At 59.7% G+C, this 56406-nt stretch carries 57 protein-coding genes (1 of these 57 cut by a window edge); 32 read left to right on the top strand and 25 right to left on the bottom strand.

Translation table 11 applies throughout. The features are described from left to right. Positions 1 to 165: 165 nt before the first annotated feature. Positions 166 to 1659: a YifB family Mg chelatase-like AAA ATPase gene (locus V6F78_RS07260; RefSeq protein WP_047296472.1), complete on the bottom strand. Its 1494-nt coding sequence runs from the start codon at positions 1657 to 1659 to the stop codon at positions 166 to 168. 182 nt (positions 1660 to 1841) lie between these two features. Beyond that, positions 1842 to 2102 (bottom strand): accessory factor UbiK family protein, encoded by a 261-nt coding sequence (locus V6F78_RS07255; RefSeq protein ID WP_047278846.1) that lies wholly within the window; start codon positions 2100 to 2102, stop codon positions 1842 to 1844. Positions 2103 to 2519: 417 nt separating this feature from the next. Here V6F78_RS07255 and glnK point away from each other — a divergent pair, with 417 nt between their 5' ends. The 3 genes from glnK to sutA all read left to right on the top strand — a co-directional run bounded on the left by glnK (position 2520) and on the right by sutA (position 5025). Then, a complete protein-coding gene (gene glnK, locus V6F78_RS07250; protein ID WP_002555808.1) occupies positions 2520 to 2858 on the top strand; it encodes a P-II family nitrogen regulator in 339 nt (112 codons plus the stop codon). Positions 2859 to 2892: 34 nt separating this feature from the next. After that, the gene (locus V6F78_RS07245) at positions 2893 to 4230 is read left to right on the top strand and encodes an ammonium transporter (protein ID WP_047296471.1); all 1338 of its coding nucleotides are present in this window, start codon (positions 2893 to 2895) and stop codon (positions 4228 to 4230) included. Positions 4231 to 4698: 468 nt separating this feature from the next. Next, positions 4699 to 5025 carry a transcriptional regulator SutA gene (gene sutA / locus V6F78_RS07240; RefSeq protein WP_047278851.1) on the top strand — a complete coding sequence of 109 codons (327 nt, stop codon included), beginning with the start codon at positions 4699 to 4701 and terminating at the stop codon, positions 5023 to 5025. 139 nt (positions 5026 to 5164) lie between these two features. On the opposite strand, the gene V6F78_RS07235 is transcribed toward sutA, so the two are convergent. From V6F78_RS07235 to lptM, 6 genes are read right to left on the bottom strand one after another with little or no spacing between them, the layout of a single operon-like run. Next, on the bottom strand, positions 5165 to 5854 hold the full coding sequence (locus V6F78_RS07235; RefSeq protein ID WP_048375195.1) for an HAD family hydrolase: 690 nt from the start codon (positions 5852 to 5854) through the stop codon (positions 5165 to 5167). After that, complete coding sequence (xerC, locus tag V6F78_RS07230; RefSeq protein ID WP_048375197.1) at positions 5851 to 6747, bottom strand: tyrosine recombinase XerC; 897 nt, start codon at positions 6745 to 6747, stop codon at positions 5851 to 5853. The genes V6F78_RS07235 and xerC overlap by 4 nt, the downstream gene beginning before the upstream one ends. 2 nt (positions 6748 to 6749) lie before the next feature. Further along, a complete protein-coding gene (locus V6F78_RS07225) occupies positions 6750 to 7466 on the bottom strand; it encodes a DUF484 family protein (RefSeq protein ID WP_048375199.1) in 717 nt (238 codons plus the stop codon). 13 nt (positions 7467 to 7479) lie between these two features. Then, entirely contained in the window at positions 7480 to 8310 is an 831-nt protein-coding gene (gene dapF / locus V6F78_RS07220; protein ID WP_047281571.1) for a diaminopimelate epimerase, read from the bottom strand. Positions 8311 to 8314: 4 nt separating this feature from the next. After that, a complete protein-coding gene (gene lysA, locus V6F78_RS07215) occupies positions 8315 to 9562 on the bottom strand; it encodes a diaminopimelate decarboxylase (protein ID WP_047278862.1) in 1248 nt (415 codons plus the stop codon). Positions 9563 to 9574: 12 nt separating this feature from the next. After that, positions 9575 to 9721, bottom strand: a complete 147-nt coding sequence (lptM, locus tag V6F78_RS07210) for an LPS translocon maturation chaperone LptM (protein ID WP_047278864.1) — start codon at positions 9719 to 9721, stop codon at positions 9575 to 9577. Between the two features lie 203 nt (positions 9722 to 9924). Between lptM and cyaY the strand changes: the two genes are divergently transcribed. From cyaY to rnk, 3 genes are all read left to right on the top strand, one after another. Then, positions 9925 to 10257 carry an iron donor protein CyaY gene (gene cyaY / locus V6F78_RS07205; RefSeq protein ID WP_047296458.1) on the top strand — a complete coding sequence of 111 codons (333 nt, stop codon included), beginning with the start codon at positions 9925 to 9927 and terminating at the stop codon, positions 10255 to 10257. A gap of 2 nt (positions 10258 to 10259) precedes the next feature. Beyond that, positions 10260 to 10469 carry a DUF1289 domain-containing protein gene (locus V6F78_RS07200; protein ID WP_047278869.1) on the top strand — a complete coding sequence of 70 codons (210 nt, stop codon included), beginning with the start codon at positions 10260 to 10262 and terminating at the stop codon, positions 10467 to 10469. A 159-nt stretch (positions 10470 to 10628) separates the two neighbouring features. Then, positions 10629 to 11048, top strand: coding sequence for a nucleoside diphosphate kinase regulator (rnk, locus tag V6F78_RS07195; RefSeq protein WP_047296456.1), 420 nt, complete (start codon positions 10629 to 10631; stop codon positions 11046 to 11048). Between the two features lie 3 nt (positions 11049 to 11051). Here the strand turns inward: rnk and V6F78_RS07190 are convergent, their stop codons facing one another. After that, positions 11052 to 13901 (bottom strand): class I adenylate cyclase, encoded by a 2850-nt coding sequence (locus V6F78_RS07190; RefSeq protein WP_332726917.1) that lies wholly within the window; start codon positions 13899 to 13901, stop codon positions 11052 to 11054. A gap of 185 nt (positions 13902 to 14086) precedes the next feature. Then, positions 14087 to 14356, bottom strand: coding sequence for a TIGR02647 family protein (locus V6F78_RS07185; protein ID WP_047296452.1), 270 nt, complete (start codon positions 14354 to 14356; stop codon positions 14087 to 14089). A gap of 384 nt (positions 14357 to 14740) precedes the next feature. On the opposite strand from V6F78_RS07185, the gene oscA reads away from it, so the two are divergent. From oscA to V6F78_RS07145, 8 genes are all read left to right on the top strand, one after another. Continuing rightward, a complete protein-coding gene (gene oscA / locus V6F78_RS07180; protein WP_047278876.1) occupies positions 14741 to 14923 on the top strand; it encodes a sulfur starvation response protein OscA in 183 nt (60 codons plus the stop codon). A 68-nt stretch (positions 14924 to 14991) separates the two neighbouring features. Then, on the top strand, positions 14992 to 16002 hold the full coding sequence (locus V6F78_RS07175; protein WP_047279602.1) for a sulfate ABC transporter substrate-binding protein: 1011 nt from the start codon (positions 14992 to 14994) through the stop codon (positions 16000 to 16002). A 91-nt stretch (positions 16003 to 16093) separates the two neighbouring features. Beyond that, positions 16094 to 16912: a sulfate ABC transporter permease subunit CysT gene (gene cysT, locus V6F78_RS07170; protein WP_047278882.1), complete on the top strand. Its 819-nt coding sequence runs from the start codon at positions 16094 to 16096 to the stop codon at positions 16910 to 16912. A gap of 13 nt (positions 16913 to 16925) precedes the next feature. Continuing rightward, positions 16926 to 17798, top strand: a complete 873-nt coding sequence (cysW, locus tag V6F78_RS07165) for a sulfate ABC transporter permease subunit CysW (protein WP_047279603.1) — start codon at positions 16926 to 16928, stop codon at positions 17796 to 17798. A gap of 3 nt (positions 17799 to 17801) precedes the next feature. Then, complete coding sequence (locus V6F78_RS07160) at positions 17802 to 18791, top strand: sulfate/molybdate ABC transporter ATP-binding protein (RefSeq protein WP_047278886.1); 990 nt, start codon at positions 17802 to 17804, stop codon at positions 18789 to 18791. A 198-nt stretch (positions 18792 to 18989) separates the two neighbouring features. After that, positions 18990 to 19622 carry a CDP-alcohol phosphatidyltransferase family protein gene (locus tag V6F78_RS07155; RefSeq protein ID WP_047296447.1) on the top strand — a complete coding sequence of 211 codons (633 nt, stop codon included), beginning with the start codon at positions 18990 to 18992 and terminating at the stop codon, positions 19620 to 19622. After that, entirely contained in the window at positions 19609 to 20208 is a 600-nt protein-coding gene (locus tag V6F78_RS07150) for a lysophospholipid acyltransferase family protein (protein WP_070412886.1), read from the top strand. The genes V6F78_RS07155 and V6F78_RS07150 overlap by 14 nt, the downstream gene beginning before the upstream one ends. Further along, complete coding sequence (locus V6F78_RS07145) at positions 20205 to 21149, top strand: phosphatidate cytidylyltransferase (protein WP_047278895.1); 945 nt, start codon at positions 20205 to 20207, stop codon at positions 21147 to 21149. The genes V6F78_RS07150 and V6F78_RS07145 overlap by 4 nt, the downstream gene beginning before the upstream one ends. 48 nt (positions 21150 to 21197) lie before the next feature. On the opposite strand, the gene V6F78_RS07140 is transcribed toward V6F78_RS07145, so the two are convergent. Together V6F78_RS07140 and prlC are read right to left on the bottom strand one after the other, a co-directional pair. After that, positions 21198 to 21476, bottom strand: coding sequence for a YheV family putative zinc ribbon protein (locus V6F78_RS07140; protein WP_047296443.1), 279 nt, complete (start codon positions 21474 to 21476; stop codon positions 21198 to 21200). After that, positions 21473 to 23551: an oligopeptidase A gene (prlC, locus tag V6F78_RS07135; protein ID WP_169839490.1), complete on the bottom strand. Its 2079-nt coding sequence runs from the start codon at positions 23549 to 23551 to the stop codon at positions 21473 to 21475. The genes V6F78_RS07140 and prlC overlap by 4 nt, the downstream gene beginning before the upstream one ends. A 75-nt stretch (positions 23552 to 23626) precedes the next feature. Here prlC and V6F78_RS07130 point away from each other — a divergent pair, with 75 nt between their 5' ends. Together V6F78_RS07130 and V6F78_RS07125 are read left to right on the top strand one after the other, a co-directional pair. Next, positions 23627 to 24175: a gamma carbonic anhydrase family protein gene (locus tag V6F78_RS07130; protein ID WP_047296441.1), complete on the top strand. Its 549-nt coding sequence runs from the start codon at positions 23627 to 23629 to the stop codon at positions 24173 to 24175. Positions 24176 to 24207: 32 nt separating this feature from the next. Next, entirely contained in the window at positions 24208 to 24852 is a 645-nt protein-coding gene (locus V6F78_RS07125) for an HAD family hydrolase (RefSeq protein ID WP_169862255.1), read from the top strand. 45 nt (positions 24853 to 24897) lie between these two features. On the opposite strand, the gene V6F78_RS07120 is transcribed toward V6F78_RS07125, so the two are convergent. Genes V6F78_RS07120 through V6F78_RS07110 form a run of 3 tightly spaced genes read right to left on the bottom strand, consistent with a single transcriptional unit; the run spans position 24898 to position 27822 of the window. Next, complete coding sequence (locus V6F78_RS07120) at positions 24898 to 25377, bottom strand: Mpo1 family 2-hydroxy fatty acid dioxygenase (protein ID WP_332726916.1); 480 nt, start codon at positions 25375 to 25377, stop codon at positions 24898 to 24900. 46 nt (positions 25378 to 25423) lie between these two features. Then, positions 25424 to 26239 (bottom strand): ABC transporter ATP-binding protein, encoded by an 816-nt coding sequence (locus tag V6F78_RS07115; RefSeq protein WP_047279608.1) that lies wholly within the window; start codon positions 26237 to 26239, stop codon positions 25424 to 25426. Then, positions 26236 to 27822 (bottom strand): ABC transporter permease, encoded by a 1587-nt coding sequence (locus tag V6F78_RS07110; protein ID WP_332726915.1) that lies wholly within the window; start codon positions 27820 to 27822, stop codon positions 26236 to 26238. Before V6F78_RS07110 ends, V6F78_RS07115 begins: the two co-directional genes overlap by 4 nt. Positions 27823 to 28130: 308 nt before the next feature. Between V6F78_RS07110 and V6F78_RS07105 the strand changes: the two genes are divergently transcribed. The 8 genes from V6F78_RS07105 (at position 28131) to V6F78_RS07070 (ending at position 38298) form a co-directional block, all read left to right on the top strand. Continuing rightward, positions 28131 to 28964: an ABC transporter substrate-binding protein gene (locus V6F78_RS07105; protein ID WP_314399061.1), complete on the top strand. Its 834-nt coding sequence runs from the start codon at positions 28131 to 28133 to the stop codon at positions 28962 to 28964. A 135-nt stretch (positions 28965 to 29099) separates the two neighbouring features. Continuing rightward, positions 29100 to 29681: an alpha/beta hydrolase gene (locus tag V6F78_RS07100; RefSeq protein ID WP_048375230.1), complete on the top strand. Its 582-nt coding sequence runs from the start codon at positions 29100 to 29102 to the stop codon at positions 29679 to 29681. A 50-nt stretch (positions 29682 to 29731) separates the two neighbouring features. Next, positions 29732 to 30628 (top strand): sigma 54-interacting transcriptional regulator, encoded by an 897-nt coding sequence (locus V6F78_RS07095; protein ID WP_094991009.1) that lies wholly within the window; start codon positions 29732 to 29734, stop codon positions 30626 to 30628. 159 nt (positions 30629 to 30787) lie between these two features. Beyond that, on the top strand, positions 30788 to 31570 hold the full coding sequence (locus tag V6F78_RS07090) for a MetQ/NlpA family ABC transporter substrate-binding protein (protein WP_047278933.1): 783 nt from the start codon (positions 30788 to 30790) through the stop codon (positions 31568 to 31570). A 146-nt stretch (positions 31571 to 31716) separates the two neighbouring features. Next, complete coding sequence (locus V6F78_RS07085) at positions 31717 to 32841, top strand: RHS repeat-associated core domain-containing protein (RefSeq protein WP_332726914.1); 1125 nt, start codon at positions 31717 to 31719, stop codon at positions 32839 to 32841. 239 nt (positions 32842 to 33080) lie between these two features. Continuing rightward, positions 33081 to 34172 (top strand): efflux RND transporter periplasmic adaptor subunit, encoded by a 1092-nt coding sequence (locus tag V6F78_RS07080; RefSeq protein WP_047281585.1) that lies wholly within the window; start codon positions 33081 to 33083, stop codon positions 34170 to 34172. Further along, entirely contained in the window at positions 34169 to 35236 is a 1068-nt protein-coding gene (locus V6F78_RS07075; RefSeq protein WP_047296415.1) for an efflux RND transporter periplasmic adaptor subunit, read from the top strand. Before V6F78_RS07080 ends, V6F78_RS07075 begins: the two co-directional genes overlap by 4 nt. Continuing rightward, positions 35233 to 38298 (top strand): efflux RND transporter permease subunit, encoded by a 3066-nt coding sequence (locus V6F78_RS07070; protein WP_047296413.1) that lies wholly within the window; start codon positions 35233 to 35235, stop codon positions 38296 to 38298. Before V6F78_RS07075 ends, V6F78_RS07070 begins: the two co-directional genes overlap by 4 nt. A 425-nt stretch (positions 38299 to 38723) precedes the next feature. Here the strand turns inward: V6F78_RS07070 and betT are convergent, their stop codons facing one another. The 6 genes from betT to hemF all read right to left on the bottom strand — a co-directional run bounded on the left by betT (position 38724) and on the right by hemF (position 44820). Next, entirely contained in the window at positions 38724 to 40685 is a 1962-nt protein-coding gene (gene betT / locus V6F78_RS07065) for a choline transporter BetT (RefSeq protein ID WP_094987340.1), read from the bottom strand. A 436-nt stretch (positions 40686 to 41121) separates the two neighbouring features. After that, the gene (locus V6F78_RS07060; RefSeq protein ID WP_332726913.1) at positions 41122 to 41526 is read right to left on the bottom strand and encodes a hypothetical protein; all 405 of its coding nucleotides are present in this window, start codon (positions 41524 to 41526) and stop codon (positions 41122 to 41124) included. Positions 41527 to 41716: 190 nt separating this feature from the next. Further along, positions 41717 to 42370, bottom strand: coding sequence for a lipid II-degrading bacteriocin (locus V6F78_RS07055; RefSeq protein ID WP_332726912.1), 654 nt, complete (start codon positions 42368 to 42370; stop codon positions 41717 to 41719). 324 nt (positions 42371 to 42694) lie between these two features. Then, the gene (locus V6F78_RS07050; RefSeq protein ID WP_094991004.1) at positions 42695 to 43021 is read right to left on the bottom strand and encodes a DOPA 4,5-dioxygenase family protein; all 327 of its coding nucleotides are present in this window, start codon (positions 43019 to 43021) and stop codon (positions 42695 to 42697) included. A gap of 40 nt (positions 43022 to 43061) precedes the next feature. Next, on the bottom strand, positions 43062 to 43883 hold the full coding sequence (aroE, locus tag V6F78_RS07045; RefSeq protein ID WP_047296409.1) for a shikimate dehydrogenase: 822 nt from the start codon (positions 43881 to 43883) through the stop codon (positions 43062 to 43064). 22 nt (positions 43884 to 43905) lie between these two features. After that, positions 43906 to 44820 carry an oxygen-dependent coproporphyrinogen oxidase gene (gene hemF, locus V6F78_RS07040; RefSeq protein ID WP_047281588.1) on the bottom strand — a complete coding sequence of 305 codons (915 nt, stop codon included), beginning with the start codon at positions 44818 to 44820 and terminating at the stop codon, positions 43906 to 43908. Between the two features lie 160 nt (positions 44821 to 44980). On the opposite strand from hemF, the gene V6F78_RS07035 reads away from it, so the two are divergent. Then, positions 44981 to 45958, top strand: a complete 978-nt coding sequence (locus tag V6F78_RS07035) for an NADPH:quinone reductase (RefSeq protein WP_047296407.1) — start codon at positions 44981 to 44983, stop codon at positions 45956 to 45958. Between the two features lie 62 nt (positions 45959 to 46020). On the opposite strand, the gene V6F78_RS07030 is transcribed toward V6F78_RS07035, so the two are convergent. Continuing rightward, positions 46021 to 46578: an L-threonylcarbamoyladenylate synthase gene (locus V6F78_RS07030; RefSeq protein WP_047278952.1), complete on the bottom strand. Its 558-nt coding sequence runs from the start codon at positions 46576 to 46578 to the stop codon at positions 46021 to 46023. Between the two features lie 36 nt (positions 46579 to 46614). Continuing rightward, positions 46615 to 47721, bottom strand: coding sequence for a DNA-processing protein DprA (gene dprA, locus V6F78_RS07025; protein WP_047278954.1), 1107 nt, complete (start codon positions 47719 to 47721; stop codon positions 46615 to 46617). A gap of 567 nt (positions 47722 to 48288) precedes the next feature. Between dprA and def the strand changes: the two genes are divergently transcribed. From def to V6F78_RS07000, 5 genes are all read left to right on the top strand, one after another. Continuing rightward, positions 48289 to 48795 carry a peptide deformylase gene (gene def, locus V6F78_RS07020; RefSeq protein WP_047278956.1) on the top strand — a complete coding sequence of 169 codons (507 nt, stop codon included), beginning with the start codon at positions 48289 to 48291 and terminating at the stop codon, positions 48793 to 48795. A 156-nt stretch (positions 48796 to 48951) separates the two neighbouring features. Next, positions 48952 to 49917 (top strand): methionyl-tRNA formyltransferase, encoded by a 966-nt coding sequence (gene fmt / locus V6F78_RS07015; RefSeq protein ID WP_047296406.1) that lies wholly within the window; start codon positions 48952 to 48954, stop codon positions 49915 to 49917. Then, the gene (gene rsmB / locus V6F78_RS07010) at positions 49914 to 51224 is read left to right on the top strand and encodes a 16S rRNA (cytosine(967)-C(5))-methyltransferase RsmB (RefSeq protein ID WP_047278958.1); all 1311 of its coding nucleotides are present in this window, start codon (positions 49914 to 49916) and stop codon (positions 51222 to 51224) included. The genes fmt and rsmB overlap by 4 nt, the downstream gene beginning before the upstream one ends. A 21-nt stretch (positions 51225 to 51245) precedes the next feature. Further along, the gene (gene trkA / locus V6F78_RS07005) at positions 51246 to 52622 is read left to right on the top strand and encodes a Trk system potassium transporter TrkA (protein WP_332726911.1); all 1377 of its coding nucleotides are present in this window, start codon (positions 51246 to 51248) and stop codon (positions 52620 to 52622) included. Between the two features lie 12 nt (positions 52623 to 52634). Further along, positions 52635 to 52940, top strand: coding sequence for a hypothetical protein (locus V6F78_RS07000; protein WP_047279624.1), 306 nt, complete (start codon positions 52635 to 52637; stop codon positions 52938 to 52940). A gap of 49 nt (positions 52941 to 52989) precedes the next feature. On the opposite strand, the gene V6F78_RS06995 is transcribed toward V6F78_RS07000, so the two are convergent. Further along, entirely contained in the window at positions 52990 to 53877 is an 888-nt protein-coding gene (locus V6F78_RS06995; RefSeq protein ID WP_047281616.1) for a lysophospholipid acyltransferase, read from the bottom strand. Between the two features lie 89 nt (positions 53878 to 53966). Further along, positions 53967 to 54524 (bottom strand): DNA-3-methyladenine glycosylase I, encoded by a 558-nt coding sequence (locus V6F78_RS06990; protein ID WP_047296404.1) that lies wholly within the window; start codon positions 54522 to 54524, stop codon positions 53967 to 53969. 81 nt (positions 54525 to 54605) lie between these two features. On the opposite strand from V6F78_RS06990, the gene glyQ reads away from it, so the two are divergent. Both glyQ and glyS read left to right on the top strand, forming a co-directional pair. Next, positions 54606 to 55559 (top strand): glycine--tRNA ligase subunit alpha, encoded by a 954-nt coding sequence (glyQ, locus tag V6F78_RS06985; RefSeq protein ID WP_003437964.1) that lies wholly within the window; start codon positions 54606 to 54608, stop codon positions 55557 to 55559. Further along, positions 55556 to 56406, top strand: partial view of a glycine--tRNA ligase subunit beta gene (gene glyS, locus V6F78_RS06980; protein WP_047279626.1) — the beginning only. The gene runs 1204 nt beyond the window's last position; 851 of the gene's 2055 nt are visible here — the first part of the coding sequence; the start codon lies at positions 55556 to 55558; its stop codon lies beyond the right edge, outside the window. Before glyQ ends, glyS begins: the two co-directional genes overlap by 4 nt.

Below are 56406 nucleotides of genomic sequence, written 5' to 3'. Positions count from 1 at the left end.
TGATTGAGCGCGTGACAGTACTGGCTAAACGATATCGGAGTCAATTAGCCATTAACTGATGCCTGTCATTTTCAACGCTTTGGCAGGCAAGCAGGCGCAAGGCAAAGGGCCGTGACGCCCTAAAGCGTACGGCGCAGGGTGTGAAGGATTGCGCGCGGTGGCGCTTCAGCCACTCACCGGCCGATACTGCAACGCCTCGGCCAGATGCCGGCGTTCTATCGATCCGGCCCCTTCCAGATCCGCCAGCGTGCGCGCCACTTTCAACAGGCGATGCGCCGCGCGCAATGACAAGGTCATGCGCTCGCAGGCGTTTTCCAGCCAGGTGTTATCCACAGCCGTCAACTGACAATGGCGGCGTACGCCGGGCAAGTCGAGAAACGCATTGGCGCAGCCCTGGCGCTGAACTTGCCGCCCACGGGCCAACGCCACCGAGGCGGCAGCCGTTGCGGTGTTGTCGCCCGATTGCGCAAGCGGATTGAGCGAGGTGGTTTCACGGGCCACGGTCAGGTGCAGGTCGATACGGTCCAGCAGCGGACCGGACAGTTTGTTGCGGTATCGCTGGATCTGCTCCGGCGTGCAGCGGCAGCGCCCGGTGGGCTCTCCCAGAAAACCGCAGGGGCAGGGGTTCATGGCGGCCACCAGCTGGAAGCGCGCCGGGAAACGCATGCGGTCTCGCGCTCGCGCTATCACGATAAAGCCCGACTCCATTGGCTCGCGTAAAACCTCCAGCACCTTGCGGTCAAACTCAGGCAACTCGTCGAGGAACAAGACGCCGTGGTGGGCCAGCGTGATTTCACCCGGCTGCGGCCTTGAACCTCCGCCCACCAATGCCGGGCCGGACGCGGAGTGATGTGGCTGACGAAAGGGGCGTTGCGGCCAACTGCTCAGCGGCTCATGGCTGGCCACGGACTGAATGGCCGCGACCTCAAGCGCCTCCTGTTCATCGAGCGGCGGCAGTAAACCGGGCAGGCGGCTGGCCAGCAGGGTTTTACCGGTGCCGGGCGGGCCTGTGAATAAGAGGTTATGGCTGCCAGCGGCGGCGACCAGCAGAGCGCGCTTGGCCGATTGCTGGCCTTGTACATCGCTCAGGTCGGGGTACGGCTTGCTCACTTGGAGCAGGCCGCTGGCGATGTAAGGCTCCATCACCGTGCGGCCCGCAAAGTGCGCGACCACTTGCAGCAAATGCTCGACCGCAATCACCGTCAACCCGGAGGCCAGACAGGCTTCCTCGGCATTGGCCACGGGCACCACCAGCGCACGCCCCGCCGCCCGGGCAGCCAAAGCAGCGGGCAGAACGCCCTGCACCGGACGAATCGCGCCCGACAACGCCAACTCACCGAGAAATTCCACGTTTTCCAGCGCCACGGCAGGCAATTGCCCACTGGCCGCCAAGATCCCCAGCGCGATGGCCACATCAAAACGCCCGCCGTCCTTGGGCAGGTCGGCGGGCGCGAGATTGAGCGTGATGCGGCGAGCCGGGAAGTCAAAACCGGCGTTGAGGATCGCACTGCGCACCCGGTCTTTGCTTTCTTTGACGGCGGTTTCAGGCAAACCGACCAGCGTCAGCGCAGGCAAGCCATTGGCCAGGTGCGCTTCGACGGTCACTACAGGCGCCTCAACGCCCACCTTGGCACGGCTGTGAACAATCGCCAGAGACATGACTCACTCCTTGAGTTCGCAAAAAACGCATCCTGCGCGAATTGACGCTCATGGGAGGAGGTTGAATGGATACGGAATGTGAACAGGCGCTGCGTCACGTGCTGGCAACCCTACCGGCGGACACCCACGGGTTTCAGGGCGTCATGCAAACACGTCCGTTGCCCACAGCCGGGACTGCGCGATTATTCGGCAGGTGGCAGCAATCGGGCTTCCATTTCGGCCACTTTGGCTTCCAGCGTTTCAAGGCGGGCACGGGTGCGCGCCAGTACCACCATCTGGCTGTCGAACTCTTCACGACTGACCAGATCCAGCTTGCTGAAGCCGCTTTGCAGCAGGGCTTTGAACTGGCTTTCGATCTCATTGCGCGGCAAGGCGGTGTCGCCATTGAACAAACGAGCAGCCTGGCCACTCAGGGCATCGAGAAAATCTTTGGGCGCGAGCATGGAATAGGTCCTTAACACTGATGGCGCCGAGTGTATCACGGGGTTTCAACCCTAACGGCGCCGGGGGCCGTTGCACATTTTATGAGCATGCCATCTCCCTCTCATGCACTGTTTTTGTGCACAAAATCCGTGCTTCTTTCGGATGCATTTTCTCTAAACCCGATAAGTCGCTGTAATTTCTGACTTTTCCAGACATGGCAAGGTTTCTGCTAAGGCAGTAATGACTCATGCACTGATGCAGTTGCTGTGACGAAGGCAGTGCGGCAGGCGGATCAAGGGATGTTTTCGTCACCAGCAGTTAACTGAGGTTGAACGGCCTGAAGAAGGCTGACGACGCGTTACAAAGCCAGACACTGCGCTTAGACTTGGGCCGGGTTTGTTTTCCTGGGGCAAGTCCACCAATTCGGGAGAAGTTTCATGAAGCTAGTCACCGCCATTATCAAGCCGTTCAAGTTAGACGACGTGCGCGAGTCGCTGTCCGAGATCGGCGTGCAGGGCATTACCGTTACTGAGGTCAAAGGCTTCGGCCGGCAGAAAGGCCATACCGAGCTGTACCGCGGCGCTGAATACGTGGTCGATTTTCTGCCAAAGGTGAAGATTGATGTCGCCATCGACGACAAAGATCTTGACCGGGTTATCGAGGCGATAACCAAGGCTGCCAACACCGGCAAGATCGGTGACGGCAAGATTTTTGTGGTCAATCTGGAACAGGCTATCCGCATCCGTACCGGCGAAACCGATACCGACGCCATCTAAGCCGCCAAACCCCAACGCCCCAGGAGAAAACACTATGACTCTGCGTAAATTCGCAGGGCTCGGAGCCCTGTTGTCTGTCGTAATGCCCGGCCTGGCCATGGCGGCAGACGAAGTGGCCGCTCCAGTCCTCAACTCCGGCGATACCGCCTGGATGCTGACCGCAACGGCCCTGGTGCTGTTTATGACCATTCCCGGCCTGGCGCTGTTCTACGGCGGCATGGTGCGCTCCAAAAACCTTCTTTCTGTGATGATGCAGTGCTTCGCCATCACCGGCCTGATCAGCATTCTGTGGGTCATTTATGGCTACAGCATCACGTTCGACACCACCGGCATGGAGCAGGGCGTCACCAACTTCAACTCGTTCATCGGCGGGTTCGGCAAAGCGTTCCTGGCAGGCGTCACGCCCGCCAGCCTGACATCGCCCACCGCACTGTTCCCGGAAGCCGTGTTCATCACCTTCCAGATGACCTTCGCCATCATCACTCCCGCGCTGATCGTCGGCGCCTTTGCTGAGCGCATGAAGTTCTCGGCGATGCTGATCTTCATGGGCGTGTGGTTCACCCTGGTGTATGCGCCCATCGCGCACATGGTGTGGAGCGGCAACGGCGGCCTGATGTGGGACTGGGGCGTGCTCGATTTCGCGGGCGGCACCGTGGTGCATATCAACGCGGGTATCGCGGGCCTGGTGGCGTGCATTGTGCTGGGCAAGCGCAAAGGCTACCCGACCACCCCCATGGCGCCGCATAACCTCGGTTACACGCTGGTCGGTGCCGCGATGCTGTGGATCGGCTGGTTCGGCTTCAACGCAGGTTCTGCCGCAGCCGCCAATGGCACGGCCGGTATGGCGATGCTGGTGACCCAAATTGCGACCGCCGCCGCTGCGCTGGGCTGGATGTTTGCCGAGTGGGTCACCCACGGCAAGCCAAGCGCGCTGGGCATTGCCTCAGGCGTGGTGGCCGGTCTGGTGGCCATCACCCCGGCGGCTGGCACCGTAGGCCCAATGGGTTCGATCGTGATCGGCCTGGCGTCGGGCGTGATCTGCTTCCTCTGCGCCACCAGCCTCAAGCGCAAACTGGGCTATGACGATTCGCTGGACGCCTTTGGTGTACACGGGGTGGGCGGTATCGTTGGCGCCATCCTCACTGGCGTATTTGCCGCCCCGGCACTGGGCGGCTTCGGTACGGTGACCGACATCGCGGCCCAAGTCTGGATTCAGTGCAAGGGCGTAGCGTTCACTGTCATCTACACCGCGATTGTGACCTTCGTCATCCTCAAAGTACTGGATGCCGTGATGGGTCTGCGGGTGACGGAGGAAGAGGAAGCCGTAGGCCTGGATCTGGCGCAACACAACGAGCGCGGCTACAACTTGTAAGCAGCCCCTCGAAAAAATACCCGGCCTGCCGGGTATTTTTTTGCCCGGAATGTGGCGCCATTCGCATCAAGAGAATGATTTTTCCTACACCTTTATGCAGTTATCAGATCTACGATGAAATGTAAGACGAACACTTACATCACAACTCGACTATTAGCTGCTTTGCTTTTTTCTTCAGCACGCTAGAATGCGCGCCGAAGGGCGGAGTTAAGCGCCCGAAAACCACGAAGGCACGGATCATCTCCTCAGGCTTTCAAGGTCAGCGTACCAAGGCACCGCGCCAGGTACCTGACACGTGTTTATTTAATGAGCGAATGCCCTCAACGGCACTCGTAAAGTCCTACCGCCTTACAAGGCGAAGAGGCGTAAGCCGCGGGTCATCCGGGGCTACTTTTTCACCAGCGGCGGTCCACGGTGGGCGTAGCTGGTCTATAACTAATCTGCTTTACGTAAGTCATGGGGTAGAACATGAGCGACGATGATCTGGAAAATGATGACCTCGAAGTAGGTGACGAAGACGAAACCGAAGAAGGTCTTGAAGCAGCCGCCGATGACGTGGCTGACGACGACGGTGGCGACGATGTGCCGGTCCCGGTGGCCAAAGGCAAATCCAAGGCAGCGGTGTCGGTCGATGACCTGCCCAGCGTAGAAGCCAAAAACAAGGAGCGTGACGCTCTGGCTCGCGCCATGGAGGAGTTTCTTTCCCGTGGCGGCAAGGTGCAGGAAGTCGAGGCCAATGTGGTGGCAGATCCACCCAAGAAGCCTGACAACAAGTACGGCAGCCGTCCTATTTAAGGTCTGTTGTTTGCTTGAAAAAAAAGCCCGCCGTCGCTGCGGGCTTTTTTGCGAGTGCCGGGAATGGATCCGGGCCAGCAGCCGAGGCACGAAGCCGTAACCCGGCTCCCGCACCACCCCTCAGCGGCGATAAACAGCTTCAACCAAAGTGCTTGAGCACCTGAGGCAACTCGCTCAGGCAGCCGATTTCAGCGTCAGGACGCGTGTCGCCTTGCCAGATGTTGCCACCGGGGTTAAACCAGACGGCGCGCAAGCCGGCCTGCTGGGCGCCAGCGATGTCGTCGCCCGGATGATCGCCCACATGCACGGCAGCACCGGCCTTCACGCCGCCTCGCGACAAGGCTTCGTGGAACAAACGTGCATCCGGCTTGGCGATGCCGATGTCTTCGGCGCACAACACAAACCTGAAGTGATGCCCCAAACCGATGCGCCGCACGTCAGCATTGCCATTGGTGACAACCCCCAGTGCGTAATCGCGCGCCAGTAACGCCAGCATTGGCTCGACCTGCGGGAAAACCTCCAGCGCGTGGCGGGCCTCGATGAACACCTCAAACGCCGCGTCTGCCAACGCGTGTGCGTCAGCGTATTGCGCCTCCTGCAGGGCGTGGAACAGCACGTGCCGACGCAGTGCACTGATTCGGTGCTTGAGGTGCGGGTGTTCACTTAAAACCTGCTCGCGAATCGCCTGGAATGTTCCAGGTTCAAGAGCGCCCACATCCGGTGCGTTTACAGCCAGCCACTGCCGCAAGGTCTCTTCGGCCCGCATGATCACGGGAGCGGTGTGCCACAGCGTGTCGTCAAGATCGAAGGTAATCAGTTCAATCGTCATTCACTGCCCTTACTGCGTTTGGCCCGTGGGTGGGCGCTGTCGTAGACCGTCGCCAGATGCTGGAAGTCCAAATGGGTATAGATTTGCGTGGTTTTGATGTCCGAATGCCCGAGCAGCTCTTGCACCGCGCGCAAATCCTGAGAGGACTCTAGCAAATGGCTGGCAAACGAATGGCGCAGCATGTGCGGGTGCAGGTTTTGCCCCAACTCGCGCTCGCCCGCAGCCTTGACGCGCAGTTGAATGGCGCGAGGCCCGAGACGGCGCCCGCGCTGGCTGACAAACACCGCGTCGTCTTCAGGGTTGGCCAGCGCCCGCAAAGGCAGCCAGACCTGCAGCGCCTCGCGGGCCTTTTGCCCGACCGGCAGCACACGCGTCTTGCTGCCTTTACCCAACACTTGCACCAGCCCGTCAGCCAGGTCCAGTTGATCCAGATTCAACCCGGTCAGCTCCGACAGGCGCAGCCCGGAGGAGTAAAACAATTCCAGAATCGCCTGATCGCGCTGCGCGAGGAAATCCTCTTCCACGGCGCCTTCCAGCAATTGCAGGGCGCGGTCGGTGTCGAGGGTTTTGGGCAGGCGACGTTCGCCTTTGGGCGGCGCCAGACCGTTGGCCGGGTCGTGATCGCACAGGCCTTCGCGGTTGAGGTAGTGATACAACCCGCGAACGGCCGACAACAACCGCGCAATGCTGCGCGAAGACTGTCCCTGATGATGCAGGCGCGCCACCAACTGACGCAGGCGCTGAATATCCAGGGCCGCCCAGTTGGGGATGGCTTCTTTGCTGCAAAACGCCACGACCTTGCCGAGATCGCGGCGATAGGCTTCCAGCGTGTGGGGCGACACTTGGCGCTCACTGCGCAGGTGAATGCAGTAAGCGTCCAGTTGCCGTTGCATGCCTAGCGCACCGAGCGCAGGGCGTTGGTGAAACGCGGCAACACGCGACCCAGCACTTCAGCGATGTAGCTGAGGAACAGGGTGCCCACCGAGCTTTTATAATGCTGCGGATCGCGGCTGGCGACGGCCAGTACGCCGTGCAGGCCCAGATGGTTGAGGGCAACGACAGCCGTCGAGCCGATTTGCTTGCGCTGCGCTTCGCCGAACAGGAAGTCCAGTTCATGCTCGCGCAGGCTGCCACTCACGGCCTTGCCTTCGGCCAGCAACCCCCCGAGGGCGCGCTGGGCGTCCGCGCTATTGACCCAGCGCCCCACCGGCATCGGGTTGTCACCAAACAGCACCAGGCTGACAAAGGGCACCTGAAAGTCCTGTCGCAGGCTGTCTTCGACGGCGATCACCAGTTCTTCAAGGCTGGTGGCGTCCATCAAGGCCAGGTTCAGGCGACGGGTTTTCTCAAACAGGCGATCGTTGTCGCGGGCCACATCCATCAGTTGTGACAGGCGATGGCGCATCTCGATATTGCGGCCACGCAACAGCTCAAGCTGGCGCTCCACCAACGACACCGTATCGCCGCGCTGGTGAGGAATGCGTTGGGTCAACAACAGTTCTTCGCGCTGGCTGAAGAAGTCGGGGTGAGCCTGAAGATAAGCCGCCACGGCCGCAGCCTCGGGGCTTTGATCCTGGACATCGAGGTCTGCTGGCTGTGGCTGGTCGGTCATCGTGTGCGCTCGCTCATAAACGGACTTGTCCTTCGTAAACACGCATCGCCGGGCCGGTCATGATCACTGAATGACCCGGACCTTCCCACTCGATGGTCAAACGACCACCGGGCAGGTCCAGCGTCACCGGGGTGTGCATCCAACCCTGAAGGATGGCAGCCACCGCCGCAGCGCACGCGCCTGTGCCGCAGGCCTGGGTTTCCCCGGCGCCGCGCTCCCAGACACGCAATTGCGCGCGGTGACGGTCGATGACGTGCAAAAAGCCGACATTGACCCGGGCCGGGAAGCGCGGGTGGTGTTCAATTTTCGGGCCTAACTCATGAACCGGCGCGGCATTGATGTCGTCGACGCGCAACACCGCATGCGGGTTGCCCATGGAGACGGCGGCCAACTGGACCGTCTGGCCATCGACGTCCACGTCATAGCTCAGCGCCTGCGCATCCGCCACAAACGGAATCTCGGCCGGCACCAGACGCGGCGGGCCCATATCCACGCTGATCTGGCCGTCACTGCGCACGTTCAGTTCAATGATGCCGCTTTTGGTTTCGACCTTGATCTGACGCTTGGTGGTCAGGCGCTTGTCGAGCACAAAACGGGCGAAACAGCGGGCACCGTTGCCACACTGCTCAACCTCGGAACCGTCGGCGTTGAAGATCCGGTAACGGAAATCCACTTCCGGGTTGCTGGGCGCTTCAACGATCAATAGTTGATCGAAGCCGACGCCCGTGTGCCGGTCGCCCCATTGCTTGGCGTGCTTGGGCAGGATGTGCGCGTGCTGGCTGACCAGGTCGAGAACCATGAAGTCATTGCCCAGGCCGTGCATTTTGGTAAAACGCAGCAACATGGGTTCACTCCGGCAGCAGGCTTTCGCCAGCAAACAGCTCGGCAACCGTCTCGCGACGACGCACTTCGAACGCCTGATCGCCGTCCACCAGCACCTCGGCCGCACGGCCACGGGTGTTGTAGTTAGAGCTCATGACAAAACCATAGGCACCGGCCGAATGCACCGCCAGCAGATCACCTTCGGCCAGCGCCAACGGGCGGTCTTTGGCCAGGAAGTCGCCGGTTTCGCAGATCGGACCCACGATGTCGTAGGCACGGGCTTCAGTGTCGCGCGGGCGAACCGCCGTCACGTCCATCCAGGCCTGATACAGCGCAGGGCGGATCAGGTCATTCATCGCCGCATCAACGATGGCGAAGTCTTTGTGTTCGGTGTGCTTGAGGTACTCGACCTGTGTCAGCAGCACGCCCGCGTTGGCCACAATGAAACGGCCCGGCTCGAACACCAGCGCCAGATCACGGCCCTCGATGCGCTCGCGCACCGCCTTGATGTAGTCAGCCGCCAGCGGAGGTTCTTCATCGCGATAACGCACGCCCAAGCCACCGCCCAGGTCGATATGGCGCAGGTAAATCCCGCAGTCGCCCAACCGGTCGATCAACGCCAGCAGGCGGTCGAGCGCATCGATGAACGGGTCAAGGGTGGTCAGTTGCGAACCGATGTGGCAATCGACGCCGACCACTTCGAGGTTCGGCAACTGCGCAGCACGGATGTACACATCCTCTGCGTCCGCGATGGCGATACCGAATTTGTTTTCTTTGAGGCCAGTGGAGATGTACGGGTGGGTGCCCGCGTCCACATCCGGGTTGACCCGCAGCGAGATCGGCGCACGCACGCCCATCTCGGCGGCCACGACCTGCAGGCGCTCCAGCTCGTCGGTGGACTCGACGTTGAAGCAATGCACGCCCACTTCGAGTGCGCGACGCATGTCATCGCGGGTCTTGCCGACACCGGAAAACACGATCTTGTCAGCCGAGCCGCCTGCGGCCAGCACACGCTCCAGCTCGCCACGGGACACGATGTCAAAACCGGCGCCCAAACGCGCCAGGACATTGAGTACACCCAGGTTGGAGTTGGCTTTAACTGCAAAACACACCAGATGCGGCATGCCGCTCAATGCGTCGGCATACGCGTTGTATTGCGCCTCGATGTGGGCCCGGGAATACACATACGTGGGCGTACCAAAACGCTCGGCAATGGCCGTCAGCGAAACACCTTCAGCGAATAACTCGCCGTCCCGGTAGTTAAAAGCGTCCATGGTGTTCCCTTATCAGTGCTTGTGCGGTTGCGACGACTTCGCTTGGTCTTCAGGGGACTTGGTGTCATCGGGCAGGTACAGCGGACCTTTTTGACCACAGGCAGAAACAAGGCAAGCAACCGCGACGAGCGCAGCAATGGAAGAGATCAGGCGCTTCATGGCGAAATCCTTTGAAAAGCTTTAATTGCGCCCGAGTATACCGAGCACCCACCGGCTTGCCTATGCAGCAGAGCGGTCGCGCAAAAGCACCTGTGCGGATAATCAGTCCTGTGCCGGCTGCGGGTCGGTTGGGGTTTGCAATCGGTCTGGAGCGCCCGTATCTTGCGATCTCCGAGCATGACTAGACATTACGAGGTTCCACCATGAGTTTGACTGAAGCCCGTTTCCACGATCTGGTCGATGCAACCCAGGAAAACCTGGAAGACATTTTTGACGACAGCGATCTGGACGTCGACGTAGAGAACGCCGCAGGTATTCTGACAATCAAGTTTGAGAGCGGTAAACAGCTGATTTTCAGTCGTCAGGCCCCTCTGCTACAACTTTGGCTGGCGGCGCCTAGCGGCGGTTTCCACTTCGATTACGACGAAAAACTCAGCACCTGGAAGTGCGACAAATCTGATGAACTGTTGTGCGAAATGGTTGAGCGCTTAACACTGGAACACGCCGAGACCGAGCTGGATTTTGACGAGATTTAACTGTGACTGCCCCTGCTAAACCTGCAAAACCGCTGTACAGCAACGTCAGCCCGGCGGTGCCGTCGCCTTGCATCAGCACGTGCCGGCTGGATGAACACAAAGTGTGTCTGGGCTGCTTTCGGCATGTCGAAGACATCCGCGAGTGGCGTTCGGCAGACGACCAGCGGCGCCGGGTGATTTGTGAACAGGCGCGCCTCAGGCGCGCCCCGTAATCACGGTTACAGGCTGCAACGGCATTGGCCTCTGGCTTGTGTATTTATTTTGCTGTGGTAGTGTCCGGGTTCGCCTCGCACTAACGAGGTTGGTCAAAACCCCGCCATTTTCTGGCGGGGTTTTGCTTTTTCGTGCAGAAAAAAGGAGTCTGCCAGGTCATGACCACTTCACCCCAACCCTCCATCATCCTCACCCGCCTGGACGTCCAGCGTCTGGAGCAATTGATTGAGTCCCTCGACGATTCGTTGCCAGGCGTCGTCGCGCTACAAGAAGAACTTGATCGTGCCGAAACGGTTGTAGGCCATACCGAAGTGCCTGCAGGCGTTGTCACCATGAATTCGCGTGTGCACTGCCGCGAACAGGGCAGCGGCAAGGATTACCACCTGACACTGGTTTACCCCAAAGACGCGAACGCAGACGAAGGCAAGATTTCGATTCTTGCACCCGTCGGCAGTGCCTTGCTGGGTCTTCAGGTCGGCCAACATATCAACTGGCCAGCACCGGGCGGCAAAACCCTCAAGCTGGAACTGCTGGAAGTTGAATACCAGCCTGAAGCCGCTGGCAATTACGACCTTTAAGCCTCAGACCTGCGCCAGCGCCTCGTTGAGCGCCTGCTCCAGATCCGCCTTGTAGCGCAGGCATAGATGGCTCGGGCTGTGGCTTTCGCCCAACAGCCCCGATAAATCCAGATCAGTGATGTAACAGCGGTAGCGCTCGGTTTCACGGCGCTGCCCGACAATTTCCCGCGCCACCGCTGCGTATAACTGATCGCCATGGTCCATCTGGCTGAATTCGCGCTGGTTGCAGAACAGCGTGACCCATTGGCCACCATGCGCGCCTTTACCGACCACCGCTTGCACCTCGTAGTAAGGCGTCAACGCCGCAATGGCGGGGATGCGCCGCGCTTCAACGCTGCGCGCCCGGCCCTTGCCCGACGGCAATAGCTGGTAATACAACAGGTCCAGTGGCGGGGCGGGGCTCTCGTCTTCCAACGGCTGGCACGCTTCCCTACGAAACAACGACGCCTGTAAAAAACGCTGCAAGGGCACCAACAGGCTCATCTCGTCATGGAACGAAACAGTCTGCTGCCACAGCACATTGCACTCGTCGAGCACGCTGAGGTCGGCCTCACCATCATTGAGTCGATAAAACACTTGAATGGCCCCCGGCTTGCCTTTGGGCAGGATCAGCCCCAGGTCATCCTCGCCTAAAGCCATCGGGTCCAGATGCACCGGCCGATACGTTGCCAGGCTCTGGCTCAGATAGCCGGCCAGTGCGCTGCGGTCCGCCAGGGCCACGTGGTGTACGTGCTCTTTGGTCAACTCCAGCACATGTAGACGCTGCTCGACTTGCACCACATACCGCAGCGCTTGCCCGCTGGCACGCAGCGCCTGTGCCGTATTGAAAATCCCTTCCACCCGATGCGCGATAAATTGCGCCCGGTTGTGGCACAAGCAGCGCACGCGCAACTGCGGGGCTTCACGCCCGGTCGGTTGCGCATTGAGGTAGTCCGCCAGGCATTCAAACAGCGCATGTTCGCCATCGAAACGGCTGACGATGACCTCGTTCCAACTGTTGAGCGTGACTTGGTCCAGGGTCAGCACCAGGTTTTCGCGCACCCCGGCGTAACTCAGCGAATCCGTGCGTTCGGTGGTCATCAGGATATTCATTTCACGGTGATGCTTGAGCGGGTCAATTCCGACGTTGACCACAATCAGCACCTGCGCCGGCACACTGGGCCGCAACAACTGCGTTTCGTCCACCGCCGCCAGCGGCAACGGAATCAGTTGTTGCAAACACCCCAGCAGGTTGAACAGTTCGTACTCGCTGACATCCGTCGTGCCGGGGTTGAGGGCCAGACGGGTGCTGTTGTCGATGACCCCGTTGCGATGGCACCAGGCCAGCAACTCAAGCAGCGCAGGGCTGCGCTTGATGACCGGCGTGTGCTCCCACTCGTGCACCGCGAGGTTGCCGCGATAGACGCCCCAATGAAACTCGCCGGGTTCTTTCTTGTTTGGCGAGTGCACCAGTGTCAGCAGGTCTTGCGCCAGATTGGGCGCAATGCCGGGGTTGATGTGGTCGACCTTGCCGGCCTTGCGCTCAAACGCGGCGTACAACCGTCGCCCCAGCACATTCAAGTCACGTTTGTTGGTCAGCCCGGCGGCTTGCTCATCGCGGGCAAACTGGCTCAAAAAGCGGTAGCTGTAATTGAGTTCGTGCACCAGCGCCCGGCGTTCATGGACCGCCTGTTCGGCCTTCCATACCGGGCGGCTGTCGAGCCAGGCCAACTGTCGCTCATCCCAGCCCCACTCCCGCGCCAGACGCTCCAACAACTGGCGCTGCCATTGCGTGCCGCGTTGGGCGAGGTTGCCGGTCAGCTTGCGGTTAACTTTCAGATACAAACTGCGGCGCACCAGTTCCAGCCGCTCGACGTCGCCCCGCACCTTGAGGTACTGCTCAATGCGCCGATACACCACCACATACGGATCGAGTTCATCGAGGTCCAGCTGATGGGCATACACCGCCTGCTTGAAGCGCAGGCTCAGGCACTGCACCTTCGGGTGTTCACTGGCATACACCTCGATCAGCAGCAGTTTGAGCACCGACTTGTAGGGCGACTCAATCCCTTTGAACAACTGCCACAACCCGGCCCCCACGAATTCGCCGGGCGGGATGTGTGCCAGATGCCCCAGGTCGACGGTTTCGTCAGCCCGAATAAAACGCTTGGAGAGCAGGGTGTGGGTAAATTCGGCGTAGTTGGCCTCTTCTTTGGCCGGCACCCACCACCACATCGGGGTACGCCCCGCGAGCCAAATGGCGGTGCGATAAAACTCATCCAGCAATAAATAATGCTGCGTCGTACCGCAATCGTCCGTGCTCAGGCGGGCATCGCGTTCGCCCAAGGCAAAGCGGGGCGCATCAATCAGGAAAAAATGCGCATCGGCGCCTAAACCGGCCGCCCAGGCTTCCAGCAACTGGCATTTCTTGCGCAACTCTTCGAGGGACAGTTCACTCAGGTCCGGGGCATGGCAAATCCACACATCCATGTCGCTCTGATCGGTCTGGGCCAAGGTTCCCAGGCTGCCCATCAGGAACAGGCCGTGGATCGGCAACTGTGCAGTGGGCGTGCGCGCCTTGTAGGAAAACGAGCGGGTCAGGCGCTGGGCTTCGGTCAGGGCAGGGCCGTCAGGCTCATACCCGGCAACCCCGGCAGGCGTGCTGCCCGACACATAACCGGGCAACAGCGGGTGATTCACATGAAAAAACAACGGCAGCAGGCTCAGCACCGTTTGCTGACGCGGGGTCAGGCCCTCCGTTGCCCGCAGCAGGCGTGCGCGATTGACGTGAAGAAACCGCTCACGCAAATGAGTGAGTGTCTGTCGGTCAATACCTTCATTCAGATCTATCTGAATTTCCTGGGTGCGCGTCATATCAAACTCAAACCGGCTCGCTAGGCGAGAAAGAGAAGGGAGGCAACGTAGGGGGAGTCTACAGCGAGAGTATGAAAAGGCTTAGGACGAAAGCGCTTTTGACGTCAGATTTTTTTGCGGGGAGGAGACGGTAAGCCTGCGGAATCCCTCATTCACCGAAGAGATTCCGAAGGCGATCAGTGGCGTCAGGCAAGCTCTGCCAACTTCACGGCCACCAGAGGCTTGGTGGTCAGAATCGACAGTATCGTTTGCACGTGCTCTACAGCATCACGGCCCAGGCTGGTGAGGTAGCCCCCGTCAGGTTGGGTGATGAGGTCTTTTTCATGGAGCCGCTTGGCGGCAGCGATCAGCTTTTCGTCAGCTGTTTGATGGACTTTAAGCCCTTCTTGAGTGCTGTTCAGATCGAACAGTGCAAGGACTTCCAGTTCGGCAACCAACTCAGGGGTAAACGACATAAGGACTCCAGACTATGCAGGAAAAGACGACAACGGCCCTAAGGTGAGCCTGATTAGCCTGACTGTCCAGTAACAGTTCTCGCCGGGCCCGAGCCATTTGCCGCACCTGCCCCGCACGGTGCACGGGCGAGGCAGTTGGAGTGTAGACCGCGTATGACAATGTGCTGGCCGGTGTGGCCGGGCGGTCTGCCGCCCCCGTGAACGTCCACTTCATGGCCCCGATCAGCCTGCATGGCCGAGCAGCGGAGACCGGGCAGGCCGTAAATCGTATTTCAGTTATATAAACATTCTTAAATAGTATTTTTAAGAATAATCGCGCCTCACTACTATTGCCCCCACGCCGACACGAACCCTTCGGCCCCCCCTTTTTTCAGGAGCAGCACCATGAGCGCATCTCTGCGTAGCGTTGACGGCCAGGACGAAGCCACCATTCTGCGGGAAATCCAGAGCGCGCTACGTGACCTGCGCTTCGGTGCCGTGGAAATCACTGTGCACAACGCGCAAGTGGTCCAGATCGAACGTAAAGAGAAGTTCCGTCTGCAGAACCCCGGCCAAAAAAATAGCTGAATACCGCAGGCGCCCTGTCTGGGGCGCTTATAACAACTAAAAATACACGCTGCTCTGGAGCCTCACCTATGTCCCTACGCCGTTACGCTTTGGCCGCGCTGGCCAGTGCCATTTTTGCGGGTTCTGCCGTGGCCAAAGATTACGAGTTGTTGAACGTTTCCTACGATCCAACCCGTGAGCTGTATCAGGATTACAACGCTGAATTCACTCAGTTCTGGCAGCAAAGCCATCCCGGCGACACAGTCAAAATCCAGCAATCCCATGGGGGCTCGGGCAAACAGGCCCGTGGCGTGATCGATGGCCTGCGCGCTGACGTGGTGACCCTGGCGTTGGCAGGTGACATCGACGAAATCGCCAAGTTGGGTAAAACGCTGCCGGATAACTGGCAAACCCGCCTTCCGGACGCGAGCACCCCGTACACCTCGACCATCGTGTTCCTGGTGCGCAAGGGCAACCCTAAAGGCATCAAGGACTGGAACGACCTGACCAAAGACGGCGTGTCGGTGATTACACCGAACCCGAAAACCAGTGGCGGCGCACGCTGGAACTTCCTCGCGGCCTATGCCTACGGCCTCAAGGCCAATGGTGGCGACGAAACCAAAGCCAAGGCCTATGTAGAAAAACTGTTCCAGCATGTGCCTGTGCTGGACACCGGCGCGCGCGGCTCGACCATCACCTTCGTCAACAACGGTCAGGGTGACGTGCTGCTGGCGTGGGAAAACGAAGCCTTTTTGGCGCTCAAAGAAGATGGCGGGGCAGACAAGTTCGACATCGTCGTGCCTTCACTGTCGATTCTGGCCGAGCCTCCGGTCGCCGTGGTCGACAAAAACGCGGACAAAAAAGGCAACGCCGAGATCGCAAAAGCCTACCTCGAACACCTGTACAGCCCGGCCGGTCAGGAAATTGCTGCAAAAAATTTCTACCGCCCGCGTGATGAGAAGGTCGCGGCCAAATACGCACAACAGTTTCCGAAGCTGGACCTTGTGACTATCGACAAAGACTTCGGTGGCTGGAAGACTGCCCAACCGAAATTCTTCAATGACGGTGGCGTGTTCGACCAGATCTATCAGGCGCAATAATCTGTGGGGCGGGCCTTTTAGGTATCGCTGAAAGCTAGAACATTAAGCCCGCAATCGGTTTGCGGGCTTCGTGCGTTAAACAAGGACTTTTATGTCGCGTCGTATCTCCCCCGTCATACCCGGCTTCGGGCTGACACTGGGCTACACCTTGGTGTATCTCAGCCTGATTGTGCTGATCCCCCTGGCCGCCATGTTCGTGCATGCCGCCCAGCTGACCTGGGACCAGTTTTGGGCCATCGTCACCGCCCCTCGCGTACTGGCCGCGCTCAAATTGAGCTTCGGTACTGCCTTTGTTGCAGCACTGATCAACGGCATCATCGGCACCGTGCTGGCCTGGGTGCTGGTGCGCTACACCTTCCCGGGGCGCAAGGTCATCGATGCCATGATCGACCTGCCTTTCGCGCTGCCGACCGCGGTCGCCGGTATCGCCCTGACCGCGCTTTACGCCCCCAACGGCTGGATTGGCCAGTTCGCCACCGACCTGGGTTTCAAAATCGCCTACACCCCGATGGGTATCACCCTGGCACTGACCTTCGTCACGCTGCCGTTCGTGGTGCGCACCGTCCAGCCGGTGCTGGCTGATATCCCGCGTGAGGTCGAAGAAGCTGCCGCGTGCCTGGGCGCCAAACCCTTGCAAGTGTTCCGCCACATTCTGGTGCCCGCGTTGTTGCCCGCCTGGCTCACCGGCTTCGCACTGGCCTTCGCCCGCGGCGTTGGCGAGTACGGCTCCGTAATTTTCATCGCCGGCAACATGCCGATGAAAACCGAGATCCTGCCGCTGCTGATCATGGTCAAGCTGGACCAATACGACTACACCGGTGCCACGGCCATTGGCGTGATGATGCTGGTGGTTTCCTTCATTTTGCTGCTGCTGATCAACCTGATTCAGCGCCGCATCGAAACCCCTTGAAGGAGGCGTCACCATGTCCAACTCCACTTTGAACGCAGCCTCCGTCGCCAACGCCGCCCGCCGTGGCAGCCCGCTGTCGCGTCGGGTACTGATTGCCTTTGGTTGGTTGTTCTTCGTCGTCTTCCTGCTGTTGCCTCTGCTGATCGTGGTTTCTCAGGGCCTGAAACTGGGCTTCGGCGCGTTCTTCGACGCCATCCTTGAACCCGATGCCCTGTCGGCCCTGAAACTGACCGTGATCGCCGTCGCGATTTCGGTGCCGCTCAACGTGGTCTTCGGCGTCAGTGCGGCCTGGTGCGTGAGCAAATACAGCTTCCGCGGCAAAAGCATCCTCGTCACCCTGATCGACCTGCCGTTCTCGGTGTCGCCGGTGATCGCCGGTCTGGTCTACGTGCTGATGTTCGGTGCGCAGGGCTTTTTCGGTGAGTGGCTGCAAGACCATGACATCCAGATTGTGTTCGCACTGCCAGGCATCGTGCTGGCGACCATTTTTGTCACCGTGCCCTTCGTGGCGCGCGAACTGATCCCGCTGATGCAGGAGCAGGGCACGCAAGAAGAAGAAGCCGCACGCCTGCTGGGCGCCAACGGCTGGCAGATGTTCTGGCACGTCACGGTGCCCAATATCAAATGGGGCCTGATCTACGGCGTGGTGCTGTGTACCGCGCGGGCGATGGGCGAATTCGGTGCAGTGTCGGTGGTGTCCGGGCACATTCGCGGGGTGACCAACACCCTGCCGCTGCACGTCGAGATTCTCTACAACGAATACAACCACGTTGCCGCCTTCGCCGTGGCCACCCTGTTGCTGATCCTGGCGCTCTTCATCCTGCTGCTCAAGCAGTGGAGCGAATCCCGTATTAACCGCCTGCGCGCCAGCGCCGCAGAGGAATAAAGCATGTCGATCGAAGTTCGTAACGTCAGCAAAAACTTCAACGCCTTCAAGGCGCTGGACCGCATCAATCTGGACATCCAGAGTGGCGAGCTGGTGGCTTTGCTGGGGCCGTCGGGCTGCGGCAAAACCACGTTGCTGCGCATCATTGCCGGCCTGGAAACCCCGGACGAAGGCAACATCGTGTTCCACGGCGAAGACGTCTCCGGCCATGACGTGCGTGATCGCAACGTCGGGTTTGTGTTCCAGCATTACGCGCTGTTCCGCCACATGACGGTGTTTGACAACGTCGCGTTCGGCCTGCGCATGAAGCCGAAAAAGGAACGCCCGAGCGAAAGCCGGATTGCCGAAAAAGTCCACGAACTGCTGAATATGGTGCAACTGGACTGGTTATCCGACCGTTACCCGGAGCAACTGTCAGGCGGCCAGCGTCAACGTATTGCCCTGGCCCGCGCCCTGGCGGTTGAGCCTAAAGTGCTGTTGCTGGACGAACCTTTCGGCGCCCTGGATGCCAAGGTGCGTAAAGAGCTGCGCCGCTGGTTGGCGCGCCTGCACGAAGACATCAACCTGACATCGGTGTTCGTCACCCACGACCAGGAAGAAGCGATGGAAGTCGCGGACCGCATCGTGGTCATGAACAAAGGCGTGATCGAGCAGATCGGCTCCCCGGGTGACGTCTATGAAAACCCGGCCAGCGACTTTGTCTACCACTTCCTGGGCGACTCCAACCGCCTGCACATCGGTGAAGACCAACACGTCCTGTTCCGTCCGCACGAAGTGTCGTTGTCACGCCATGAGATTGAAGAACACCACGCCGCCCAGGTACGCGACATCCGTCCGCTGGGCGCGACCACTCGCGTGACCTTGAAGGTTGAGGGGCAAAGCGAGTTGATCGAAGTAGAAGTGGTCAAAGACCATGACAGCCTGACCGATCTGACCCGTGGCGAGACGTTGTTCTTCAAACCGAAGGTGTGGCAGAAGCACTCTAGCCTGTAACGTTCGCGCGCCCCACCAAAGCCTGACGTCTCTCGACGCTCAGGCTTTTTTTAGGCGTTTGAACACTACTTCTGCACCTAAACACCTACAAAACTATCGGCTACTTCTCTCGCAAGTTACCCATCGGCCCCGACATAGCTATCCGACTTTCGCACTTAAAGTCCGCCTCTTCTCTCACAGCAAGATGCAAGGATTCGCATGAAGGAAAACCGAAGGCCCATCAAGGCACGCGCCTCCAAATGGGCGACGGGCATCACAGATGCCTTGCTCAAAAGAAATATCTCTCCCAACCAGATTTCAATCGCCAGCGTGGTCTTTGCGTTAGCCGGTGCCAGCCTGTTGATCGTGGACAACGGGGTCATGGGGTCGATCGCGTGTGCGCTCTTTATTCAACTGCGCCTGCTGTGCAATCTGCTCGATGGCATGGTGGCGATAGAGGGTGGAAAACAATCCAGCCTCGGCAGTCTGTACAACGAATTTCCGGATCGCGTGGCCGACAGTGTGCTCATCGTCGGGCTTGGCTATGCCATCGGTTATTCAGACCTTGGATGGTTTGGCGCCCTGGCTGCAGCCCTGACCGCCTATGTCAGGGTTTTTGGCGGTTCGATTGGCCTCACTCAGTGCTTTAAAGGGCCCATGGCCAAACAGCACCGGATGGCACTGATGACGGGCGCCCTCTTATTCAATGCGATTGAAACGGCCGTTTATGGCACGCACCTCGCGCTAGTGGCCACCCTGTTCATCATCGTTATCGGCTCGCTTATCACCTGCGGCACACGAACGCTCGCTATCGTCAGACAGCTAAAGGAAAACGCCCATGTGGATCAGTAACGCTCTGATTTCAGTGCTTCGTGTCCTGATTGGTGTGAACGCCCGCTGGGAGAGCCCTCCCGACCTGACCCGCCAGCGCATCTATTTCGCCAACCACACCAGCCATATGGACACACTGGCCATCATTGCGGCCCTCCCGCAAGAGGCTCGCCTTAATGTGAAGCCGGTGGCCGCAGCCGACTATTGGGGCAAGAACGCATTTCTTTCGTACATTTCAAAAAAAGGGCTGAATGCCGTATTGATTGAGCGTAAGCCAGACGCCGGTAAACCCGCGCTGGAGCCCATATTCGACGTGCTGCACGCCGGGCACTCCATCATTTTCTTTCCGGAAGGAACGCGCTCCTGCCAAGCCCTGCCGGGCGATTTCAAATCGGGTCTGTTCCGGTTGAGCGAAACGTTCCCAGATGTCGACTTGGTGCCCGTTTATTTGGAAAACCTTCATCGCTCAATGCCTAAAGGCAAACATTTCCCCCTGCCCATTATCTGCACCATCAGGATCGGCAATCCGCTGCCCACCATCGCTGGCGAAGAGAAACAGCTATTCCTTGAGCGGGCGCGCGATGCCATCGTGAGGTTATCCAAATGACATTTGAAACCAAGTTTCTGTGGTTCTTTGCCGGGCTTGCCAGTCTGCTGGTCATCGCCTCGATCATCGGTCATGTACTGGCCAGGCGCGCGACCACCGAGCATGGCGTGGAAACGGTCGAAAACCTGAATCAGCGTGTGAATGCGTGGTGGGGGATGGTGATTGTTTTCTTTACCTCCTACCTGCTCGGCAGTCATGCAACCGTCATTCTTTTCGGTTTCATTTCTCTGTTAGCGCTCCGAGAGTTCATCACGTTGGCCCCCACCAAAAGAGGCGACCATAACGCGCTGTTTGTCGCCTTTTTCATCCTTATACCGCTGCAATATGTGCTGATCGCTACCCACTGGTATTCGATGTTTACGCTATTGATCCCGGTGTATGCCTTTCTACTGCTACCCGCGATTGCGGTACTGAGTCAGGACACCGACGGGTTTTTGGAGCGCACGGCAAAAATCCAGTGGGGGGTGATGATCTGCATTTTCTGCATTAGCCACGCACCCGCGCTGTTAATGCTGGATCTGGAGGGGTTTGAGGGGCAAAACGCGTTGCTGTTGTTCTATATGGTGTTTGTGGTGCAGATGAGTGATGTCCTGCAGTACGTGTTTGGCAAGCTCTTTGGCAAACACAAAGTCGCGCCACAGGTCAGTCCGTCAAAAACCGTTGAGGGTCTGGTGGGCGGCGGTCTGGCGGCGACCCTGATTGGCGGGGGCATGTTTTGGCTGACCCCCTTCAATTTTTGGCAATCACTGTTGATGGCCTTTGTGATCGTGGTGATGGGGTTTGTCGGCGGGCTGGTCATGTCAGCCATCAAGCGAAGCCTGAGCGCCAAAGATTGGGGCACATTGATCAAAGGCCACGGCGGGATGCTCGACAGAATGGACTCGGTTTGCTTTGCGGCGCCGATCTTCTTTCACCTGACACGCTACTTCTTCTCGGCCTAAAAGCCGCCCTGTGGTCGCACCGCAATAGCGACCACAGGGCGTTTGGCGTTAAGGCTTTTTCAACTTCGGATTGGGAAAGAATTGCACCGCCTGAACCTTGGGATCAGGCGTTTTATTCAAGGCCGAGGTATTGACCCGCGTCCCCAATTCCTTGGGTATCGACAGGCCTTGCTCATTCAAGGTGTCCGAATAACCGCATGCCACACATTCGCGGTGTGGCACGTCGTTTTCATTCCACATCATCAATTTGTCAGGCTCGCTACACGCCGGGCAAACCGCCCCGGCGATAAAGCGTTTTTTGGTTTTGATCACGGGTGCATCGCTCATGCTGCCGAACCCTCGGTCAGGCCGCTGTGACGCAACAGCGCGTCAATCGATGGCTCACGGCCACGGAAATCCTTGAACAGCTCCATCGGCGCTTTGGAACCCCCGCGGGCCAGAATCGCCTGACGGAATGCCTTGCCGGTGTGCGGGTTGAACACGCCTTCTTCTTCAAAGCGCGAGAACGCGTCCGCCGACAGCACTTCGGCCCACTTGTAGCTGTAATAGCCCGCCGCGTAACCGCCCGCGAAGATGTGCGCAAAGCTGTTCGGGAAGCGGTTATACGCCGGTGGGCGCATGACCGAAACCTCATCGCGGATGCCGTCGAGCACTTGAGCCACGCTGCGGCCGTCACCGTGGGTGGCGTGCAGTTCGAAGTCGAACAGCGAGAATTCCAGCTGGCGAACCATCATCAGGCCGGACTGGAAATTCTTGGCCGCGAGCATTTTTTGCAGCAAGTCTTGCGGCAAAGCTTCGCCGGTTTCGTAGTGACCGGAAATCAGCGCCAGGCCTTCAGGCTCCCAGCACCAGTTTTCCATGAACTGACTCGGCAGCTCGACCGCATCCCACGCCACGCCATTGATGCCGGACACGCCCGAGTGTTCGATCTCGGTCAGCATGTGGTGCAAGCCGTGACCGAACTCGTGGAACAGGGTGGTCACTTCGTCGTGTGTCAGCAAAGCAGGCTTGCCCGCCACTGCCGGGGTGAAGTTGCACACCAGGTTCGCCACCGGGCTTTGCAACACGCCAGCCGCCGTGCGGCGACGATCGCGGGCGCCGTCCATCCACGCACCGCCGCGCTTGTTGGCGCGGGCGTACAGGTCAAAGAAGAAACGTCCGATGTGCTGGCCGTTTTCCTTGATTTCAAACAGGCGAACGTCCGGGTGCCAGGTGTCGAAACCTTTGAGTTCAACGATGTCGATGCCGTACAGGGTATGCACGATGTCGAACAGGCCCTTGAGCACTTTGTCGATCGGGAAGTAAGCGCGCAGGGTTTCCTGAGACACGCTGTAGCGCTGCTCGCGCAGCTTCTCGCCGAAGAATCCGGTGTCCCAGCTTTTGAGTTCCGGGCAGCCCTGTTCGGCGGCATAGGCTTTCAGCTGCTCCAGGTCACGCGCGGCAAACGGCTTGCTGCGCTTGGCCAGATCACGCAGGAAGGTCAGCACCTGGTCCGGGGTCTCGGCCATTTTGGTGGCCAGGCTCAGCTCGGCAAAACTGCCGAAGCCCAGCAATTGCGCCAACTCCTGGCGCAGGTCGAGGATTTCTTCCATCACCGGGCCGTTATCGAACGTACCGGCATTCGGGCCTTGATCCGATGCGCGGGTGCAGTACGCCGCGTAGACTTCTTCGCGCAGCGCGCGGTCTTCGGCGTAGGTCATGACTGGGTAGTAGCTCGGGAATTCGAGGGTAATCAGCCAGCCGCCCAGCCCTTTGGCTTGAGCCGCTGCCGCCATTTGCGCCTTGGCCGACTCGGTCAGGCCCGCCAGGGCCGCTTCGTCAGTGATGTGCTTGGTCCAGGCTTGCGTGGCGTCCAGCAGTTGGTTGGAAAACTTGCTGCCCAGCTCGGACAGCTTGCTCTGCACCTCGGCGTAGCGCTTTTGCTTGTCGTGCGGCAGGTCGATACCCGACAGACGGAAGTCGCGCAGCGAGTGCTCCAGAATGGTCAGTTGCGCCTGATCGAAGTCAGCGACGTGCGGGCTGTGCGCGAGGGCTTCGAACGCTTGGAACAGCTCGCGGTTCTGGCCCATCTCGGTCGAATAGGCACTCAAGGCAGGCAAACATGCCTCGTAGGCAGCCCGCAGTTCGGCGCTGTTACACACGGCATTGAGGTGGCTGACCGGGCTCCAGGCAGCGCCCAGCCGGTCGTTCAGCTCATCCATGGCCAGCACCAGACCTTCCCATGTCGGGTTTTGGCCTTGGTCTTGAAGAATTTTTTCGATGCCGGCGCGGTTGTCAGCGAGGATCTGCTCGATGGCCGGCTGCACGTGCTCAGGACGGATCGCCGAGAACGGCGGCAGGTCGTAGGGCTGCAATAGAGGGTTGTTCTCGCTCACGTTAAGCACCTTGGCTGGAAGAAACATTGGGCCATCTTAATTACAATCGCCGCAGTCCGCAGCCCTGTGACGCCCTATTACTGCTAAAGAAGGAAGCTATTTGTGTCCATCCGTCCGTTCCAGCAGCACACCCCCGCATTGGGCGAACGCGCCTTCGTTGACCGTTCGGCCGTGGTGATCGGCGATGTCGAGATCGGCGCCGACAGCTCCGTCTGGCCACTGACCGTAATTCGCGGCGACATGCACCGCATCCGTATCGGCGCGCGCACCAGCGTGCAAGACGGCTGCGTGCTGCACATCACCCACGCCGGGCCGTTCAACCCCGACGGGTTCCCGCTGCTGATCGGGGACGACGTGACCCTCGCGCACAAAGTCATGCTGCATGGCTGTACCGTGGGCAACCGCGTGCTGATCGGCATGGGCAGCATCGTGATGGACGGCGCCGTCATTGAGGACGATGTCATCGTGGGCGCAGGCAGCCTGGTGCCACCCGGCAAGCGTCTGGACAGCGGTTTTCTGTACGTTGGCAGCCCGGTCAGGCCAGTGCGTGCGCTGACCGACAAGGAAAAGGCCTTCTTCACCTACAGCGCTGGCAACTACGTCAAACTCAAGGACCAACACTTGGCCGAAGGCTACCACCAGCCCGTTTGAGCCTCTTCAAGATCACGGCTTAGGAGCCTTGCATGCATTACCAAAACGTATTGTTCGACCTTGATGGCACGTTGACTGACCCGCGAGAAGGCATTACCCGTTCAATTCAGTACGGCCTGAGCAAAATGGGCATCGACGAACCTGACCTGAGCAAACTGGAACACTTCATTGGCCCGCCTTTGCTGCAAGCGTTCATGGCCACCTATGGCTTTGACGAGGCCCGTGCCTGGGAAGCCATGGGCTTTTACCGCGAGCGGTTTGCCGTGACCGGGCTGTATGAAAACCACGTGTTTGACGGTGTGACGCCGTTGCTGGAAGAGCTGGTCGGCCAAGGTCGGCAGCTGTTTATCGCCACCTCCAAGCCGCAAGTGTATGCCCGCGAAATCGCGCGTCACTTTGACTTCGCCCGCCACTTCAAAGTGATTTACGGCAGCGAGCTGGACGGCACGCGCACCCATAAAGTCGAGCTGATCCGCCACTTGCTGACCGAGCAAGGCCTCGACCCGGCCCAGACCTTGATGATCGGCGACCGCAAGCACGACCTGATCGGCGCCCGGGAAAATGGCCTGGATGCCGCCGCCGTTGGGTATGGCTTTGGCAGTTTTGAAGAGCTGAGCGCGTTCGCGCCCACGTACCACTTCCAGACTCTGGTGCAACTGCATCAGGCGTTCAGGTAAAGGCGCTGCCGAGGTTGGGCGGGGGGGCAGGCCCCGCTCAACGCATCAGCGGCTGCGTTGCTCGATCGCCTGCTGCAAATCCTTGCGCCAGCCCAGCAAAAAGCCCAATTCCACCACCACAAACAAAGGGCCGACGATCAACCCGGTCACGTCATCGATGAACGCCGGTTTGCGGCCTTCGTAGTAATGCCCCACGAACTGAATCACCCACCCCAGCACAAACAAGCCGACGCCCCAGCCCAGCCACAGCCCCGTGCTCAGGGCGGCGAGCCGATAACCGAGCCACACCGCCAACCCCATCAATACCGTCATCAGCAACCCGAGCCGTCGCTCAAGTCGCAGATAAAACACCGCGCAGGCCACCATCAGCACCAACGCTGGCGAGATGACGGCCCACTGCGGGCGTGACAGCAGCGTCGCCACCGCAATCACGATCAGCGGAATGCCGACAAAGTGGCTCAGGATATTGCGCGTATCGCGGTGATACGCGGCGTACTGGCTCAAATGCTCGACGAGGGTTTTCATGGCGCCGCCTTTGGGATGAACGAACAACCCAGTGTAGGCGCTTGCCTCACACCGCGATAAAGGCCAAGGGCACATCACGCACCTGAATGGGCGCAACCGGCGTGTAGTGATCCGCGTGGGTCAGCTCATGCAGCAGCTCTTCGCGCAGTTGATGAAACGCAAAGCTGGCGCGTTGACGCGGGTGCGGCAGGTCAACGTTGACCACCTGTTTGATCCGGCCCGGACGCGGCTCAAGCACCACCACGCGGTCAGCCAAAAATATCGCTTCTTCCACGTCGTGGGTCACCAGCACCGTGGTGATTTTCGCCCGTGCCCGAATTGCCAGCAGCTCATCCTGCATGTGCTGACGGGTCAGGGCATCCAGCGCGCCGAACGGCTCGTCCAGCAGCAGAATCCGTGGGCTGGCCACCAACCCGCGAGCAATCGCCACACGTTGCGCCATGCCGCCCGACAACTGATGCGGAAGGGCGCGGGCGAAATCCGTCAAACCCACCAATTCGATGAACGCCGCCACCCGCTGACGGCGCTCCACGGGGCTGAGCGCTTCGTTGACCAGCCCCAGGCCGATGTTGTCCTCCACGCTGAGCCACGGGAACAACCGGTGCTCCTGAAACACAATCCCGCGTTCACTGCCCACGCCCGTGACCGGCTTGCCATCGACTTCAATCGTGCCGTGAAAGTCGGTGTCCAGCCCCACCAGCAGGCGCAGCAAAGTCGACTTGCCGCAGCCACTGGACCCGACGATGGCGACAAACTCACCTTCAGCGATTTGCACGTTGAAATCACGGATGGCTTCCAGTGCCGCGCCATCCACCTCGAAGGTTTTGCCCACGTGGTTAAAACTGACAATCGGTGCGTTCATGCGTGTCTCCAGCGCGTTGCGCGACGTTCCAGGCCTTGGCCAATCAGGTTCAAAGCGGCGCCGGTCAGGCCGACCAGCAGCATGCCGCTGAAGATCGTGTCCATGCGCAGCAGTTGTTGCGCACCGATCATCAGGCTGCCGATGCCGCCGTTGGACGGCATGAAATATTCCGCGCCGATGGTGCCGAGCCACGCATAGATCAGGCTCAGGCGCAGCCCGGCGAAGATCCCCGGCGCGGCCCCCGGCAAGACCAACACGCGCACGCGCTGCCACAGGCTCAGACGCATCACCTGCGCGGCCTCTCGCAGCAGGGGCGAAAGCGTCGCTACGCTGCGTTGGGTGGCAATAAACAGCGGAAAAAAAGCAGCCAGAGCAACGAACGCCCACTTCGACAACTCGCCCAGGCCAAACCATGCCGTGAGCAGCGGCACCCATGCGAAAATCGCAATCTGGCGCAAGGCCGACAAGCTCGGCCCGAGCAACCGCTCACTGACACGCGACATCCCCAGCAGCACGCCCAGGCCAAACCCCAAACCGCCCCCCATCACCAGGCCACCCAGCGTGCGTTTCAGGCTCAAGGCCAGCGCCGTGGGCAAACTGCCGTCAACCAGCCCGGTCCAGGTGCTCTGCAACACCGCCAGCGGGCTGAGCAAAATCTGCGGGTCGACCCACTGCAACGCCACTGCCAGTTGCCACACCCCGAACAACCCCAGCGGCAACCACCAGGACTCCAGGCGCTGCCAGCCTTGAGCACGGAGGCCACGCGCCAATTGGGCGGTGGCCGCATGGGGCCAGTGCACCCATTTTTTATCCAGCCAGCCGATACCGCGGTCCATCACCCCGATCACCGCGATGCACACAAACACGATGTCGAGCATAAACAGCTGCCGCGCATACACCATCAGATAGCCGATGCCTTCGCTGGACGCCAGCAACTCCACCGCCAGTAACGACGTCCAGCCCGTGGCCAGCGCCAGCCGTAACCCGGACATGAAGCCGGGCAGGGCCGCCGGGATAATCAGGCGCCGCAACCGTACCGTCAGCGGCAAGCGCAACACCTGCGCGGCCTCGCGCAACGCGGGCTGGGCATCGCGCACGCCGATTAACGTGTGCAGGGTGACGGGCACCACGATGGCCTTGATCAGCACCACCAGTTTGAGCACTTCACCGATGCCGAAAAACACCATGAACAGGGGAATCCACGCCAACGTCGGGATTTGCGCCAGTGCGCTGAAGGTCGGCAGCACCACGCGCTCGGCGCGGCGGCTCAATCCCATCACCGCCCCCAGCACCGCACCGATGCTCACCCCCGCCAGCAACCCCACCAACAGGCGCTGCAAGCTGATGGCCAAATGTGCCCACAGCTCGCCGGAACCCAGTTCCAGCGCGCTTTGCCACACCAGCGAAGGCGGCGGCAGGATTTGCTCGCTCATCCATTGATTGCGGCTCGCCAGCCACCACAAAGCCAGCAAGCTGAACGGCACAATCCAGGGCAAAACCCGTTGATTGAAAGGGGGTAACCACACCTTGAACCCCAGCGGCGGGGCGGTCATCGGTGAATTGAGCAGCGAAGCCTTAGTCATCGCAGACCTCCGTTGTCGGCTGTGTGGGCGTTATCAAACCGGTTGTAGATATTTCCGTCTGATCTATAAAACGCTAAAAAGCTGCCTATCGGTGATAAGCACTGCTCTTTATGGCCTGTCTTTGCGCAGGCTTCCAATGCAATGCATGAATATTTTCAGTGCGATTCATGCATACCTGGCCAGCACCCGCAGGCTGCAACGCTTATTCCTTTTGGTTACTAAGTTGTGAACTCTTAGTATTTATTGTCCTGAAAATCTTCTGCCTACTTTTTGCTCCTCAAAGCCCGCCGCCTTCAGGAGCTGCAACCATGCCCATCCCGTTCAAACGCGCTTTGCGCCGCCTCGCCGCCCCCACACTCATTGGCGTGCTGGGCTACTTGCCCTGGCTGGCGCAGGCTGAGGACCTGAAACACATCCGCATCGCCGTGCCCGACCTGAGCGCTGGCGCGCAACACAGTGGTGGCGGTATCAGCGACGTCCTGCGCAGCCAGCAACTGCTGGAAAAAGCCTTTGCCGAAGACGGCGTCACCATCGACTGGAAATACTTCAAAGGCGCAGGGCCAGTGATCAACGAAGCGTTCGCCAATGGCCAGGTCGACTTCGCTTACCTGGCCGATCTGGCGGCCATCATCGGCAAAGCCAATGGTCTGGACACCCGCCTGTTGAGCGCGGCGGCACGGGGCAACAAGCAATACCTGGCCGTGGTGCCAGGCTCGGGGATCAAAACCCTGCACGACCTCAAGGGCAAACGTGTCGGCCTGTTCCGTGGCACCGCGACCCAACTGTCGTTCGACGCCGCGTTGGCCAGCGTGGGCCTGAGCGAGAAGGACCTGAAAGTCATCAACCTGGACTTCAACGCCGCCGTGGCAGCCCTGGCCGCCCAACAGATCGATGCCTCGTGGGGCGGCTCCAACCTCAGCTCGCTGCAGGCCAAAGGCCTGGCCGAGATCCCGTTGACCACCAAAGATTTAAACAACGCAGGCAGCGTCCAAAGCGTACTAGTAGGCGCCAAGGCCCGAGACCCTGACATCCACGTGCAGTTACAGGCCGATGAAGGGGTGAACTACGGCGAAGTGGCGCGGGCCATGGCCTCCATTGAACGGGCGGGCATTACCAAAGTGTCGGTGATAACGGCGCGTTGAAATCCGTGCACAGCGCAGCAGAACGCGCCTGCTAAGCAGTTTTAGTTATTAATAAATAGCTTCTTATTCCTTAGCGAATCTAAAAGCCGTCCCTATACTGACCCGGTAACACACCCAAGCAGGAGGCGCACACCCATGGGCAACGAGTCGATTCGCTATCTGATAGTGCCGGGCTGGCAAGGTTCGTCCGACGATCATTGGCAAACCCACTGGCAGAACAGCCTGCCCAACGGTGCCCGTGTGGAACAGGCTGACTGGTTGACGCCACGTCGCGAAGACTGGATCGCGGCCCTGGCCGAAGCGATTGCCGCCGACAGCACGCCGGTGATTCTGATTGCCCATAGCCTGGGTTGCATCACCGTGGCGCATTGGGCCGAGCGGGCACCTGCCAGCCTGTTGAGCCAGGTGCGTGGCGCGCTGCTGGTGGCGCCGGCCGATGTCGAACGCCCGGCCTGTGCGCCCGCCCTGCGTAACTTTGCACCGATTCCAACGCGGCCTTTGCCGTTCCCGAGCCAGATCGTCAGTTCCGATAACGACCCGGCCGTGAGCGCCCCCAGGGCGATGGAGTTTGCCCGCCAGTGGGCCGCGGAGATCGGGATCATCAGCGGCGCCGGGCACATCAACGTCAAGTCCGGGCATCAGCGCTGGGAGCAAGGTTTCGCCTTTTTGTATCGCCTGCAAACCCGCATAGAGCACGACGCCCTGCGCCGCGCATGATTTTTCTGTAACGCCCGCGCCCTCCCTGCGGCGGCGGGCGGGAGCCTGCCATGAGCCTGCATGAAACTTTCGGTCAGCCGCTGCTGACGTTTCCCGACGCTGAAAAAAGCCCGCTGAGCATTCGCGCCAAGGCGCTGGTGTTTGTCGACCCGCGCTCACGCCAATTGCGCAACGACCTCGAACTGTTGGCGCCGCGTTCGCTGCCCGTGCTGATCCGGGGCGAGACCGGCACCGGCAAGGAACTGCTGGCCCGCCACATCCATCGCGCCAGCGACCGCACCGGTTTGTTCGTGTCGGTGAACTGCGGCGCGATCAGCCCGACCTACGCCGACGCCGAGCTGTTTGGTTACGCCGCCGGGGCCCACAGCAGTTCTGCCAGCAGTCGCGCGGGGTGGTTCGGGTCGGCCAATGGCGGCACCTTGTACTTGGACGAGATCGGGGATTTGCCGCTGGCGATTCAGATCAAGCTGCTGGCCGCGCTGGAAAACCACGAAGTCACCCGCGTGGGCGCGCATCAACCCAACCCGGTGGATGTGCGGCTGGTGGCCGCCACCAGCATCGATCTGGCGCAGGCGGTCGCGGCGGGCAAGTTCCATGAACGGCTGTATCACTATTTGAGCGAAGGACGGCTGGACTTGCCGGCCTTGCGCGAACGGCCGGGGGATATTCTGTCGCTGGCCGAATACTTTTTAGGCATCTACAGCCAGCGGCTGAACCTGAGCGTGCCTTTTATCAGCGACAGCACACAGCGTGTACTGGAGCGCCACAGTTGGCCGGGCAACACCCGCGAGCTGGAGAACGTGATCCATTTTGCGTTGCTGGTGAGTGCCGGTGAGGAGATCCAGCCCGAGCATTTGAACCTGCCGGATGCGCTGAGCCAGATCGAACGGTTCATCAAGGGCGCCACCGAACAGGAACGGGCGGCGCTCAAAGAGTGGCTGCGGTAGGGCCAGCGCCGCCGCGTGCCTCAACCGAGACTGTAAATAACCAATTGATATAAGAGCCAGATTAAAAATTATTATTAGGGAATAAAGAATCTCGGTATTGTCGGCTCCGTCATCCAAATCAAGCCGTCATTCGAACGGCCACGTACGTAGGGGCATTGCATGAAAAAGGTTCTGTTGTTTACCGCATTGGCGGCTGCTTTGACGGCAGGCCTGGCACAGGCTGGCGAGAAACTGGTGGTGGCTGCAACCCCGGTTCCCCACGCCGAAATCCTTGAACTGATCAAACCGGCCCTCGCCAAAGAAGGTGTGGACCTGGACATCAAAGTCTTCACCGACTACGTGCAACCCAACGTGCAGGTCGATCAGAAGCGTCTGGACGCCAACTATTTCCAGACCCTGCCGTACTTGCAGAGCTTCAACGAAGGGAAAGGCACTCACCTTGAAACCGTGATCGGCGTTCACGTTGAACCGTTTGGCGGTTACTCAAAGAAAGTTAAATCGCTGGCCGAACTCAAAGACGGCGCAACCATCGCGATCCCTAACGAAGGCAGCAACAGCGGCCGTGCGTTGATCCTGCTGCAAAAGGCCGGTTTGATCGAACTCAAAGACCCGACCAACGCCGTCGCGACGCCGAAAGACATCGCCAAAAACCCGCACAACTTCAAGTTCAAAGAGCTTGAGTCCGCCATGTTGCCGCGGGTGCTGGATCAGGTCGACCTGGACATGATCAACACCAATTACGCACTGGAAGCAGGCCTGAACCCGGCTAAAGATGCCTTGCTGATTGAAGGTTCAGACTCGCCTTACGTGAACTACCTGGTGGCACGCCCTGACAACAAGAACAGCGAAGCGATCCAGAAGCTGGCCAAAGCCCTGACCAGCCCTGAAGTCAAAGCGTTCATTGAGAAGAAATACAACGGTGCCGTGCTGCCCGCGTTTTAACCCGCGCCGCGTCACCGCAAACGCCGACGGCTTGCACAGCGTCGGCGTTTTTTATGGTTTGTCACACACACTAGCAACATCGATAGGTAGGCGACGTGTGTTTTAAGGTGAATGCTGCAGGTCTTTAAAACAAGCCAGCACACCCTATGACCTGCGTCCGCTATCGCTACGATCCTCTGGATCGCCTGATCGCCAACCAAGTGGACACCACCCCGTCCGTGCAGCACTTTTATAACCGCGAGCGTTTAAGCACTCGGCTGCAAGGCGATCAGGGCCAGTCGGTCTTTCACTATCAAAACCAACTCTTGGCAACGGCAGACACCACCGGCAAACAGCTACTGGTGACCAACCTGCAACGCAGCGTTTTGCACACGCTCAGTGCTGACGGCAGTCACGCGTCAGGGTATGGCCCTTATGGCTATCCATCAGCTCAACATGGCCAGCAGAGTCTGTTGGGGTTTAACGGAGAATTGCCTGACCCTGTTACCGGGCACTATCTGCTCGGCAATGGCCATCGAGCCTTCAACCCCGTGTTAATGCGCTTTAATAGCCCGGACCGATTAAGCCCGTTTGGCGCGGGGGGGATCAACGCCTATGCCTATTGCAAAGGGGACCCGGTGAATCGGGTAGACCCCAGCGGGCGATTACCCCTGAACGCTATCCTTTCTATAGCACTCGCATCTCTCTCCTTGGCTCATGTCATCAATGGGGCCGTGCCCGGTATCGGGTTTTGGAGCGCACTCAAAAACCTGAAAAACAAACCCCTCTCGGTCGCTGCCTTGGCGAAAGTCGCCGGTACAGGAGTGGGACTCACAGCCAGTGTCGTCGGTTTGAGCCGGCAGGTGGTGGCATCCAAGGGGGAGGGGGATGACGATAATGCACTGCTTTGGGCAACGCTGGGCCTCTCGGCACTGGGTTTAGCGGCAGGTATTGGTGCTAACGCGTTCGGCTGGAAAGCGATGCGCCAACAGGCCAGACAGGCCAGACTGGCAAAAGCCAAGGCGGCCTATGTGGATACCCTCGATGATCTTAATGAAATCCAACAGGGCTTCGGAACCCGATCATCCGTGTCTAACAGCGCTACGCCCGCCTCATCAGCAAGCGTCTCAAGATCCTCTTCGTCGGCAGGGGCTCGCCCTGAGCTTTCAGCACCGCCCCAAGAGGAGGTTCCTCTGGGCTATGTCAGAAATCAGGAAAAACAAAATAATGTGTTGAAAGAGCTGGCCAATATCCAGACGACCGCTGGAAAGATCAGACGAAGCACCCTTTAATCTGCGCACTGCCCTCCCGGAAAGTCCCGCCACCCTGCGAACGACCCACCCCATCATGTGTTCCCATCGATGGATAACGCGCTAACGGGTCAACGCCAGCGGCTTTCATATGGGCGACTTCCTACAAAGAAACAAACATGATTACCTGTCACCACACATAGAATCCCACGGACACTGAACCCTGTTCTACGCTGTCAGTCGTATCGTCAGCTAAAACAGCATCACGCAAAGGAGCCTGCATGGCTGGTCCACGAAGTATGGGTATGTTGGGCGTCAGCCTGGTGGTATTGCTGACCGCGTGCGGTAAAGAAGCCCCCAAAGAGCCTCTGTCGCCACGGGTGTATGTACAGCAAGTGAACACGCGCGAATTTGCTCCCCCGATTCAACTTAGCGGTGACATTCAGGCGCGGGTCGAAACCCAGCTTTCCTTCCGCGTGGGCGGCAAGATCATCGAGCGCAGCGTGGACGTTGGCGATCACATTCAGGCCCATCAAGTGCTGGCGCGCCTGGACCCCAAAGACTTGAAAATCCAGGTCGCCACGGCTCAGGCCAGCGTCAGTGCCCAGCAGGCGCAAGTGGTGCAGACCCGCGCCGCATTTATTCGTCAGCAAAAACTGCTGCCAAAAGGCTATACCAGCCAAAGCGAATACGATGCCGCCAACGCCGCCCAACAGAGCGCGCAAAGTGCGCTGGCCGCCGCTCAGGCGCAGTTGGCCAACGCCCGCGAACAGTTGAGTTACAGCAACCTCGAAGCCGAAGCGCCGGGCGTCATCACGGCGCGGCAGGCCGAAGTGGGGCAAGTGGTACAGGCCACCATGCCGATTTTCACCCTGGCCCGCGACGGCGCCCGGGATGCGGTGTTCAACGTCTACGAGTCGCTGTTTATCGAACCGCCCAAAGACCCGACCGTACAGGTCACGCTGTTGAGCAACCCGCAGATCAAGGTCAAGGGCCAGATCCGCGAAATCACCCCCACCGTGGCCGCCCAAAGCGGCACCCTGCAAATCAAGGTGCAGCTCGATGAACTGCCCAAGGGCATGGATTTGGGCTCGATTGTCACCGTCAACCTGACCCCGCCGCCGAGCCGCAGCATCGAACTGCCCTGGTCGGCGCTGACCAAAGACGTCAGCGAGCCCGCCGTGTGGCTGGTGGACGGCACTAACAACGTGCGCCTGCAACGGGTCAAGGTCGGGCGTTACCTGACCGGCAGCGTGATCATCAATGAAGGCCTCAAAGACGGAGAGCATGTGGTGGTCGCAGGCGGACAACTGTTGCACCCCGGTATGCAGGTCGAAATTGCCCCCACGCCAGCCGGGGGCACTCAACTATGAAGCCTCTGTGGATGGTGCCCCTGGCGGCCGCCCTGCTGGTCGGTTGCTCTGAAGAAAAAGCCCCCGAGCCGGTGCGCCCCGCGCTGTTCGTGGTGGTCCAGCCCGAGCTGACGGAACACTTCGGCCGCTTTGCCGGCACGATCGAAGCCCGCTACGAAAGCACGTTGGGCTTTCGTGTGCCGGGGCGCATTGTGCGGCGGTATTACGACGTGGGCGCGGTGGTCAAACAGGGCGATATTCTGGCCAACCTCGACCCCACCGATCAGCAGAACCAACTGCGTTCGGCGCAAGGCGATCTGGCCAAGGTGCAGGCACAGCTCATCAACGCGCAGGCCAACGCCCGGCGCCAGCAAGAACTGTTCGACCGTGGCGTCGGCGCCCAGGCGCAACTCGACACCGCCCAAGCCGACCTGAAAACCACCGCCGCGTCCATGCAACAGGCCGTGGCGGCGGTCAATCAGGCGCAAGACCAACTCAGTTACTGCAACCTGCGCGCTGACCATGACTCCGTCATCACCGACTGGAAGGCCGAAGCGGGCCAAGTGGTGAGCATCGGTGAAGAGGTCGTCACGCTGGCCCGCCCCGAAATCAAGGAAGCAGTGATCGACCTGCCGGGGCCATTGGCCGAGGCGTTGCCCAAAGGCATCGAATTTCAAGTGGCAGGGCAGCTCGATCCCAACGTGAAAACCACCGCCCGTGTGCGGGAAATCGCCCCACAGGCCGACAGCGCCACCCGCACCCGGCGTACCCGCCTGACACTGGACCAGACGCCACCCGCGTTCCGCCTGGGCAGTTCGGTCAGCGTGACGGTCAGCAGCCCGATTGCCGAGCATTTCGAGCTGCCCGTCACCGCCCTGCAAGAAACCGACGGCAAAACCCGCGTATGGATCATTGACACGCCCTCGCACACCGTCAGCCCGCACGAGGTCACCGTGCTGCGCCGCGACGCACACACGGCGCTGTTGAGCGGCGGCCTTAAAGGCGGCGACAAAGTGGTCATCGCCGGGGTCAACAGCCTCATGCCCGGACAGAACGTCAGACTGGATAAGGAAAGCTCGCAATGAATGGGAAGAAGTTCAACCTGTCCGAGTGGGCCCTGAAGCATCAGTCGTTTGTCTGGTATTTGATGTTCGTCTCGGTGCTTGCCGGGATCTTTTCGTACATGAACCTGGGGCGCGCCGAAGACCCGAGCTTCGCCATCAAAACCATGGTGATCCAGACCCGCTGGCCGGGCGCCACGGTCGATGAAACCATGCTGCAGGTCACCGACCGGATCGAGAAAAAACTCGAAGAACTCGACTCCCTGGACTACGTACAAAGCTACACCCGACCCGGTGAATCCACGGTGTTCGTGTTCCTCAAGGACACCACCGAGGCCAAGGCGATCCCACAGATCTGGTACCAGGTGCGCAAGAAGATCGACGACATTCGCGGCGACTTCCCCCAAGGCATTCAAGGCCCGGGGTTCGACGACGAATTCGGGGATGTGTACGGCACGATTTACGCCTTCACCGGCGACGGCTTCACCATGCGCCAGCTGCGCGACTACGTCGAGCACGTGCGCACCGGGATTCGCGACGTGCCCAATCGCGGCAAGGTGATGACCATTGGCGAACAGGACGAAACGTTCTACCTGAACTTCTCGACTCGCAAACTGGCAGCGCTGGGGCTGGATCAGCAGCAAGTGCTGCAAAGCCTGCAAGCACAAAACGCCGTGACCCCGGCCGGGGTGATCGAAGCGGGGCCGGAGCGCATGTCGGTGCGCACCTCCGGGCAATTCCACACCACTGAAGACCTCGAAGCCGTCAACCTGCGGGTCAATGACCGGTTCTATCGCCTGGCGGACATTGCTGAAATCAGCCGGGGTTACGTTGACCCCGCCGAGCCGATGTTTCATTACAACGGCAAACCCGCCATCGGCCTCGCCATCGCCATGAACGATGGCGGCAACATTCAGGAGTTCGGGCAGCAACTGCAACAACGCATCGAAGACCTGACCGCCGAGCTGCCGCTGGGTGTGGACGTACACATGGTGTCGGACCAGGCCCAGGTGGTTGAAGTGGCCGTGGGCGGCTTCACCAGTGCGCTGTTCGAAGCGGTGATTATCGTGCTGGGCGTGAGCTTTATCAGCCTCGGCCTGCGCGCCGGCCTGGTGGTGGCCATCTCCATCCCGCTGGTGCTGGCGCTGGTGTTTGTGTTCATGGAATTTGCTGGCATTGCCATGCAGCGGGTGTCGCTGGGTGCGCTGATTATCGCCCTCGGCCTGCTGGTGGACGACGCGATGATTACCGTGGAGGTGATGATTACGCGGCTCGAAATGGGCGAAAGCAAGGAGGAGGCGGCCACGTTTGCCTACCACTCCACGGCCTTCCCGATGCTCACCGGTACGCTGGTGACGGTCGCCGGTTTCGTGCCCATCGGGCTCAACAACAGCTCGGCGGGCGAATACACCTTCACCCTGTTCGCGGTGATTGCCGTCGCCATGCTGGTCTCATGGGTGGTAGCGGTGCTGTTCGCGCCGGTGTTGGGCGTGCATATCCTCAGCGCCAAGGTCAAACCCAAGCCCGAGAAGCCCGGCCGTCTGGCCCACGCGTTTGATACAGGGTTGCTGTGGTGCATGCGCCATCGGTGGCTCACCATTGGCGCCACCGTGCTGATGTTCGTGCTGTCGGTGTTCGGCCTGGGGCTGGTGCAGAACCAGTTCTTCCCGTCGTCGGACCGACCTGAAATTCTCGTGGACCTGAACCTGCCGCAAAACGCGTCAATCGCTGAAACCCTCAAGGTCACTCAGCGCTTTGAGGACACCCTCAAGGGCGACCCGGACATCGTGCGCTGGAGCAGTTACATCGGCGAAGGGGCGATCCGTTTCTACCTGCCGCTGGATCAGCAACTGCAAAACCCGTTCTTTGCGCAACTGGTGATCGTCAGCACCGGGCTTGAGAGCCGCGATGCGCTGATGGCGCGACTGGAAAAACGCCTGCGCGACGATTTTGTGGGCGTCGGCACCTTCGTCCACACCCTTGAACTGGGGCCTCCCGTGGGGCAGCCGCTGCAATACCGGGTCAGCGGCCCGAACATTGATCAAGTGCGCAAACACGCGATTGATCTGGCCACGGTGCTGGATACCAACCCCAACGTCGGCGAAATCAACTTCAACTGGAACGAACCGGGCAAAGTCCTGCGCATCGACATTGCTCAGGACAAAGCGCGCCAGTACGGTTTGTCATCCGAAGACGTGGCGCGCGTGATGAACAGCATCGTCAGCGGCGCGGCGGTCAGTCAGGTCAAAGACGACATTTATTTGATCAACATTGTCGGCCGGGCGGTGGGCACCGAGCGCGATTCCCCGGAAACCCTGCTTAACCTGCAAATCACTACCCCGAGCGGCACCTCTATCCCGCTACTGGCCTTTGCCTCGGTGCGTTACGAACTGGAGCAACCGCTGATCTGGAGCCGTGACCGCATCCCGACCCTGACCCTCAAGGCCTCAGTACGCGGCAGCATGCAGCCGACCGATCTGGTAGCCGACCTCAAGCCAGCGATTGATAAGTTTGCGGCCGACCTGCCGCGTGGCTACACGCTGCAAACCGGCGGCACGGTCGAGCAAAGCGCCAAGGCGCAAGGCCCGATCGCGCACGTGGTGCCGTTGATGCTGTTTTTGATGGCGACCTTTTTGATGATCCAGTTGCAGAGCGTGCAGAAGATGTTTCTGGTGGCCAGCGTCGCGCCGCTGGGGCTGATCGGCGTGGTGCTGGCGCTGGTGCCGACCGGCACGCCCATGGGTTTTGTGGCGATCCTCGGGGTGCTGGCGCTGGTGGGCATCATCATTCGTAACTCGGTGATTCTGGTGACACAGATCGACCAGTTCGAGCGCGACGGCTACGACCCGTGGCACGCCGTGGTGCAGGCGACTGAACACCGTCGTCGGCCGATCTTGCTCACCGCTGCGGCCGCCAGTCTGGGCATGATCCCGATTGCCCGCGAAGTGTTCTGGGGGCCGATGGCCTACGCCATGATTGGCGGCATCATCTCTGCCACCTTGCTGACCCTGCTGTTCCTGCCCGCACTGTACGTGGCCTGGTACAAAATCAAGGAGTCGAAGGAACCAAGCCCGGTCGCCAAATAATCGAGGCAGGGGGGCGTGTTCGCGAGGCCTAAGGAGGGGCCAACGCCCCAACCCGCTACCGCAGAAAGAGGGTGGCAGCTGTGCGCGGGTGTGCAAGACCGGTTATTGGGACCCGGCAGACCCTAAGATCTCCCGCGCACAACTGCCATAACGCAGGTGCAGGCGCGGAGCCTACCAAGCGATATGACAAGTTGAAATCCAATAATCGGGCTTGCACGCCCGGACGCTGAAAATTCAGCGACGGCGCGGACTATAGGCAGCCCGTAACGGCCATCACAATGGGGGCAAACGCGAGCAAGCCTGATCCCACAACAGTCAGGGAAAGGTCCGTAGAGCTGGCCGACCCCGCGTTGCCTGCTGATGAGCAACAAGGCCTAGCGCGCGCCCAACCACAAGCCCGCCCATGGCGGGCGGGCTTGTGACCATCAACGCACCAAATGCAGGAACTGCATGTGGCGCTCGTACTGGTCGAGGATGTCGTTGATGATTTGCTCTTTGGTGTAGCCCGTCAGGTCGTAGTCCTGGCTGCCTTCACTCAAGTGCACTTCGGCGCGGTAGTAACGGCGGTTACGCAGCTCTTTGGGCCCCATGCCACCCCGGGCGAACGACGGGGTGAAGTAGCCGCGCATCTGCACTTGGTACACGAACGGGTGTTCGTCACCGTGGCCGATTTCAAGGCTGACGTTGTCGTTGGCCGGGTCGGGCTGGGTGACCACGTTGAGGCCTTTCTCAAGGAACACTGCGCTCACTTCTTCAATCGCCGGGCGCACGGTGGTGTCCATGAAACGGTACACCTCGTCACGAGACGGGAAGTGCACGGCCTGACTCAAGCGCTGACGCCAGCCGCCACGCCCGCGGCGCGAAGCCGAGACCGGTGCCAGTGAGTGCATTTGCGCGATTTTCTTCTGCGACTCCAGATAGAACGCCTTGTGCAGGCCCCACATCATCAGCAACAGAATCAACGAGAACGGCAACGAGGTCAGCACCACCGCCGACTTCAGTGCATCAATGCTGCCGGAGAACAACAGCGCACTGGTGACCAGCGCCGTCATCGCCCCCCAGAACACGCGCAGCCATTTCGGACCGTCTTCGTCCGCGCTACCGCCACGGGCCGACAGGGTGGACAGCACCACGGTGCCGGAGTCGGCCGAGGTCACGAAGAACACAAAACTGATGAACACCGTCACGGCGATCACGGTTTTGCTCCACGGGTAGGTTTCCAGCAGCAAGTACAGGGTGCGCGACGGGTCGTCGATAGCCGACTGGCCTAGGGCAACCATGCCGTGGTTGAGCACTTGGTCGATGGCGCTGTTGCCGAAGATGGACATCCACGCCAGGGTGAAGCCCAACGGGATCAGCAGCACGCCAAACACGAACTCACGGATGGTCCGGCCACGGGAAATGCGCGCAATGAACAGGCCCACAAACGGCGACCATGCGATCCACCAGGCCCAATAGAACACGGTCCAGCCACCCAGCCAGTCGCTTGGCTTGTCGTAGGCGTACACGTCGAAACTCTTGGTCGGCAGCGAGCCGAGGTAGTCACCGATGTTTTGCACCAGGGTGTTGAGCAAATGCTGGGTCGGCCCGGCAAACAGCACAAACAGCAGCAGGGCGCAGGCCAGCAGCATGTTGATGTCGGACATCACCCGCACGCCTTTATCGACGCCAGCAATCGCCACCAAAATGGCAGCGCCCATCATCAGCGTGATCAGGCCCACCTGCACCCATTGGGTGTGCGGCATGCCAAACAGGTAGTCGAGGCCAGAATTGAGGTGCAGCACCCCAAAGCCCATATCGGCGCCCAGACCGAACACCGTGGCGATGATGCCGAAGCCATCCACGGCGTAGCCGATAGGCCCGTTGATACGCTTGCCAATCAGCGGGTAAAGCGCCGAGCGCAGCGCCAGCGGCAGGTTGTGGCGATACGCAAAGTACGCCAGCGCCATGCCGACAAACGCAAACACACCCCAGCCGTGCAGGCCCCAGTGCAAGAACAGCAACTGCATGCCCTGACGCGCAGCCTCGGCGTTACCGGCCGGGCCTTGCGGCGGGTTGAGCATGTGCGTCAGGGGTTCTGAAACGCAGAAGAAAAATAGCGTGATGCTGATCCCGGCGGCGAAGAGCATGCCCGCCCAGGACAGGTAACTGAACTCAGGTTCGTCGTGGTCGGCACCGAGCTTGATCTTGCCGTAGCCGGACAAGGCGGTGACGACCACGAAGATCAGATACAGAGTCATCGCTAGCATGTAGTACCAGCCGACCGTATTGGCCGCCCAGTTTTGTGCTGCCAGCAGCCATTCACCGGCCGCGGCGGGCATGGCAATCACCACCACGCCAAAGATCAGGATAAAGATCGCCGCGAAGTAGAAAACCGGCGGGTTCATGCGGATGGGAGACGTCTCGGACGTCAGCGGTACACTCATCGGATGTGCACCTTATAGAGGTAAAACGTGAGCAAAAAGAGCGGGTTCGGCAAAGGTAAGCCTCCTGTTGTGAGCGGGCAGCGGACCACCGTTTTAAGTTGAACGAGGATTCAAGTTAAACATAGATGGCCTTTTAGAACTAATCGCTGACCACGCCTTCACGCCTAATACGTTAGCGCATGGCAAGGTATGACACATGGCCATGATCAACGTTCAGCCGTTGTCACAAGGGCCTATCAGCGCGATGCGGGTGCCTCAGGAAGGACGCGTTTTCGACGCTGAAAAAAAAGAAAAATCTTCGCCACGAACTGTTCAAAAAGCAATCAGTTTAGGAGCGTTCGATCATGCGATTAGGTGGTGCATGAAAACTCATGATCGAGCGTACTTTTTTGAGCGTTTAGACATTTCTTGGTACCGAAATTACCACGAGAGCGATTACCATCACGTAAATCGCCCCACCCAGCACACTGAAAAATGTGTCAAGTGTGTACCCGGAAAGTATTAAAATCCCCAGCAAGGAGGTCATTACCAACAAGCTATTAAAGAGCAGAAATACTATTACTTTAAACTTATATGAAGCGGTGGCGATCCGGGTAGAAATAAGTACTCCCAAGCTTGCCATCAAAACTGCAACAAACCCAATACAGAGTAGTATTGCAACGTAAGTCATTACTGCAGGAACACCTGTTGTGTCTGAAAGATTTGAAGGATTTTCAGCCACGTCGTGGGTTGCCATAAACGAACAAAAGCACGCAACCCCGAATAAAAAAATAGAAACAATTGAGGTTTTAAACAGATTCATTAAAATATTCCACGCTCTTTTTAGCACTAGGGAATTGCAGTATAACTCTTTAGTAAAAATCCAGCGCATTTCACATTTTACTACTCCAAGGGTAGCACGTTTTAAAATTGCCATTTTACTTCGCGCCGTCAACTCACCGTAACGTTCTCCAACAATGTCATCACGGTTCTTTCAATCTCAAGCCTATCAATTATTGACCTACCATATTTACCGAAATTTCGCCTGGCATTTCTATGGTGTATACATATCGCATAACTTTACCAAGAGTTGAAGTGAGTGTTTCGCCTAACCAATTACGATGATTCGACGGGTTCGCATCATATCTACCGTTAAATGCTCGTATTGCGCCATTGAAAGACCAACTACCGCTGGCATATTTGTCCACTTGGCCTACAACTCGTAAAGTGATATTCCCTAATACCAACCCAGAAGAAACACTGTCCTTTGTCACGTTATAGGGAAACTTTACGTCTAGCGTGCTCTTCCCAATTGGGTTAGCGCTGTGAATTGCGTTCATCACATCAGAAATCTGCGATAAATTCACCTTCAATCCAATGTTATTGATGGGAAAACTTACGGTTTCTCCCATCCCGTCTATTGCGTGCTGAAGGGCGTGCAACGCCGTTAGGGGCCCGCCTGAAAAGACTCTACCTTTGGTCGGGTATTTGATTATGTTTTCATTGATTTGCTGGCACGCTTTCAAATTACGGACAATCTTGTTTAGAACCATACTCAAATCGCCACCTTCTGCACACATCTGATCTGCAGCGGCCAATGCCTTTAATTCTATTTTTGCATATAAATGCCACCCAAAAGGCTTCACTACTTCTTGAAAAGTTTCCAAGTAATTAGGTCCCGCGTAATTGTTGATTCTTGACTCCAATGACACAGCAACCGGATTTGGCAAACCACGAGGGAAGCTCTGCCCAGAGTTAAGGGCTGGCTCTGAGGGGGAATACTGACCTCCGGAATTAAATTCTGGATATGCCGTTACATAGATAGGAGGTAATGTAGTTGTCATAAATAGTCTTATAATTATTATGATGGATCATACAATTATTAAACCTAGACTCACCTACCAAAAAAACCACAAGAAATATGTTCTGATTAGTGTCAGACACTTCTTAAAAACATTTATTCACTCATAAATTGATGTTGCCCTCACGTTTCAGAACACCGACAAATCCAGCGGCCGAATCGCCCCCATCCAGATCGCATGTTCGGTGTGATCCAGCAGGTCGTCGCCCGTTTCAGGGTGTAAAAACACCACCAGCCCGTTGCGATGCAGCGCCAGCCACGGCAAGACCACGCCGATCAACTCAGGGCCAAATGCCAACTGGCAGCTCCAATCGGGGTGCGGGCCGACCGGTTTTTCGTGGACGCGCCCCATTTGCAGCTTGAAAAGGCGCGTGGCTTCTTCAGCGAGGACGCGCGCCTGGTCGAGGGTCGTGGCGTCGAAGTAGAGGTGAGCGTGATAGCCCTTGATGCGTTGCATGAGTACCTGTTGAAGACGATGCCAAGGCTTGAGGTGTGCTTTACAGCGCCAGCAACCGGCGCAATTGCACCAGCGCGGGGGCCGTGTCCGGGCGCACGCCGCGCCACAGGTAGAAGGCTTCTGCGGCCTGTTCGGCCAGCATTCCCAAGCCGTCCATGACCTGCCCCGCGCGGTGTTCGGTGGCCCACGCACAAAACGGCGTTGGCTCTTTGCCATACATCATGTCGTAGCACAGGGTGTTGCCTGGCTCGATCAGGCTGCTGGCAATGGGCGGGACTTCACCGGCCAGGCTGGCCGATGTCGCGTTGATGATCAGATCGACCGGTTCACGCAGCCAGTCAAAACCACTGGCGGCCACGGGGCCAAGGTCGCTGAACAGTTCGGCCAGTTGTTCGGCTTTTTCGACCGTGCGGTTGGCGATGGTCACTGAGGCCGGGCCTTGCGCCAAAATCGGCTCCAGCGCGCCACGCACCGCGCCGCCCGCGCCCAGAATGAGGATGCGCTTGCCCTTGAGGCTGAACCCCGCATTGACCGTCAAATCACGCACCAGCCCGGCGCCGTCGGTGTTGTCACCCAGCACACGGCCATCGGCCAGTTTGCTCAGGGTGTTCACCGCGCCAGCCCGGAGCGCACGAGCGCTCAACTGATGGGCAAAGCGGTAGGCCTGCTCTTTGAAGGGCACGGTGACATTTGCCCCGCGTCCTTGTGTGAAAAACGCGGTGGCGCAACCCGTAAAATCATCCAGCGGCGCCAGCAGGGTGTCGTACTGCATGGCCTGCCCGGTTTGCTCGGCAAACAGACGGTGCAGCACCGGCGATTTGCTGTGGGCGATCGGGTTACCAAAAACGACGTAACGGTCCATCAGGCAAATTCCTCGGGCAATGTCAGGCGTTGGCCAGCCAGTCTCGGTCTTGCAGGAAGTAGTCAGTCAAACGCGCTTCCGGGCTGCCAGGCTCGGCTTTCCAGTCGTAGCCCCAGCGCACCTGTGGCGGCAACGACATCAGGATCGACTCGGTACGGCCCCCGGACTGCAGGCCGAACAAGGTGCCACGATCGTAGACCAGATTGAACTCGACGTAGCGGCCACGGCGGAATTCTTGAAACTCGCGCTGCTGTGCTGTGTATTCATCCGCCTTGCGGCGCTGAACGATCGGCAGGTAAGCGTCGATATACGCATCGCCAATGGCACGAATGAAAGCGAAGCAGGTGTCGAAATCCCACGCGTTCAGGTCATCAAAGAACAGGCCGCCGATGCCACGGGGCTCGTTGCGATGCTTGATGTGGAAATAGGTGTCGCACCAGGCCTTGTAACGCGGGTACACCTCGGCGCCAAACGGCGCGCATGCCTGCTCGGCAATGCGGTGCCAGTGCACGCAGTCTTCTTCGACGGCGTAGTAGGGCGTGAGGTCGAAACCGCCACCGAACCACCAGACCGGCTCTTCGCCTTCTTTTTCAGCGATGAAAAAGCGCACGTTGGCGTGGGAAGTCGGCACATGCGGGTTGTGCGGGTGGATCACCAGCGACACGCCCAGGGCTTCAAAACCACGGCCCGCCAGTTCAGGGCGATGCGCGCTGGCGGACGGCGGCAAACCGCTGCCGAAGACGTGGGAAAAGTTGACGCCGCCTTTTTCGATCACGTGGCCGTTTTCGATCACGCGGGTACGACCGCCACCGCCTGCCGGACGCTGCCAGGCGTCTTCAACGAAGCGCGCGCCGCCGTCTTCGGTTTCCAGAGCGGTGCAAATACGGTCTTGAAGGTCAAGCAGATAGGCTTTCACAGCCTCGGTGCGGGTAGTCATGACATCACCTTGAATAGGTCAAAGCTACGCGGCACTTCGTCAGAGCGGGGCCGGCGGCAAAGGGCCGCTAGCATACCACCGCGTCCCGCCTCCTCGCAGTTGACGAAGATCACGCTTAAGCGTTGGATGTAGCCTTCGTGAACCAGCGAGGACAGTGCAGATGGCTAAACGTATTCAGTTTCAGGCCCACGGCGGCCCAGAAGTGCTTGAGTTTGTTGACTACACCCCCGCCGAGCCAGGCCCGCAGCAGGTGCGGGTGCGCAATCAGGCCATCGGTCTTAATTTCATCGACACCTATTACCGCAGCGGTTTGTACCCGCTGCCCGAGCTGCCGTCCGGGCTGGGCAATGAAGGGGCGGGGGTGGTGGATGCCATCGGCAGCGACGTGCACAACGTCAAGGTCGGCGACCGCGTGGCCTACGGCACCGGCCCGCTGGGGGCTTACAGCGAGTTGCACGTGTTGCCCGCCGCGAATGTGGTGAAGCTGCCCGATGACATTTCGTATGAAGAGGCCGCCGCCGTGATGCTTAAGGGCCTCACAGTCCAGTACTTGTTGCGTCAGACCTATGAACTCAAAGGCGGCGAAACCATTCTGTTCCACGCGGCGGCCGGTGGTGTGGGTTCGATTGCCTGCCAATGGGCCAAGGCGCTGGGCGTGAAATTGATCGGCACGGTCAGTTCCCCGAAAAAAGCAGCATTGGCCAAAAAGCTGGGCGCGTGGGCAACCATCGACTACAGCCACGAAGATGTGGTTCAGCGGGTTCTGGAACTGACCGACGGCAAGAAATGCCCGGTGGTGTACGACGGCGTCGGTAAAGATACGTGGCTGACGTCTCTGGACTGCCTGTCGCCGCGGGGGCTGATGGTCAGCTTCGGCAACGCATCGGGCGCCGTGACGGGTGTGAATCTGGGGATTTTGTCGCAGAAGGGCTCGTTGTATGTCACACGGCCAACATTGGCGTCGTATGCCAATACCCCCGCGAACCTGCAAAAAATGGCAGACGAGCTGTTCGAGATGATCCGCAGCGACAACATTACGGTGGACATCAGCCAGCGCTTTGCCTTGAAAGACGCCGCTAAGGCACAGACCGAACTGTCAGCACGCCGCACGACCGGCTCGACGATTCTGGTGCCTTGATCTCAACCCGCCGGCAGCCGCTGGCGAAGGCCTCTCAGCCTGCGACAGCGGCCCCGCGTTGATCAGGCCGGGCGAACCACTTTGCCCGTCGCCAGATCGCGAATCAGGCTCGGGTTTTTCCGCCCACCCAGGTTGCCGCCCAACACATGGTCGATTTGCCCCCGGAAGTATTGCTCCACCTTCAGCCGCGTCCGCGCAGCCGGCAAACCCGCCGGGTTGGCAGACGTCGAGACGATCGGGCCCACCAATGAACACAGTTCGCGCACCAGCGGGTGATCGCTCACGCGCAATGCCACGGTGTCGTGCACGCCGGTAATCCACTCGGGCAACAAGCCCTGGTGCGGCACCAGCCAGGTGTTCGGCCCCGGCCAAGTGCTGGCCATGCGGTCGAGCCAGTCCTGGGGGAAGTCCTCAAACAGGAAGTCGAATTGGTGAATATTGTCGGCAATCAAAATCAGGCCTTTATCCACAGGCCGCGACTTGATGGCCAGCAGCCGTTCTACCGCGTCTTCATCCCATGGGTCGCAACCCAAACCCCAGACCGCTTCGGTGGGATAGGCAATCACCGCGCCCGCGCGAATGGCGGTTGCGGCTTGCTGTACGCGCCAGGTGCTGATCATTGAATGTCTCCAGATATGTGCTGTGCGCAAGTGTACTTAGCTGGCGCGAGCAAACCAACGTCCGCCCTCCAGGACCACGTGGCCTTCTAGCTCCAGCTCGGTCAGGGCGGCGAGCAGGGTGGGCAATGCCCATCCGCTGGCACGGGCCAGGCCTTCGCTGGTGTAGGGCGATGCCTGCAACAATTGCACGAGCGGATGACAACTTGGCGTGAACAATCCACCGGTGGACACCGGCATTGAGCGCCAGCCGCGCAGCCCTTCCAGAATGTGCTCAACGGTTTCCACCAGCGTAGCCCCGTCGCGGATCAATTGGTGACAGCCCCGCGCGCCGGGGTGGTGGATGGACCCGGGCAGGGCGTACACCTCTCGCCCCTGTTCGGCCGCCAGCCGCGCCGTTATCAGCGAGCCGCTGGCCACGCTGGCTTCCACGACCAGTACCCCCAGGGATAAACCGCTGATGATGCGGTTGCGACGGGGGAAGTTGCTGGCGTGTGGTCCGGCGTCCAGCGGGAGCTCTGAAACAACGGCGCTGCCGCTCGCAATCATGGCCTCAGCCAAGGCCCGATGGCGCTGTGGATAAAGTTTTTGCAGACCGGTGCCGAGCACCCCGACGGTCTGCCCGCCGATGTCCAGCGCGGCCTGATGCGCGGCGCCATCAATCCCCAGCGCCAGCCCGCTGGTGATGACAAATCCGGCGCCCGCCAAAGCGCGGGAAAACGCACTGGCGGTGTCCAGCCCCGGCCGCGAAGCGCGTCGGCTGCCGACCATGGCCAGCTGTGGTTTTTCCAGAATCGACGGCGCGCCCGCCACAAACAACAGGGGCGGCGCATCGCTGAGTTCAGCCAGCAAGGCCGGGTAATCGGGTTGGTCGTGGAGCAGCAGATGCTGGTTGCAGCCCTCAAGCCAGCGCAATGCAGCGCTTGCGCCGTCGCGCACCTCAACACTGCGCCGGGCTTCGGCGCACACCGCCGGCAAGCCCAGCGACCGCCACGCACTGGCAGGCGCACTGAGCGCCGAGCTGGCTGAGCCAAAGGCATTGAACAGGGTGTAATAACGACGCGGGCCAACTTCAGGCAAGCGGTGAAGGCGCAGACGCGCTTCCAGCTCTGCCGGGGAAATACGCGAACATTCAGACAGCGACATAGGATCATCCTTGATCTGTTTCACCAGCGTTACGAAGCCAATAACCTGTGGATAACTCTGTTAACAAGTTGTTTGGGAAAATCGCCCGCCGGGACGGCAGGGCGGCGCGCTACCCTTGAAATACAAGCGGCATTCCCCACCTTAGTAGAACGATTCAGCCAGACAGCGAAGAGGCAAAAGGCCACTTGGCCGAATCGCATGAGAAGTGGGCATTACCCCTCAGGCCCTGCACGCATCCGACTCACAATCAACGCAGGCGGGGCCTGAGTTTCAGCGCAAAATGGCAGCGGCAAAACGCGACAGCGGGTGTCATACCCGCTGACAAACGAGCGTTCGGCGGCAGGTTACAAAGTGCTACAAGCGCCAGACCGCAAGGCGCGCGTACCGTGCAGCCCGGCAGCTAGTCGTTTCATCCGCGGGGGAATCCCTTTATTATGTGCGCTCGCGTGAAACGCTTGAGCCCGAGCGGGTTCTCTCTGAAAGAGACGTTTTGCACAGGTTGCCCGAGTCCTCAGGACCCACCTGACAACCGTTATTAATCTTTCATACAGTGCAGCAATTACGCCTATGGCCATCTTGAACATCCTCGAATTCCCAGACTCGCGACTACGCACCATCGCCAAGCCCGTGGAGGTTGTGGACGACGAAGTGCGTCAGTTGATCGATGACATGTTTGAAACCATGTACGAAGCGCCGGGCATCGGTCTGGCAGCGACCCAGGTCAACGTCCACAAGCGCATCGTGGTCATGGACCTGAGCGAAGACCGCAGCGCACCGATGGTCTTCATCAATCCGGTGTTCGAAACCCTGACTGACGAGATGGACCAGTACCAGGAAGGCTGCCTGTCGGTGCCGGGGTTCTACGAAAACGTGGACCGCCCGCAGCGCGTCAAGATCAACGCGCTGGACCGTGATGGCAAACCGTTCGAAATGATTGCCGAAGGCCTGCTGGCCGTGTGCATCCAGCACGAGTGCGATCACCTCAACGGCAAGCTGTTCGTCGATTACCTGTCTAATCTCAAGCGTGACCGGATCAAGAAGAAGCTGGAAAAACTGCACCGCCAGAACGCCTGACCGGCCCTGTGACCGCCGCCCCCGCACGAGGCGGCGATCCCGCGCGACGCGGCTTTGATCCGGGCAACACCGATAGGCCTCAAGCCCCCGCCACCGGGGCTATCGGTAGTTCCCGGGATTATTCCCGCGCATTCCCCCATTCCAAGTGAGTAATCCATGACTGAGCCACTGCGCATCGTCTTTGCCGGCACCCCAGAATTCGCCGCTGAACACCTCAAGGCACTGCTCGACAGCCCTTACGAGATCGTCGCGGTTTACACCCAACCGGATCGTCCGGCCGGGCGCGGGCAAAAGCTGATGCCAAGCCCGGTCAAGCAACTCGCGCTGGAACACTCTATTGCTGTCATGCAGCCGCCCACTTTGCGTGCGCCTGAGGCCCAGGCCGAACTGGCCGCGCTCAAGCCGGATTTGATGGTGGTCGTGGCCTATGGCCTGATCCTGCCGCAAGCCGTGCTCGATATTCCGCGTCTGGGCTGTATCAACAGCCATGCTTCGCTGCTGCCACGCTGGCGCGGTGCGGCGCCGATCCAGCGGGCAATTGAAGCGGGCGACAGCGAAAGCGGCGTGACCGTGATGCGCATGGAGGCCGGTTTGGACACCGGCCCGATGCTGCTCAAGGCCGTTACCCCTATCACGCGTGAAGACACCGGCGGCAGCCTGCATGACCGTCTGGCCGAGTTGGGCCCGCCTGCGGTGATCGAAGCCATTGCCGGTCTGGCAGCCGGTACGTTGGTGGGCGAAGTGCAGGACGACAGCCTCGCGACCTACGCCCACAAGTTGAACAAAGACGAAGCACGCATCGACTGGAATCGTCCGGCAAGTGAGCTTGAGCGACAGATTCGCGCTTTCAACCCATGGCCGATTTGCCACACCACGTTGAATGGCGAAACCATGAAAGTGCTCGCGGCAAAAATACCTTACGTGAGCCATGTGACGACGCCGGGGGAAGTGATAGGCGCAACCAAGGGTGGTCTTATCGTGAGCTGCGGGACAGGTGCTTTGTCGCTGACACGCCTGCAATTACCCGGTGGCAAAGCGCTGAACTTCAGCGACTTTTTCAACAGCCGCCGTGAGAAATTCGCAGTCGGCACCACCCTCGGTGAAACGGAAAAAGCCCAATGAACCCGCGTCTGGCCGCCGCCAAGGCACTGACAGCTGTTCTGAACGGCAAAGCGTCGCTTAACAGCTCGTTGCCATTACAGCTGGATAAAGTCGAAGTCCGCGATCGCGGCCTGACCCAAGACCTCGCATTCGGCACGGCGCGCTGGCAGCCACGGCTGTCGGCGCTGGCCAACAAACTGCTGCAAAAGCCCTTTAAAGCGGCAGACGCTGACGTTGAAGCGTTGCTGCTGGTCGGCCTGTATCAACTGCTCTACACCCGCATTCCCGCCCACGCCGCCATCGGTGAAACCGTGGGGTGCGCCGACAAGCTGAAAAAGCCGTGGGCCAAAGGGTTGCTCAATGCCGTGTTGCGCAATGCCCAGCGCGAAAGCGAGGCGCTGCTGGCCGAGCTGGAACACGACCCGGTGGTGCGCACTGCCCACCCGCGCTGGTTGCAAAAATCCCTGAAAGCGTTCTGGCCTGAGCAATGGGAAGCCATCTGCGCCGCCAACAACGCGCATCCGCCCATGATTCTGCGGGTCAATCGTCGTCATCACAGCCGCGACGCCTACCTGCAATTGCTGGCGGACGCGGGCGTCCAGGCGACGGCTTGTGCCTTCAGCCGGGACGGTATCGTGCTGGCCGAAGCCTGCGACGTGCGTCACCTGCCAGGCTTTGCCGAAGGCTGGATCAGCGTGCAGGACGAAGCCGCACAACTGGCGGCCGACCTGCTCGATCTGGCACCCGGCCAGCGCGTGCTGGATGCCTGCTGCGCACCGGGCGGCAAAACCTGCCACATCCTTGAAGTTGAACCCAACCTCGCCGGCGTGGTGGCCGTGGATCTCGAAGCCAAGCGTCTGGTGCGCGTGCGCGAGAACCTTGAGCGACTGGGCCTGAGTGCCGAACTGATAGCTGCCGACGGCCGCGACACGGCCACATGGTGGGACGGCAAACCGTTCCAGCGCATTTTGCTGGATGCGCCTTGCTCAGCAACGGGCGTTATCCGACGCCACCCGGACATCAAGCTGACGCGTCAGCCAGACGACATCGCCGCCCTCGCGACCTTGCAAGGTGAGTTGCTGGACGCCATGTGGCCGACGCTCGACGTCGGTGGCATCCTGCTCTACGCCACGTGCTCAACGCTACCGACCGAGAACACCGAGGTGATTGAAGCATTCCTCGCCCGCACACCGGGTGCGCGAGAGCTGGACATCGCCGGGCAATTCGGTCTCAAGCAACCGCACGGGCGCCAACTACTGGCCCAGGAAGGCGGGCACGATGGCTTCTATTACGCCAAGTTGATCAAGATCGCAGCCGCTCGCGGCTAATCGAGAACAGGAAATGACGGCATGAAAATCATCATCCTCGGCGCAGGCCAGGTCGGTGGCACCCTGGCAGAGCATCTGGCCAGCGAAGCCAACGACATCACAGTGGTCGATACCGACGGCGAACGCCTGCGCGACCTCGGTGACCGCCTCGACATCCGCACCATTCAGGGCCGCGCTTCACTGCCCAATGTACTGCGTCAGGCGGGCGCCGACGATGCCGACATGCTGGTGGCAGTGACCAACAGCGACGAGACCAACATGGTCGCCTGCCAAGTGGCGTACTCGCTGTTCCACACACCCACCAAAATTGCCCGGGTGCGTGAATCGGCCTACCTGAGCCGGGGCGAAGAGCTGTTCGACAACGACGCGATTCCGGTCGATGTGCTGATCAGCCCCGAGCAAGTGGTGACCAATTACATCAAGCGCCTGATCGAACACCCCGGTGCCTTGCAGGTGATCGACTTCGCGGAAGGCAAGGCGCAATTGGTGGCGGTCAAGGCGTACTACGGTGGCCCGCTGATTGGTCAGCAATTGCGCCAACTGCGCGAGCACATGCCGAATGTGGATACACGGGTGGCGGCGATTTTCCGACGTGATCGGCCAATTACGCCCCGTGGCGACACGGTGATCGAGGCCGACGACGAAGTCTTTTTCATCGCCGCCCGCGCCAACATTCGCGCCGTGATGAGCGAAATGCGCCGCCTGGATGAAAGCTACAAACGCATCGTGATTGCTGGCGGCGGCCAGATCGGCGAGCGGCTGGCCGAAGCCATCGAAAGCCGTTATCAGGTCAAGATCATCGAGATGAGCGCTGCCCGTTGCCGCTACCTGTCGGACACACTCGACAGCACCGTGGTGCTGCAAGGCAGCGCTTCGGACCGCGACCTGATGCTGGAAGAAAACATCGCGGATGCCGACCTGTTCCTGGCGCTGACCAACGACGACGAAGCCAACATCATGTCGTCGCTGCTGGCCAAGCGGCTGGGGGCGAAGAAGGTCATGACCATCATCAACAACCCGGCGTATGTAGACCTGATTCAGGGCGGCGAAATCGACATCGCCATCAGCCCTCAGCTGGCCACCATCGGCACCTTGCTGGCCCACGTGCGGCGCGGCGATATCGTCAGCGTGCACTCACTGCGCCGCGGCGCGGCCGAAGCCATCGAGGCCATCGCTCACGGCGATTCGAAGTCAAGCAAGGTGATCGGGCGGAGCATCGGTGAAATCCACCTGCCACCCGGTACCACCATCGGCGCAATCATTCGCGATGAAGAAGTGCTGATTGCCCACGACGCCACGGTGATCAATGCCGGGGACCATGTGATTTTGTTCCTTGTGGATAAAAAGCATATTCGCGACGTCGAGAAGCTGTTCCACGTAGGACTGAGCTTTTTCTAAGGAGCCAGACGGATGTTGGATTCACTGGAAAAGATGTTGGCCAAGGGTGTGGATAACGCATTGCTGCGCTTTGGGCTGGGCAAGGGTTATCTCGACCTTGGGGATCACCTCAAGGCGGTGCAGCACCTGCAATGCTGCGTGACCTTTGATCCCAAGTACTCTGCGGCGTGGAAGTTGTTGGGCAAGGCGCACCTGGCGGCCGGGGATCGGGCCGCAGCGCGTTCGGCGTGGGAGCAAGGGCTAGCGGCAGCGCAGGCCCATGGCGACAAACAAGCCGAAAAAGAAATGACCGTGTTTTTGAAAAAACTCGACAAGTAGTCGCCGCCGCAGCCTGCGGCAGCCACTACAAGGTCGGTCGGCGGGCGCGTTAGTACCAGCGCGCCTCGCCCGGCGGACGCTTTTTGAAGCGTTTCATGCTCCACATGTACTGGCTCGGGTAAGCCCGCACGTACTTTTCCACCACTTGGCTCATCGCTTTGCACGACGTTTCGGTGTCGGTGCTGTACATGGCTTCGGGCGCCGCTTCCAGAATCACTTTGAAGCCCGAGCCGTCAGGCAGGCGCAGGGCGTGCAGGAACACCCCCACGGCTTTGCCGCCCGCCAGCATGTTGGGCACAAATTTGCTGGTCAGGGCCTGAGTGCCGAGGAACGGCACGAAAATACCTGCCGATTCCGCGGGCTCGGGGTCGGCCGGGATACCGACCTGACCGCCTTTGCGCACTTCCTTGATGACACTCAAGATGCCTTCTTTGGTCGACGCGGCCACGCGGTTGCCCAGTTGCACGCGCTGTTTGCGCAGCAGTTCGTCCACCGCCTTGAGCTTGGGCGGACGGTAGAAAATGATCGGCTTGCACTGGCTGCAATAGAAGTGATTGAGCACTTCCCAGTTACCCAAATGGCTGGTGATCCCGACCACGCCCTTGCCAGAGGCCAGCGCGTCCTTGAGCACCTGCAGCCCCTCGACTTCACGCACCAGGTCGATGGAGCGCTGGGCAGGCCAGATCCACGCGCAGGCACTTTCCGTCAGGCTTTTGCCGATGTCCTTAAGGCTTTGGCCCACCAGTTGCTCGCGGGCAACCGGGTCCATGTCCGGGAAACATTTCGCGAGGTTGATGCGCACCACTTCCCGCGAACGGTTCGGCAGTTTCCACATCAGCCAGCCGATGGCCGACCCCACACGTTGCACCGCGCCCCACGGGAGCATGGCAAACACGCGCAACGCCCCGACCAGCAAGGCACCTTTAAACTTTTCCACAGGGGGTTCCCATTCAATACAAAAACAGCGTTTGTCGTCGCTGACCAAGCACGAGGCGGCGACCACAGGGTTCAAGAGTGGCCAGCATTCTAACCGCCGTTTGCCAGCTCCGCGTAGCGGTAGCAGGTGGTGGCGTGGTCCATGACCATGCCACTGGCTTGCATGAAGGCATAGCAAATGGTCGGTCCGACGAACGTAAACCCGGCTTTTTTCAGGCCTTTGCTCATGGCTTCGGCCTCGGGGGTGACGGCCGGAAACTCATGCCGTTCGGTGAAGTGATTGATCTTGGGCGTCCCTTGCACAAACGACCACAAGAACGCCACCGGGTTGTCCAGCGCCAGCCAGGCCTGGGCATTGCGCCGGGCGCCCACCACTTTCAGGCGGTTGCGAATGATCCCCGGGTCTTGCAGTAACGTCTCTATCTCGGCGTCGCTCATCACCGCCAGACGCTGGGCATCAAAGCCAAACATGACCTGGCGATAGTGCTCGCGTTTCTTCAGAACCGTGATCCATGACAAGCCGGCCTGGAACCCTTCGAGCAATAACAACTCGAACAACCCGTGCGCATCGCGCAACGGTACGCCCCACTCCTGATCGTGATAGGCCATGTACAGAGGATCATCCGAACACCAGAAACAACGTGCCATAAAGGCTCCAAGAGGTGGAGGCGCGACCGAATCGGGTATACTCCCGCTCTTTAAATCGCAGCCCAAGAAACAGGTGAATTTGTGAGCCAGCCTACGCCAGCAGTGCGTACCTTCCAAGACTTGATCCTCGCCCTCCAGCAATACTGGGCCGAGCAAGGTTGTGTGGTGCTTCAGCCCTACGATATGGAAGTGGGCGCCGGCACATTCCATACCGCCACTTTTTTGCGCTCCCTGGGCCCAGAAACGTGGAACGCCGCTTATGTGCAGCCCAGTCGTCGCCCGACTGACGGCCGCTACGGCGAAAACCCGAACCGTTTGCAGCACTACTACCAGTTCCAGGTGGTCTTGAAGCCAAACCCGCCTAATTTCCAGGAGCTGTACCTGGGCTCGCTGAAGCACATCGGCCTCGACCCGCTGGTGCACGACATCCGTTTCGTTGAAGACAACTGGGAATCGCCAACCCTGGGCGCCTGGGGTCTGGGCTGGGAAATCTGGCTCAACGGCATGGAAGTCACCCAGTTCACCTACTTCCAGCAAGTAGGCGGCATTGAGTGCTACCCGGTAACCGGCGAAATCACCTACGGCCTTGAGCGACTGGCGATGTACCTGCAAGGCGTGGATTCCGTCTACGACCTGGTCTGGACTGACGGTCCGTTCGGCAAAGTGACCTACGGCGACGTGTTCCACCAGAACGAGGTCGAGCAGTCGACTTACAACTTCGAACACGCCAACGTCGACAAACTGTTTGAGCTGTTCGATTTCTACGAAAGCGAAGCCAAGCGCCTGATCGAACTCGACCAGCCGCTGCCGTTGCCAAGCTACGAAATGGTGCTCAAGGCATCGCACACCTTTAACTTGCTGGATGCGCGCCGCGCCATTTCCGTGACGGCCCGTCAGCAATACATCCTGCGTGTGCGTACCCTGGCGCGTTCGGTGGCTCAGGCGTACCTCGAAGCGCGCGCCAAATTGGGCTTCCCGATGGCACCCCCTGATTTGCGTGATGAAGTGTTGGCTAAGTTGGAGGCTGCACAATGAGTGCTCAAGATTTTCTGGTTGAACTGGGCACTGAAGAACTGCCGCCAAAAGCCCTCAGCACACTGGCCGACGCCTTTCTGGCCGGGATTGAAAAAGGCCTGCAAAACGCTGGTCTGAACTTCACCGCGAAAAAAGTCTACGCCGCGCCGCGTCGTCTGGCCGTGCTGTTGACGCAGCTCGACACCCAGCAACCGGACCGCAGCATCAACATCGACGGCCCGCCACGTCAGGCCGCGTTCGACGCTGAAGGCAACCCGACGCAGGCGGCTCTGGGCTTCGCCAAAAAGTGCGGCGTTGAGCTGAGCGAAATCGATCAGAGCGGCCCGAAACTGCGTTTCAGCCAGGTGATTGTCGGCAAGCCGACCGCCAGCCTGCTGCCGACCATCGTTGAAGATTCGTTGAACGACTTGCCGATTCCAAAGCGCATGCGCTGGGGCGCCCGCAAGGAAGAGTTCGTACGTCCGACCCAATGGCTGGTCATGCTGCTGGGCGACGAAGTGGTCAACTGCACGATCCTCGCGCAGACAGCCGGTCGCGACTCCCGTGGTCACCGCTTCCATCACCCTGAAAGCGTGCGTATCACCTCGCCGGCCAACTACCTCGAAGACTTGCGCAAAGCCTATGTGCTGGCCGACTTCAACGAGCGCCGCGAGTTGATTGCCAAGCGCGTGGCCGAGCTGGCGACCCTGCAGGAAGGCACCGCCATCGTGCCGCCAAGCCTGCTCGACGAAGTGACCGCACTGGTTGAGTGGCCTGTGCCGCTGGTGTGCTCGTTCGAAGAACGCTTCCTCGATGTACCGCAAGAAGCGCTGATCACCACCATGCAGGACAACCAGAAGTACTTCTG

This window comes from Pseudomonas sp. ESBL9, from assembly GCF_036668715.1.
In the GTDB taxonomy this organism is placed as follows: Bacteria; Pseudomonadota; Gammaproteobacteria; order Pseudomonadales; family Pseudomonadaceae; genus Aquipseudomonas; species Aquipseudomonas lundensis.
The sequence above is the reverse complement of the archived record's forward strand: the minus strand, read 5'-3'. Positions and strand labels throughout refer to the sequence as shown.

Bases quoted from the DNA above. Each gene is read 5' to 3' on its own strand.
- prlC (WP_169839490.1), bottom strand. From the start codon at position 23,551: ATGTTTCTTCCAGCCAAGGTGCTTAACGTGAGCGAGAACAACCCTCTA.
- V6F78_RS07255 (WP_047278846.1), bottom strand. From the start codon at position 2,102: ATGCTCGCGCCCAAAGATTTTCTCGATGCCCTGAGTGGCCAGGCTGCT.
- dapF (WP_047281571.1), bottom strand. From the start codon at position 8,310: ATGTTGCTGCGTTTTACCAAAATGCACGGCCTGGGCAATGACTTCATG.
- V6F78_RS07155 (WP_047296447.1), top strand. From the start codon at position 18,990: ATGAAGGAAAACCGAAGGCCCATCAAGGCACGCGCCTCCAAATGGGCG.
- V6F78_RS07160 (WP_047278886.1), top strand. From the start codon at position 17,802: ATGTCGATCGAAGTTCGTAACGTCAGCAAAAACTTCAACGCCTTCAAG.
- aroE (WP_047296409.1), bottom strand. From the start codon at position 43,883: ATGGACCGTTACGTCGTTTTTGGTAACCCGATCGCCCACAGCAAATCG.
- V6F78_RS07110 (WP_332726915.1), bottom strand. From the start codon at position 27,822: ATGACTAAGGCTTCGCTGCTCAATTCACCGATGACCGCCCCGCCGCTG.
- glnK (WP_002555808.1), top strand. From the start codon at position 2,520: ATGAAGCTAGTCACCGCCATTATCAAGCCGTTCAAGTTAGACGACGTG.
- V6F78_RS07090 (WP_047278933.1), top strand. From the start codon at position 30,788: ATGAAAAAGGTTCTGTTGTTTACCGCATTGGCGGCTGCTTTGACGGCA.
- V6F78_RS07140 (WP_047296443.1), bottom strand. From the start codon at position 21,476: ATGAGCGATGCACCCGTGATCAAAACCAAAAAACGCTTTATCGCCGGG.
- cyaY (WP_047296458.1), top strand. From the start codon at position 9,925: ATGAGTTTGACTGAAGCCCGTTTCCACGATCTGGTCGATGCAACCCAG.
- V6F78_RS07175 (WP_047279602.1), top strand. From the start codon at position 14,992: ATGTCCCTACGCCGTTACGCTTTGGCCGCGCTGGCCAGTGCCATTTTT.
- V6F78_RS07085 (WP_332726914.1), top strand. From the start codon at position 31,717: ATGACCTGCGTCCGCTATCGCTACGATCCTCTGGATCGCCTGATCGCC.
- V6F78_RS07125 (WP_169862255.1), top strand. From the start codon at position 24,208: ATGCATTACCAAAACGTATTGTTCGACCTTGATGGCACGTTGACTGAC.
- V6F78_RS07075 (WP_047296415.1), top strand. From the start codon at position 34,169: ATGAAGCCTCTGTGGATGGTGCCCCTGGCGGCCGCCCTGCTGGTCGGT.
- sutA (WP_047278851.1), top strand. From the start codon at position 4,699: ATGAGCGACGATGATCTGGAAAATGATGACCTCGAAGTAGGTGACGAA.
- def (WP_047278956.1), top strand. From the start codon at position 48,289: ATGGCCATCTTGAACATCCTCGAATTCCCAGACTCGCGACTACGCACC.
- V6F78_RS07150 (WP_070412886.1), top strand. From the start codon at position 19,609: ATGTGGATCAGTAACGCTCTGATTTCAGTGCTTCGTGTCCTGATTGGT.
- V6F78_RS07030 (WP_047278952.1), bottom strand. From the start codon at position 46,578: ATGATCAGCACCTGGCGCGTACAGCAAGCCGCAACCGCCATTCGCGCG.
- rnk (WP_047296456.1), top strand. From the start codon at position 10,629: ATGACCACTTCACCCCAACCCTCCATCATCCTCACCCGCCTGGACGTC.
- rsmB (WP_047278958.1), top strand. From the start codon at position 49,914: ATGAACCCGCGTCTGGCCGCCGCCAAGGCACTGACAGCTGTTCTGAAC.
- V6F78_RS07100 (WP_048375230.1), top strand. From the start codon at position 29,100: ATGGGCAACGAGTCGATTCGCTATCTGATAGTGCCGGGCTGGCAAGGT.
- V6F78_RS07145 (WP_047278895.1), top strand. From the start codon at position 20,205: ATGACATTTGAAACCAAGTTTCTGTGGTTCTTTGCCGGGCTTGCCAGT.
- hemF (WP_047281588.1), bottom strand. From the start codon at position 44,820: ATGACTACCCGCACCGAGGCTGTGAAAGCCTATCTGCTTGACCTTCAA.
- V6F78_RS07070 (WP_047296413.1), top strand. From the start codon at position 35,233: ATGAATGGGAAGAAGTTCAACCTGTCCGAGTGGGCCCTGAAGCATCAG.
- V6F78_RS07190 (WP_332726917.1), bottom strand. From the start codon at position 13,901: ATGACGCGCACCCAGGAAATTCAGATAGATCTGAATGAAGGTATTGAC.
- V6F78_RS07095 (WP_094991009.1), top strand. From the start codon at position 29,732: ATGAGCCTGCATGAAACTTTCGGTCAGCCGCTGCTGACGTTTCCCGAC.
- V6F78_RS07000 (WP_047279624.1), top strand. From the start codon at position 52,635: ATGTTGGATTCACTGGAAAAGATGTTGGCCAAGGGTGTGGATAACGCA.
- oscA (WP_047278876.1), top strand. From the start codon at position 14,741: ATGAGCGCATCTCTGCGTAGCGTTGACGGCCAGGACGAAGCCACCATT.
- cysW (WP_047279603.1), top strand. From the start codon at position 16,926: ATGTCCAACTCCACTTTGAACGCAGCCTCCGTCGCCAACGCCGCCCGC.
- V6F78_RS07185 (WP_047296452.1), bottom strand. From the start codon at position 14,356: ATGTCGTTTACCCCTGAGTTGGTTGCCGAACTGGAAGTCCTTGCACTG.
- V6F78_RS07245 (WP_047296471.1), top strand. From the start codon at position 2,893: ATGACTCTGCGTAAATTCGCAGGGCTCGGAGCCCTGTTGTCTGTCGTA.
- V6F78_RS07115 (WP_047279608.1), bottom strand. From the start codon at position 26,239: ATGAACGCACCGATTGTCAGTTTTAACCACGTGGGCAAAACCTTCGAG.
- V6F78_RS07080 (WP_047281585.1), top strand. From the start codon at position 33,081: ATGGCTGGTCCACGAAGTATGGGTATGTTGGGCGTCAGCCTGGTGGTA.
- lptM (WP_047278864.1), bottom strand. From the start codon at position 9,721: ATGAAGCGCCTGATCTCTTCCATTGCTGCGCTCGTCGCGGTTGCTTGC.
- xerC (WP_048375197.1), bottom strand. From the start codon at position 6,747: ATGCAACGGCAACTGGACGCTTACTGCATTCACCTGCGCAGTGAGCGC.
- V6F78_RS07105 (WP_314399061.1), top strand. From the start codon at position 28,131: ATGCCCATCCCGTTCAAACGCGCTTTGCGCCGCCTCGCCGCCCCCACA.
- V6F78_RS07060 (WP_332726913.1), bottom strand. From the start codon at position 41,526: ATGAATCTGTTTAAAACCTCAATTGTTTCTATTTTTTTATTCGGGGTT.
- lysA (WP_047278862.1), bottom strand. From the start codon at position 9,562: ATGGACGCTTTTAACTACCGGGACGGCGAGTTATTCGCTGAAGGTGTT.
- cysT (WP_047278882.1), top strand. From the start codon at position 16,094: ATGTCGCGTCGTATCTCCCCCGTCATACCCGGCTTCGGGCTGACACTG.
- V6F78_RS06990 (WP_047296404.1), bottom strand. From the start codon at position 54,524: ATGGCACGTTGTTTCTGGTGTTCGGATGATCCTCTGTACATGGCCTAT.
- dprA (WP_047278954.1), bottom strand. From the start codon at position 47,721: ATGTCGCTGTCTGAATGTTCGCGTATTTCCCCGGCAGAGCTGGAAGCG.
- V6F78_RS07235 (WP_048375195.1), bottom strand. From the start codon at position 5,854: ATGACGATTGAACTGATTACCTTCGATCTTGACGACACGCTGTGGCAC.
- betT (WP_094987340.1), bottom strand. From the start codon at position 40,685: ATGAACCCGCCGGTTTTCTACTTCGCGGCGATCTTTATCCTGATCTTT.
- V6F78_RS07225 (WP_048375199.1), bottom strand. From the start codon at position 7,466: ATGACCGACCAGCCACAGCCAGCAGACCTCGATGTCCAGGATCAAAGC.
- V6F78_RS07035 (WP_047296407.1), top strand. From the start codon at position 44,981: ATGGCTAAACGTATTCAGTTTCAGGCCCACGGCGGCCCAGAAGTGCTT.
- V6F78_RS07120 (WP_332726916.1), bottom strand. From the start codon at position 25,377: ATGAAAACCCTCGTCGAGCATTTGAGCCAGTACGCCGCGTATCACCGC.
- fmt (WP_047296406.1), top strand. From the start codon at position 48,952: ATGACTGAGCCACTGCGCATCGTCTTTGCCGGCACCCCAGAATTCGCC.
- V6F78_RS07260 (WP_047296472.1), bottom strand. From the start codon at position 1,659: ATGTCTCTGGCGATTGTTCACAGCCGTGCCAAGGTGGGCGTTGAGGCG.
- trkA (WP_332726911.1), top strand. From the start codon at position 51,246: ATGAAAATCATCATCCTCGGCGCAGGCCAGGTCGGTGGCACCCTGGCA.
- V6F78_RS07050 (WP_094991004.1), bottom strand. From the start codon at position 43,021: ATGCAACGCATCAAGGGCTATCACGCTCACCTCTACTTCGACGCCACG.